This window comes from Streptomyces sp. NPDC004609, assembly GCF_042873655.1.
Classification (GTDB): domain Bacteria; phylum Actinomycetota; class Actinomycetes; order Streptomycetales; family Streptomycetaceae; genus Streptomyces.
On sequence record NZ_JBIALS010000050.1, the window covers coordinates 1 to 46,219 of the forward strand.

Genomic DNA, 46,219 nt, shown 5'->3' on the forward strand with positions numbered 1-46,219 from the left:
CCCGCGGAGCGGGTTGGAACACGCTGCGCGTGTCCAAGCGAAACCGCTGGGCTCCGCCCAGCGGTCCTGGGTCCGCTTCGCTCCCCCAGGAGCAACCTCCGCTTCGCTGCGGTTGTGTGACGGAGTGTTCGTTGACGGCCGGCTTCGCTCGGCCGTCAACGAACCGGACTGCGAAGCAGTCCGGTTGGGTAGGTCCGCTTCGCTCCCCTGCCTGAGGCTTTCCGGCTTCGCCTTCAAGCCTGGCCCGCTGCGCGGGCGGCTGGCTACGGGGCGGGGGCTGCTGGGGGTTGGGGGTCCGCCTTCGCTTGTTACTCGGATGGGGGCTGTTCTTCCGAGCTCGCACGGTGTGGGTGGTGCCCCTGCCATAGTGGGGTGGAAGTCCTGTCCCATGGCAGGGTGCAATCAAAAATGGACTCGGATAAAGTCCACGCTGAGCGGGTAGTGCCTCTACCGGGTGCCCCGGGGTGAGAGGTGATGTGCTGTGTCGACTCGGTGGACGCTTCGTCCTCATCAGGTCGAGGCTGTTGACGCGGTCGTGCGGGCCTTGGAGCACGTTCCTGATGGAGGGTCATCGGGTGGGGTACGGGCCCAGGTTGTCGCTGCCACCGGTACAGGCAAGAGCCTGATCGCTGTGCATGCGGCGCGGGCTCTGCGGGCGCAGCGGGTTCTGGTGCTGGTTCCCACGCTCGGGCTGTTGGCTCAGACGGTGTCGGTGTGGCGTGAGGCGGGGCGCCGGGGTCCGATGTTCGGTGCCTGCTCGTTGTCGGGCGAGGATGCGCAGATTCTTCAGTGCACCACCGATGAGGCGGAGTTGGTGGGGTGGGTTTCGGGCCTGGAGTTGGTGACGGTCTTTGCCACCTACGCCTCGCTGGGGCTGGGGGTCCTGGAGCGGAGTCATCGCGCGGGGCTGGGTGCGTGGGACCTCGTGGTGGTGGATGAGGCGCACCGGACGTCGGGGGCGTTGGGGAAGGCGTGGGCGGGGGTTCATGACGATGGCCGGGTGCCGGCGCTGCGTCGGTTGTACATGACGGCTACGCCGCGGTTGTGGGAGGTGGCGGATCGGGAGGGGCCGGAGGGTGGTGAGCTGGTTGCGTCGATGGATGACGAGGCTGTGTTCGGTCCGGTGGTGTATCGGCTGTCGTTGTCGGAGGCGATTGAGCGGGGGCTGATCGCTCGTTATCAGGTGGTGTGTGTCGACATCACGGATCCTGGGTTGTCCGTGGTCGAGTTGGCGGGGGGCGCTGGGCGAACGGCGCAGGTTCGGGGGGTGCGGCTGGCGGCTTTGCAGACGGCGGTGATGAAGGCTGCTGCGGAGCGGCGGTTGAGGCGTCTGCTGACGTTTCATTACCGCACGAGTGAGGCCGAGGCGTTCTCCAGCGGTCTTGGCGCGGTGGCGAAGGAGTTGCACGAGAGTGATCCGGGTCTTTACCCGGGTGCTGATGGGGTGTGGGCTGACTGGCTGTGCGGGGAGCACAAGCCGGTGCACCGGGGTCGGGTGCTGGAGGGGTTCGCGTCGAAGCCGGAGGTTGATCCGGGGGCGGCGCGGGTGCGGGTGCTGTCGTCGGTGCGGGTGCTGGGTGAGGGGGTCGATACCAAGGAGTGCGATGCGGTCGTCTTCGCGGACGTGCGGGGGTCGGCGATCGACATCGTCCAGGCGGTGGGGCGGGCGCTTCGGATGCAGCCCGGGGAAGGCAAGGTGGCTTCCCTGGTGGTTCCTGTCTTCCTCGGACCGGGTGAGCAGCCTGACGAGATGCTGGTCTCGCGGGCCTACGGGGAGCTGGTGAAGGTTCTCACGGCGCTTCGGGCGCATGACGCCCAGGCTGTGGAGCAGCTGGCTGCTCCCCAGGTGGCCGGCGGTGAATCGGCTGGTGGGGTGGTGGAGGGGGCGGGTGGGGTGAGCAAGGCTGCTGCGGAGCTGTTGTCGTTTTCCCGGCCTCGGGATCCGGCGCAGTTGGCGGCGTTCATCAGTCTGCGGGTTTTGCAGCCGGAGACGCAGTTCTGGCGGCGGGGTCTGGCGGCTGCGCTCGCCTACCGCAGTGATTGTGGTGATCTGGCGGTGCCGTATGAGTACCGGACTGGGGACGGGTTCGCTCTGGGGGTGTGGATCGCCCGGCAGCGCAGCGCGCGCACGCGTGGGGAGCTGAGCCAGGAGCGGGTGGGGCAGCTGGAGGAGCTCGGCATGATCTGGTCGCATGCCGAGGTCGCGTTCGCTGAGGGGCTGTCGGCGGCGCGGGGGTGGGCCCAGGAGCACGGGCACCTGCTGGCGCCGGCCGATGCCATGTGGGAAGGCTACGCGGTGGGGGTGTGGCTGAAGAACCAGCGGGCGGCCGCACGGCAGAGCAAGAGTGGGCAGGGGGCGGGTGGACTGAGTGCGACTCGGCGCCGGGCCCTGGAGAGTATCGACCCGTCCTGGTGCCCTTCCTGGTCGGTGGCCTGGCAGCGGTGTTTCCACCTCGCCCGGCTGCGCGTACAGGGCGGGCAGGCGCTGCCTGAGGAGCCGGGGTGCCTGGTAGTTCAGGGCGAGGACCTGGGGCAGTGGGCCGGCGGGCAGCGGCGTCAGTGGGACACCCTCGGGGCGGCGCAGCGATGGCTGCTGCAGGAAGCACTCGGGCTCGGCCCGGTGCAGGACGGTGAGCGGGGCGTGGCGGCGCCGCGGCGTACACGGGCGCAGGTGTGGGCGTCGAACCTGGCTGCCGCCCGCCAGTACCAGCAGCGGGAGGGGCATCTGGAAGTGCCCCACCGGCATATCGAGAAGCTCGACGGGGCCGAGCACGCGCTGGGAGTGTTCATCGCCAACAGCCGCTCCCGCCGAACGCGGCTCGCTCCCGAGCGGGTCGAGGAACTGTCCGAGCTCGGAATGCGATGGGGGTGATGTCCGCGCAAGCAAGCAGGTGGGCCGGTCAAAGAGTCCTCGGGCGATGGCCTGCCCGCCGAGCGCCGGAATTCGGACATGCTTGGCCGTTCAGCGCCGGAGGTGGAGCGCCATCAGAAGACTGGTGAGACTGTCAGTCTGCCGCGATGGGGGATGTGGAGCTGTGGCACAGCAGCGCAAGGGGTACTACCGGGCACGGCACTACGTGCAGCCGTCGTCAGCTTCTGCCAGCCGGTGGAAGAAACCGTCCACCGGCGTCATCCTGGTAGCCGGTCTTCTAGCGATCGCTGGGTGGAACACGCTGTTCGGGAGCGACTCCGGCGACGCGGGGCAGAGCCCTCAGCCCCGTCCCTCCTGGGCTTCTGCCCCGGCTGATCCCGGCCGGTGACTGCGGCCACGCCATAGGTCGGAGAACCTCCGCCGTGTCTTCCCGTGCTCTGCGGTGCCGACCTGGGGCGTGGCGACGCACGTCTCTTGTGTCTCGGTGGCGTTGTGGCGCAGTTTCTGCCAGGTTCCGTGCCATTGCTGGATCTGGTCGTCGGGGACACTGCATGCGGCCAGGTAGACGGCCGTGGTGTTCCAGGTGGCGGGAAGTGTGTCGCGGTTGGTCAGTTTGCTGATGGTGCCTGTGGAGATGCGCCCGGCGGAGCGGCGGCTGACTTCCTGCTGGGTCAGTCCGCTGACTTCGCGCACTGCGGCGAGGTTCGTGAGGAAGCCGGTGGTCGTGCGGATCGAGGTCGGGTCGGGCCACAGTCGGTGTTCCGGCTCTACGCTGGCTTCGGCGGTGACGGGTGTGGTGGGAAGGTCTGCGTGGTTGCGTCCCAGCGCCACTCGGGCGCCGCTGTTGCGGTTCCTGGCCTGGGGAACAGGATGCGCCCGGGCTTCCAGGGTCAGGCGCAGGTGCCGGTAGATGGTCTCCAGGTCGAGCAGTGGCGGGCCGCCGGGGATGCCGTGGCGCAGCGTGTCGAGGAAGGCTCCGGTGAAAGCTGTGTGAGCGGCGCCGACCGGGGCCAGGGCGGGGCGCGTCTCGGCGGAGGCTGCGAGGAGGAAGGTGCCTTCCACTGCGGCCTGGTCGGCGAGGCCCTGGGATGCGCTCATCCGGCCGAGGGCGCGGCCGCTGTAGCAGCAGTCGAGGAGGACGATGTGCCGCTGTGCTCGGGACTCCAGGAGGATCTGGCGCAGCCAGTCGTAGCTGAGGCTGGTCTCGACCCGGTCGGGCTGTGTGTGCGGCAGGGCCAGGGCGAGGGCGTCGTGGGGGTCGATGAGGCCGTGGCCGGCGTAGTAGACGATCAGCGTGTCGGTGGCATCAGCAGCCGCCTGGCGCAGTGGATCCATCACGGTGGCAGGGTCGGACGGATTCTCGACGACGGTCACGTGTGGGGCGGGCATGCGCAGGGACAGTGGTCCGCTGAGGAGTGCGGCAAGGGCGATCAGGTTGTTCGAGACGGCAGGCAGCTGTTCAAGGTGGTCGTAGCGGCTCGTGCCGATCAGTACCGCGCGTGAGGCTCCGGGGTCGGGCAGGACACTCACGTGTCCCGGTCCTCCTCCGCGGCCGAGTCCAGTGCTCTGGTCGCTCGTTCGATCTCCTCGGGTGAGCAGTCGGTGAGGATGATGACCGTGTCACCGCGGTGGATCTCCACCTGCGGTCGCTGCGGCCGGGTCTGCCGCCACGCCACCAGCGCCAACACGAACGAGGCCGCACTCCACCCGTTTCCTGTCACCAGCTGCAGCATGTCGAGCGCCGTGCCCATCTCCCCCGGCCGAGGAGCGCTCCCCCGCACGTCGGTCATAGCCGTCCTGCGCACGTCCGGGTCCGAACGAAGCCAGCTCTGCAACGAACGCAGTTCCCCCGCGCCCGACTCCAGGTGCACCTCTAACCGCACCCATGCCTCCCGCAACCGATTTTGGCGCCGCCCCGCTGACGGCGTTCTGTCCCCATCGTCGTGCACCGGACCGTGCCTCGCCTCGCACTCCGAATAATCGACCTCAATGCCGAGGGCCCAACACGCAGGGATGGGGGGCTGCAGGCACCAAGGAGGGCGCCGGGCGGGCACGATCAGTGAGTTCTTGACCGGCAACGCCGCAGATCTCGAAGCGGAACTGGCGCGCTGCCAGGGCGAGGAGCGGGATGCTCTGCGGTCGCTGGAGGAGTTCAAGGGCCGGATGCTGGCCGCCACCGCGCACGCGGATCCCTTGCGGCGTCGTGTGCAGGAGCTCTAGCAGGCCCTGGAGCGGTGCCGCCGGGCGGTCGCCGACGCTGAGCACGCCCTCGTCCGGGAGCGCCGGCAGGTGCAGCGTCTGACGGAGCAGCGGCACCACGGCCCCCGGCCGCTCTCCCCCTGCCCGGTGTGTACCGCGGATTTAAGCGTGCGGCCAGTTCCTGCCGGGGACTGCCCGTTGTGTCTGAGCGAGCTGGACCCCGATGCGCTGGCGCGGGCCCTGCAGGCTGCGCAGGCGGCGCTCGCTGCGGCGGAGCAGCACGCGGTTGAGCGGGCCAAGGCTCTGGGTGAGGCGCAGACGGCGTGGGAGCAGGCGAGGGCCGAGCTCGATGCGCGGACGCGGGAGGACATCAGCCCGCTGGCTGCGCAGATCGAGCTGCTGGCTGCGGCCCACGCGACGGCCCGCACGCGGACGACGATGCTGGAGCGGGAGCTGGATCCGCACCGCCGGCTGGCCGAGCTGTACCGGGCCGCCCAGACCGCTGAGGAGGAGCTGAAGGGGGTGCGGGAGGAGGTCCGTACGCGTAAGAACCTGCTGGCTGGCAGACGGGTCACGCTCGGGGAGTTCGAGGAGCACTTCGCCGGGCTCATCGATGCGGTCGGCCTGCCCAATGCCCCTGGGGCCCGGATCAATCACAGCTCGCTGCTTCCGCAGGTGAGGGCCGGGAACCTCACCAAGGTCGGACACGGTGTACGTACCGCGATCAATGTGGGGTACCGGATGGCCTTTCTCAGCTACGCGCTGGTGACCGGGGTGACCGATCTGCCGTCGCTGCTGATCATCGACTCGCCCCGCAAGAACGTCGGGTTCGGCAGGATGGTGTCCGTAGCGGTGCGACCCGTACCCGGCCGCACCAGATCATCATCGTCGACAACGACCTGCCCCGGCTCCCCAAGCGGCTGCTGGACCAGATGCACACCATCGAGCTGACTCGAGAGAATCCCCTCGTCCCCTGAGCGACTGGGTGTCGCTGTGACGAGCGAGGCACTCGTGAGTGCCTCGCTTCGCGGTGTGTCCGCCTTGGGTCAAGAAACGTCGGTGGCGTTACTGATCGCCCACGGCACCTTTGCGCTCTCGCCCACGTATCTGTGGCCGGCGGCCAGGCTGGTGTAGGCGCCCTGGTAGCCGAGCGATTCCAGGATGAGCAGGGTGAGGTAGTGGCGGGTGAGTAGCCAGGTCTCGGTCACGGCGCCCTTGAAACGGTAGACGTCGTCCTCGGCGCCAATTGGGTGTACGAGCTTGTTGCGAACCCAAGTGACCAAGTCCGCGCCGTCCATGTTCGCGCCGTGGTCGCGTCTGCGTGCTGCGGCAAGCTCGGCAAGTGCGGGCAGATGTTCCGGATCGATCGTGAGGGGGATCGAGGCGCTTTGCAGGGCTCGGCGCAGCAGCTTGTGGGCAGGCAGGCTGTTGTACTGGGCGGATGTCATGTCTCCGGACAGGACGAATCGTTGCCACAGGGTGTGCTCGAGGCCGGCGGCTCCGACCATGATGCGCTGTTCGACGAAGCCTTCATCGCGTGTGGCAGAGACGGCGTAGGTCAGTTGCCGGTTGACCCGTGCGGCGTAGGCGAGGTCGCTGCAAGCGGATACAAGACGGGTGACCAGCATGCGCAGCGCTTCGCTGTCCCAGTGCGTCCACCATCCTGAGGAGATCGCCTTCGCCGGGTCGCAGAGTCGAGCGGCCCACTCCTCCCAGAGGATGTGGTCCTGTTCGCCGAGGCCGACGGGCAGCATGGGAGCCACCCAGCGGCCCAGGGCGAACGAGAAGCCCATATGCAGGGCCTGGAGGATGGGCTGGGCCTGGTCTGCGGTGAACACCGAGCCGTCCGTACGGCTGAGCTCCATGACATGGGTGATGGCGTAGACGTGGGTTCGGTGCAGGTCTTTCCAGATGCTGCGGTGGTCGGGCCGGATGTCCAGGGTGATCTTCCAACCTCCGGTCTCGTGTGACCACCGGCCGCGGTGGGTCGTGTGTTCGGCGCCTTCGGTACGGGTGGTGAGGTGGTGCTGGCCGCGTAGCGCGGGGAGGTTGACCCAGTGGGCGATGAGGCGCTGGAGGGGCGCCTGGGAGTCTCCCAGGGATGTGCCGTTGCTCCAGCCTTCCTCGTGGTTGCGGTACTGGGCTGGTAGTTCCGCGGTGCCGTAGGGGCGGGCGATGTGGAGGGCCGTGTCGTCGGGAAGGGGGGCGAATGTGTGGTCGGTTTGAGGCAGTCGCCAGGCCAGGCCTGGTTTCGGAGCGAACCGGAGCTCGACGATGCCTGGTGTCTGGGTGCCTTCGGAGCGGCCGACGGACCCGTCGTGCAGGACGACGGGCGCGCCTGGGATGTTGAAGGCGTACACGCCTTCAACGGGTGCCGTTGGGTGATCTTGGGTGGAGTGAGGCATGCGTCCTTGGTTTCTTGGGTCTGCCGTTCTTGGGTTCAGCCGTAGCAGGTCGCTGTGTCCTGGCGTGCCTTTGAGGAGCGCCGGGGTGAGCGCCCTGGTGGTCGGGCGGAGCCTGTTTCTGGGTGCGGGGTGATGCGGGCAGGGGTGTCAGCGGATGCCGGCTGCGTGTTTGAAGGCTGCCGTCCGTTCCTTCTCCGCGGTCGTCTTGGTGTGGCCGTGCAGTGAGGTGCGAAGTGCGGTTGCGACGTGGCGTGCTGGCCGGACTGCTTGGCCTATCGCGGTGGCGCTGACGGCCGTCGCGGTGCGCAGGACGGGGGCGAGGTCCTCGGTGAGGCTGGCGGGGGCCGTGTGCGGGCTGGTGGTGAGAAGGCCTGCGATCAGTGAGCTGGCGCGTTGAATGCTGGTCTGGCCGTTGTGGACTGCGCGGATGAGCACGTCCCACAGGGGTGCTGGGTCGGGGCATCCGCAGGCCGTGCGTACGGCGAGGGTTTCGTCCCAGTCACGGCCGGAGATGGCGTCGGCCAGGTAGGTGGCGATGGCTTGGGATGCCTGAGGGTGTGTGGCGATCAGCGTGAGGAAGGGGGAGAGCGCTTCTTCTGTGCGGGCCTTGCCGAGTGCGATGACGAGCACGTCTTGAGAGGCTTCATTCGCGGGGTCGGCGAGCTGGGGGCAGCGCCCGCGCGCGGACGCGAGGAGAGATGCCTGTTCCTCGATGCCGATCTTGTCCCAGAGGTGTGCGGCGTCGTGCCAGGCCTCGGTGTCCTTGGTTGCCAGGAGGTGCTGGAGGAGCAGAGGCGGCAGACCGCTCTGGGGGAGGTCTTGTCGGCGGGCCACCGCCATGGTGAGGGTTCGTTCGTGGTCGGGAATGCTGGCCCAGTGCTGTGCCATCCAGTTGAGCCATTGGGCATTGACGATCGGATCTGCCGCGTAGTGCGCGGCGAAGGCGACGTTGGGGACCGGCTGTGTGCTCATCCGCCCGTAGAGGTGCTGCATGATCTGTCCAAGCCGAGCGGTGCGGGTTTCACCGTCTCGCATGAGGACGTGGAGGGTGGAGAAGATGTCGGCCTGAAGCTGGATGTGATGCTGGCTGAGTCGTGGGAGGAACTGGTCGACCAAGCTGGGGCCGGCTTGGCGGCCGGCGGAGGTAGTGGCGACGGCAGGCAGGTGCCTGCGGGCGAAGGCTCCTCGTGCGTCGTCACCGGCCAGGGAGGTGGTCAGCACTGTCAGGCAGGCGTCAGCGGCCTTGTGGGCTTCGCTGTTGTCGGTCTCGACTCGCATGAAGGCGAGGAGTGCTTGCGCCAGCGCATCAGACAGCGGTTCATCGCTGGGGTCGACTGTCGCCAGGTTCCCGGCCATGGTGCTGACGCAAGAGGTCGCGTCGTCCTGCTGCAGATCGGGCACGATCCGCACCGCGGCATTGGCCATCTGAACACTTGTGTGCGCGCTCTGGGCGACGGCCTCGGCGACCAGAGCGCTGACCTGCTGCCCTGAGGGAGCGGTGTGGTCGCCGAGGTCTCGCAGCCAGGCATGGATCTGGTCAGCTGTTCGGGCGGCGCGATCCGCATCGTCGTCGTCGGTGAGGAAGACGGCTGCGTACTGGATCAGTTCGGTTGCGACGGTGGAGCCGAACGCGGCGCCCTGCTGCATCGCTGCGCCCCATCCGTCGGCCGGGATGTCCCTGCCGAGGAGGAGGTCCATTGCGTGAGAGCGCAGTTCGTCGTTCTCGGTAGACAGCCATGTCACCGCACCGAGCATGAGCGGCCTGGTCCACTGATGGTGCCCGGCTGCATGTTCGACGATCCTGCGGACGTCGGCTGCCGGGGTGTTCTCGGAGATCCTGGCGGTCATGCCCATGAGTGCACGGAAGGCCTGCGCGGGCCACAGGGCGCGTTGGGCATCGGTCGCTTCGTCATAGGAGACGACCCATGCCCAGAGTTGCTCGCGGTCCCCGTTGTGGGTGAGCTCTGTGAAGTAGCCGGTGAGGGCGGGCCGCAGGTTGCGGGCGTGTTCCTCGGACGGGAGGTTCATCAAGGCCTGCGCCCACGCGAAGGGCGGCTGATCCCGCTCGGCAGTGTGCGCGGAGTCCCGCGGAGGGGGGTTGCCGAGGGTGTTGTAAAGGGAGGGAAGGTGTGCGCTGGGAACCAGGTCCAAAATCCCCGCGAGGTGGTGAGCCGGGACGGGGGTGGTGGAACCCTGGCGTCGGCTGGCGATGCGGTCGGTCAGGCTGAGCAGCGCCCGGCCGGTGGGGTCGGTGCCGTGGTCGAGGTGTTCGGCAAGGTCCGGGGTCTGGGCCAGCGCCTGCACGATGGCTGCCAGGGTGTTGTCGAGGTCGAGGCCTGACCGTGCCGTCTCAAGCGCCTCAGCCGCGGCCCGCAGGACCCGTTCCCGCATGCCCTGGGCTTGTAGACGGTCACGGAGGGCGTCGCTGTCTCGCTGGAGGAGTTCACGCTGGACTTCTGCGGCGCCTTCGCTGCCCAGGGCTCGGCTGGCGGGGGTGGAACCAAGGGTGAGCAGAGGCACGAGGTGGGTTGGGCGGCACAGGCGTGCCTTGGCCGCGGTCGTTCTCAGGTAGACCAGGCCGGGGTGCGATGTGGTGTTGAGCCGGGGTGGTGTGTCGTTGTCGTCTTGGGTGTCTTCCGCTTCGTCGTCGGCGTCGCGGACGATGGTGTACGGCGCGACGAGGGGGTCGTCCAGAGCACGGGTTATGCCCAGCAGGGCGTCGTCGAGGAGCATGAGGAGTTCGTTTTCGCGGCGAATGGCGTCGTAGAGGGTGCGATAGTCGTGCCGGAGCACCGTGAGACGGGCCAGTGTGACGGGGTGGCCGGTTACCTCGCCGGCGGCGATCCAGGTGGTCTGGTTGCCGTCCGGCTGTTCCCGCCTCAGTGCGAGGCCGTAGTCGGTCAGAAAGCTGTTGAGGAGGCGAATGGCGTGGCGGGGGTCGCGTACCCCGGGGTGGATGAGGGTCTCGAGAACGTCGCGGACCGCTGAGATGCCTCCGAGCCGGTCGATGAGTTCGTGCGGAGTGGGCTCGGTGATCAGGTGCTGGATGTACTGCCTGAGGTCCGATTCGTGGTGGGCCGGCAGGGTGAGCCGGACAGTGAACAGCTTGTTCAGGTACTCCTGGGCGGCTTCCTCTGTGGCTTTACGCTCGGAGGCTTTGCTGGGGTTCTTGCCGGTGTGGGGTGGGACTGCGGGGGCGTGGGCCAGCCCAGGGCGGACGCCGACGATGGCTTCGCGGACGATGTCTTCGTCGCAGGACAGCAGGAACACGGGCGAGTGGGCGCGCTGGGTTCCCGTCAGCAGAAGGCTGCGTACGGTGGCGAGCGCTTCGAGGACCTCGGCCGCGGCCAGGCGGTCGATGTCATCGATGGCGATGACGAGGCGTCGGTCGATGCTGTCGATCAGCCTGGAAAAGACCTGCTCAAGGTCGTCAGAGGATTCTGGGCGCGGTGTGGTGAGCGTGATCTCGTACTTCTTCAGCGCTGAGAGGGCACCGTCCTTGGCGGCTGCCAGGACGCATGCCACGACGGCTGCCCCTGACAGCGACGTGGTCAGCGGTCTCGCACCAGGGGAGGCGAACCAGGTCCCCACCGGCACGCCGACCCCGCGGCCGACGGCGTGGCCGATGAGAACCGCAGCGGCGCCGAGGGCCCAGATCGCGATCAGGCACCCGAGGATCCAAGTAAACGCGGCACCGATCGCTTTCGCGTGACTCCTCCGGCTGGCTTTGCCCGGGATGTCGGACGTGGGGTTCGGGCGGGGTGCTGTCCGCTGCCGCCCGGCGTCCAGACACGCTCGTCCGGACTCCCACTGTTCCTTCTTGATGAGCTTCTTGCCCAGGGCTTCGTCCAGGACTCCGTACAGCAAGCCTCGGGCACGAGCGGTACCGGTGTGGCGCTCGGCGCTGAGGTGGAGGACTGCCCACTCCTTGTCGCCTTGCAGTTCGGCATCCAGGAGCCGCACGACGGAGGACTTGCCGCTGCCGAACGGGCCCAGCAGCCCGACGGCCAGGGGCTGACGGCTTCCCCTGACGATGGTGAGGAGCTCCCGCGCGACGGATTGGTGGTCAAAGCGGTCCTGCTTGTGCGATGTGATCGCGCAGTCCTCAATGATCCACGGACGCTGTGGTGCCATATCGTGCCGCTCCGCTCCAAGCCCGGTCCAAAAGGGTGAACGGATGATACGAGCCGGCACTGACAATCACAGGGCACAAGCTGGAAGAAACAGGTCCTGCAGGGCCGGATCCCGGCTCCGCACGCCTGGCAGCCAGCTGCAGGCCTCTAACGTCAGTCCACTCCACCGCACTCTGAGTCTCGGCCCGCCTGCTCACATGCCCGGCCTAGCGGTTCCTTCCTTCTTCCTCTCCGGACAGCACCGCCAGAGCCCCCCTGGGCAGTCTGGCTCAGCCCAGGACCAAGCACAGAGGAGGGGCGGGGCCGATGTGTCGCGCCCTCGCCGGCGCTGTCGGCACAGGACACGAGCTTTGCCGCTTGGCACCGGCCCGGGGTGCTCGTGCTCAGCTTGAGATCGGATAGCTGGGTCACGGCAACACGGACGCGGCTACTCGACCACACATGTGTCACCGAGCGCTGCAGTTGGCACAGCTCGCCACGTACGACGCTCATCGTCTCGCGCGTGGCTGCTGAGCAACGTCGTGGCGCTCCTGCGTGTCCGACCAAGCGTCGTGTCGGCTGTCTGCCGATTCGATACGTTGCCGGCATGGACGAGCGCTCTGACCACAGTCTCCGTTTCCTCCCGGCGCCTGAGCTGGCCAACGGGTCTGCCTTCTCCGTCGCGTTGACCGACCTTGGCGAACCGGGCGTCCGCGCCTTGGGCCTGTTGCGATCGGCAGAAAGGCTGCTGACAGATGAGCAGGAATGGGAGCGGCGGAGTGAGATCGTGATCTCTTGCTGCCGCGGCGCGGTGGAGGGTCTGCTGAAGCTCGCTGGCGCGGAGTCGGAGTTCGCCGGCACGGGGAGTACGGGGGCGGAAGCTCTCCGCCAGACTCAAGGAGCTATTGAAAGCCCACAGACCCTCCGGGGTGCTGGAGAGGCTGGAGGCCGAGCTCGACACAATCGGTAGCCTCCCGTCCGAACTCACCTCGGACGATGCTCTGTTCAACAAGCTGAGAGCCGTGGTGGCGGCCCGTAGCCGGTACAGGGCCCCGGTGGCGAACCCGTCAGCCGTGTTCGAAGCACGGGCTGCTCTGGCAGCTGAGGTTGATGCCCTGGATGCTCTTCCGGACCGGCTGTCCGAAGGCGACGCGGTCTTCGTCAGACTCCGTGACCTGTTCGAAGCCCGCAAAGCCCATGAGACCTTCCTACGGGGGAACGATCTGGCCGCCGAGTTCGAGGCGGTCGAAGAAGCATTCGCCGCGTTCACGTACGAGCAGGCCAATGCCTGGAAGTTCCGGGCGCGGAAGGTCAGCAAGCTGGTGCGTCAGCAGACTCGCAGGGAACCGGGCGCTGTCGAACTCCAGGCCATCAAGGCATGGTCGGACTTCTACCAGGACGCCAATGTGACGGTGCATGGCGAGTCCGCCGACGTCGAGCTTGCCTCCTCGACGTTGCGCAAGATCATCGCAGCCATCGAGCAGCTGTTCGTAGACCTTCCAGCCCGTGCGCCGCGGCTACGCGAACTCGTCAGCCTCACCCAGCCCACCCAGGAAGAGGCCGACGAAGTCTCAAGGATCACCGACCCAAGAGCCAACCGCTACTTCTTCGAGAAGGCCACCAGCGCGGCATGGATCGACCTGCTCCCGAAAGAAAGGCTGCGGCCGGAGAACAACAAGTGGACCGCTGCTCCTTATCTCGAACGTCTCGCGGCTGAGGACCCCCAGCGCGTGCTGGCATGGCTCGACGCCGAACTCGACGAGATCACGAAGCTGGGTCCTGCCGCTACAGCGCAGACCGTACGCCTGGCCCGGGTGGTCGGCGCCGCCGCGAGTACGTTCGTCCTGCGGCTTGTGAAGACCAGCGAGTCCGAGGGCTTGCTGCTCGACATCCACTACTGGGCGGTCGAGGTTCCCACGCAGGCACGGAACGGACAGTGGGTCAACGTGGTCACCCGCGTTCTGAAGAGCGCAGCAGCCACCAGCTGGCTGGATCCCTGGGAGGCACAACAAGCTCTGGAGCATCTCAAGGCGGCCGGGGCCCGGACTGAGGACGGCGGGCCGGAGATCTCGGTGGCGAAGGGAGTACGCCAGGGCCTGGCGGAGGTGATGGCGACTGCCTTGCATTCTCCCGACGGTGCCAGCGCAATCGAGGTTGAGAACGACCTCCGGTCGGTTGACACCACGCATCCAGGCGAATCGCTGGTGCGGCTGATCGCACGAGCATGCTTGGACTTCGCGGAGTACGAGGCGAGATACGGACTTGGTCTCGATGTCCGTACAGGACAGTGGTCCAGCCGGCTTCCCGCAGGGCCGGTGCTCGACCGGCTGGTCGCGGTGCACCTCCTGGAGGTCCCGCCGGGGAACGATTCGGACGCCTGGTGGAAGGCGGCGCTCGACGTCATGTCACGGCTTGGCGCCTTGCCGAGGACGACGGCAGACCTCTCGGACTTCCTGCGTGCCGTGGACAACGCCTGCTCCGAGGCTCAATCGCTTCACGTGGAGGCAGCCTTGGCAAATGGTCTCGGCGCCCCGCCGGACGCGGCCGGTCTAGAAACCGGCCTCCAGGCGATCGAAGATCGCAAACCGCTGCCCTCGGTCCGGACCTGGTTCATGGTGTGGTCGCTCTCGCCTGTCCTGCCAGCGTCGGTCCTCGCTCCCTGGCAGCCCGTCCTGGACCTCTTCGTCGAGCGGTTCGGCACTCCTCCGGACCGGCCCGCACCACGGTGGGAGGTCGTCTCGGTGAAGCGGGTACCCGAGGACGGATTCGCCGAGCTGTCCGCCGCAGCTGGTTCCGGGGGAGCCGTCGCCGCCGCTCGCATGCTCGTCTCGGAGGCAGGTTCGGACGACACCAATGGTGAGCGGGACGATGAAGGCGTCCTGCTGTCCACCCTGGTCAGCCAGGCTCCTGAGACCTGGATGGCCGACCCGGAGCAGATTTCGGCCGAGCTTTCGGATCTCGGCCTGCAGGCCGCCTACTTCGCCGCCCTGGAGAACCAGATCACCACCGGCCGGGCGTCCGCCGACCCTGAGGCCATCCGCCGCACGGTTCTCGCCCTGTGGGGCCTCATCCCTGTCGCGGATTCCCCTGCGACAGACACCGAAGCAGCCCAGCGCCTTGAGCGCAGCTTCTGCCGTCTTCTCTATACCTTCTGGTCCCGCGACCTCGATCTCGGCGAGACCGCGGCCGAGGTCGCCGTCTGGCTCGACGGCACCGTCGCAGCGTGGACCGCTCCCACTCAATCGACGGCCGACCCCGCTGGCCTGATGTCGAATTCTGTCGGGGGCCTCGCACTCCTTGCCTTGATCCGTTGGGGTAGCCACCGTTCCCGTCGTGAAGGCGCGCCTCCCGTGGAGATGACCACACGCCTCGACGCCATCCTCGACGCCGCCCCCGACGACCGAGCACTCGCCGCCATCGGGTGGGACCTCACAGCGCTCCACCGCCATGCCCAGCCTTGGTTTTCCGAGCATCGCGCCGAGCTTCTCAGCCTCGACGAGACGTGGCGGCCCGCTCGCACCTGGCTCCGGCACCGGCCGGTCGACGTGGATGTGTTCGGCCAGATCGATCCCGCCCAGCTGCAGGCTCTCCTGTGCCTCCCCGGCGTCGACCAGGAAGCCTGCGCGCACGCCTTCCTCACTGCCCCGGACGTCTTCGGACCGATCGAAGGCTTCGTATCGGCCTTGGCTCAGGGGGACGCCGGACCAGCTGCGGTTTCCCGCCTGCTCTCTCGGACAGCGAGGATTCTGCCCAAGGACAGCAGCGGGGAAGACCTGATCGAGCACGCGCTCCGCTTCTGGCGGGCCGTGCTCGCCCTGGAGGTACCGGAAAGCCACGCTCACCTGCACGGTGCAGGCGCCTTTTCCTTTGCCACGGGCCTGGACGACCGAACATGGCTGGAACTGACCCGGCGCACAGTGGAGCAGACTCCACTCGTGGAAGTGCCGGACCACGTCGCCCGGCGGGCCGCCCGGCACGCGGAGTCAGCAGACGCTCGCGCGATCCTGACAGGTCTTCTGCCGCTGTGTGACGGCGCCGTGTCCTCGGACCTGGCCCCGTATCGCGGCAGCGAGATCGTACGGAACGCGTTCTCCATGTGGCGGGCCGGTGCTCCCGGCGGCGTGGGACGAAAGGCACTGGGCGAGGCTCTAACCCTCCATGGTGGCATCGTCGATGCCGCCGTCGATGAGTAGACCAGCAATGGAACACGTCGCCCACACCGACCGGCTCTGACTTGCAGCAGATCGGTACTTCATTGATCACCAGCGCTCTACTGCGCCGAGCAGAGCGCACAGTCGCGGTGGTCACTCTGTAGCCCGCGAGGCGCTTCGACGACCCGCGGGTAGAGAGCGAAGAGCAGCAACAAGGTGCCCTTCGGCAACAAGCCTGCCGTTGCGGCACTAACGTGCTGAGGATCGGTACCGCGTCCTGGGCCGGTGGGGGCTAGAGGCCGAACTCGATGTGCTGGACGTCAAACAGGCGCACTTCCTCCAGGCTCCCAGCCCGCGTTCCTTGGTTCTGGAAGTAGGTCTCCTTGAGCCCTTCGGCAGCGATCTGCTGGAGTTGGTGCTCGGAGGCGCCCTGGTCCTGCGCTGTGAACAGGCGCTCGGCGAAGCGCGGTGGCAGCGCCACGGTGAGGTGGCGTTCGCGGGCCTCGTCCGTGGTTCCGACGGGTGCGCTGTAGCCGAGGCGTCCCTGGACGTCGATGACGAGGCCGCTGCTCGTGCCGGCGGTCTTCTTCGCCTGCGCCTTCACGCGGGGCTGCCACCGCTTCCTCACCTCGCCGGACAGTCGGGCTGCGAGGTCCGGCCGGGGGTTTTTGAGTTGGTTCTTGATGTAGCGCTCTACGGTGCGCTGGGAGATTCCGAGGGCCTGGGCGGCGGCCTTGGTTCCTTTCAGCTGCTTGACCAGGAACCGCATCTGCGCGCCCGCGCTCTTGGGTACCGGGCGTGTGACGGCCTGTTCCAGTGCGTTGTCGAGTCCCTCACCGACCGACTTGGTCATCTTTGGTGTCCCCTACTCCCCTGTGTCGGCGGTGGTGACGTCGCCGGTCTTGATGCAGCGGGCCAGGTTCAGCTCCGGTGCCTGCGCCCGTTCGCGGAGCTCTTCGGCCCACAGGGTCGTCTGGGTGCCTTCGTGCTTGACCATCCCGGGTGACACACCGAGCCGGAACGACCCGGGCACCGTCTTGTTCGTATCGTCATAGGGCAGGACGTCGAGCGGGGAGGGTCCATCGGCCGCGTAGACGGCGCAGTCGGACAGCACAGCGACCGGGTAGCGGCCGGTGGCGGCGGCCAGTGCCACCATCTTGCGGTGCATGCCGATCCGGGCGCGGGAGATCACGACGGCGCGGATGTCCGGGCGCCACGTCGGCCGTGCGAGGGCCGGCCAGGGCTGCCCCGGCCGCCAGCCTCCGCCTCGCGCCCTCTCCTGGAACTTCCCGATGCCGTTCTTGACCGTCGACTTGATCGCGTCCAGGACGATCACCATCGCGGCATCGCGCTGCTTGTAGCCGTCCATCGCCGCAAGCAGTTCCTGGGGCGTCAGGTTCTCGGTGACGCCGAGGTCGGCCATCGTCGACACATAGGCGTCGCGCAGCCGCTTGTACCAGCCGTCGAGGTAGCGGCCCGATGCCAGGCGGATCCAGGCCTCGGTGGGGGCGACGTCGTAGCCGAGTTCGGTGGCGTAGGCGACGGTCGGGGTCGCGTACCAGGCGGGCCCTTCGGGGCGCAGTCCGGTCGGGGTGAATGGGCTGGGCAGGAGATCGCCGTCGAGGGTGTGCCACTGCTTGCCGACCTTCACGCGGGTCAGGTCGACGTGGGAGAGGTCGACCAGCCACGAGCCAGGTGTCTTCGCGTCGAAGGCGGGGTTGGTGACGTGGATGGGCGGTGTGGCGAGGCCGACGACCGCGCCGTTGGCGCTGGCGGCGAAGGCCATGTTCACGTCGATGCCGACGAGGTGGCGTCGCATGCACTCGTCGTCGGTGAGGGGGCGCGCCCAGTCGTAGGCCTCTTCGAAGAGTTTCTCGGCCGGGGTCCGGACGTGGAAGCGGGGCAGGTGAGCGAGGACGGGGTGGCCGTCAGTCGCCTCGCAGGGCGGTGGGTCCATCGGCTCCCTGCCCAGGGATCCGGGGTTGTGTTCGCTGTGACGCTTGCCGCTCTCGTCCGGGGCGGAGGCTCGGGTGGGCGGGTGCAGGGCGGTCATCAGCTCCAGGCCGGTGACGGCGGTGGATCCTCGTGGGGTCATGACCCGGGTGGCGTACGTACCGAGGACAGCCGCGAGTTCGGCAGGAGGAAGGTCTGAGGCGTGGCCCCAGCTGCGGGTGTCGAGCGCGTTCCACGACGGAATGCACAGCTGGACGCAGGAACGGCGGCCGCCCTGAGCGGGGCGGTAGATCCGTGCCCAGGGGCCGAGACCGCGCTTCGTCAGCTGCCATTGCGCCCGGGTCAACTGGGCGATCGCTTTGTGGGCGTCTGGCAGGCGCCCGGCGAGACGCTCCTCGTCAGTCAGCTCGGTGGGCAGGCCGAAGTGCTCGAGTGCGGCCCTGGTGAGGACGAGGACGGGGTCGGCGTCCTTGCCCGAACCGGTCAGCCGCGCCGCTCCGAGCTTCGCGTCCGCCAGCGTCCATTCGACCAGCAAGGGCAGTGTCCTCGCGGGCACTTCCAGGACCAGACCGCCCACGCAGTACGCGAGGGCCTGGCCCTCGTCGTCAATGTCGACGACGGCCAGCGGCCCGTTCACGAACCGGGGGTCGGCAACGGCCATGGGCGGGGTGTTCACTCGTGCGGCGTGCTGCACGCTCGGGCGCCGCGATGGCGTCGGATGGGCGGCGGCTGCCGGCCTGGGTGCTGCCTCGGGCCTCGTGGGCCGCTCGGTCGCCGGAGCGACAGGCGTCGGGGACGGGGACGGGGACGGGGACGGGGCTGTGAATGCCTCTGGCACTGGGGCGGGATACCTCTCCGCCCACCCCTCCAGCAGACGCTGGTACGGCGCGCGGCGCGGGGGGCGCGGCTCACTCCGGCCTGCCTCCCAGTTCTTCACCGTCTGTGTAGTCGTCTCCAGAACCTGCGCGAGCCGTGCCTGCGTGATCCCGGCCGCCTCACGCAGCCGCGCCCGCTCCATAGGGGCTGGCATCGCCGGCTCACCCGCCAGCAACGCATCCACGGCATCGAACAACTCATCCTGGGTCGCCATACTTCAGAACCTACCACAGATTTACCTTCTGATTTACCCTTTGATTTAACTCTCTTTCGGGTGGTCCCTGCGGTGGGGGCCGTCAGCGGCAGGTCCATCGCATGTCGAAGGCCTCAAGTGCTGCACGCTGCTGGTGCGGCTCCGACGCCCGCCTGCTCACCACTCTCCTGCACCGCATGCGTCGCACAGGCGACCGCCAAGGGCTCGCCACCATGTGCGTCGGCGTCGGCCAGGGCACCGCCGTCCTGGTCGACAGCGACTGACCACTCACTCTTCGATTCCGTAAGGGAGTACCCAGATGAGCCGCTTCACGGGCAAGATCGCCGTGGTCACGGGCGCAGCCCAGGGCATCGGTGCCGCCACCGCGCACCGCCTCGCCGAGGAAGGCGCGTCCGTCGCCGTCGTCGACCTGAGCGCTGACCGGGCGCAGGCGACCGTCGACGCCATCGCCGCCAAGGGCGGCACCGCTCGGGCATATGGCTACGACGTCTCCGATTTCGACGCCGTCGAGGCTGCCTTCGAGCAGGTCGTCGCGGACTTCGGCACCCTTCACATCCTTGTCAACAACGCTGGCGTCACGCGCGACAACCTCTTCTTCAAGATGCCGAAGATCGACTGGGACACCGTTCTCGCGGTCAATCTGACCAGCGCCTACAACTGCTCCTACGTCGGGCAGCGTTACATGACCGGGTAGCGGTACGGAAAGATCGTCTCGCTGAGTTCCCGTTCCGCCCTCGGCAACCGCGGCCAGGCCAACTACGCGGCCGCCAAGGCCGGCATCCAGGGGCTCACGGCGACACTCGCCATCGAGCTCGGGCCGTTCAACATCAACGTCAACGCCGTCGCTCCTGGCTACAGCGCTACGCCGATGACGGCGGTCACCGCCGAACGGGTCGGCTCCGACGCCGAGGAACACCAGCGGCTCGTCGCCGAGCGCACCCCGCTGCGCCGTGTCGGGCAGCCGGAGGAGGTCGCCTCCGTGGTCGCTTTCCTCGCCTCTGACGACGCCTCGTACGTCAGCGGCCAGACGCTGTACATCAATGGCGGGGCGCGCTGAGCGCTGGCGGTGTGTTTGTCTCGGTGGTCGCTGAGCGCCGTGAAGCCGAAGGCACCTTGTGTCTGTCCGAGGGGCTGGTGGATCAGGCGTCGGCCGCGGGGAGAAGTGAGCGTGTCGAGGGTCCTTAGAACCGCTATCGGAATGACTTCAGGCGTCGCCAGCAGATGAGTGAGCAAGCGAGGCTGAGGAACGCTTCGTGGATGTCGTCGCGTACTTCCCAGCGGATCCGCAGCCGGCGGAACCAGTGCAAGTGGGCGAAGGTCCGCTCGACGACCCAGCGGTCGGTGCCGAGGCCTGATCCGTGGGGAACTCCGCGTCGGGCGATGACGGGTTTGACGCCCAGGGCCCAGACGAGTCGCCGGTACTTGTCGTGGTCGTAACCGCGGTCGCCCAGCACGGTGTCGGGCCGGCGGCGGGGGCGGCCGCGCTTGCCCCGGACCGGCGGGACGGCCTGCAGGAGGGGAATGAACTGCGTGACATCGTTGCGGTTGCCCCCAGTCAGGGTGGCCGCAAGCGGAATGCCCGTGGCATCGGTGATCAGGTGGTGCTTGCTGCCGTTTCTGCCCCGGTCAACAGGGCTTCGTCCAGTCTTGGAGCCCCCTTTAACGCCCGTATGTGAGAGCCGTCGACCACGGCGCGGGAGAAGTCCAGAGCGTCCGCTCCGCGGAGACGCGCGAGGGGAGTCTCGTGCAGCCGCGGCCAGACGCCGGCTTCGGTCCATTCCGCCAGGCGGCGCCAGCAGGTCATGCCTGACCCGAAGCCCAGTTCCTGCGGGAGGTGTTCCCAGGCGATCCCGGTGTGCAGCACGAACAGGATGCCCTGGAACACCAACCGGTCCGGATGCCGCTTCCGCCCCGGATGACGGGCCCGACGCTCCACCCTCGGCAGGAGCGGCTCGATCACCGCCCAGAGCTCATCATTGACTTCCCACGGCTTCCGCCGAGCCACCCGGCACCCCCCGATCAACGCTCGGAGGGCCATCCAACCAGCCCGAAGATCATTTCGTTAGGGGTTGTTAGAGCGTGCTCGCCCCCGTGCGCTGGGGCCGGTGGGTGTGGCTTCGGTTTCGGTACACCCTCAAGTCCACGGCAGCTGGTGCGCTCGGCGCCTGCCGTCCGGTGGAACTGTCGTAGGTGTTCGGCGCCTCGCCTGTCACGGAGATGACCGGGGCTGGGGGCGCGCAGTGATGAGGAAGAAGGGCTCCTCCGGAAGGAATTCGGGCATATGGCGACCCGGGAGGGTTCGGCAAAGGCAAGCTGTGTGAGGGGCGGAGGGGGCTGCGACTCGCGCGAGGTACGTGCGCGCGGACCGTGGTCGGCATGTGAGAGGGGGCCTGGTGGATTTCGGGCGTGGAACGCGCGCGGATGCGGCTGGAGCGGATGAGGGTCTGCTGCACGACGAGGGGTTGATCCGTCGGGCGAAGGCGCTGGCGTGTACGGCTCCCCTGCATGACCTGGACGCGAACAAGGGCATGGTGGAGTGGGCCGATGCCCGGGTCTACCAGATGGCGGAGATCGGCCTGCACACGATCGACCAGGTGGCCATCGCGATGGATTTCGACACCGGTGCCAGCCGGCGTCATGTCCTGAGCCGGGTCCAGCGGTTTGTGGCCCGTCAGGCGCCCGAGCGTTCGGATGAGGAGCACGCCCGGGTGGCACGCTGGGTACTGGACAGTCTGATCAATCTCGGTGACGTCGAGCGGGCGTTTCGCCGTCCCTACGGCGCTGTGGACGCGACGGGTGTCTACCGGGTGCTGGTGTTCCCTTTCAAGCTGATCGTGGAGCGTCGCGACAGTGCCGGCGTGCTGTATCTGCATGCCTCGCATGAGGCGTTGAACGTTCTGGTCGGCGCGCTGGACACAGATGTGGAGTCTGCCCAGGAGGCTGCGGAGGTCAAGCTCGCGAACCTGATCAGGCGCGGGCGGCTCACGGACGCGAAGCAGGTGGCGGAGCAGGCGAGGGTCCGCACCATCCAGTACGGGGAGTTGATCCATGCTCAGTTGGAGGCGACCCGGCGCAACATCCAGGCGGTGGACTGGAGGGAGAAGTTCCCGGAGCTGCTGAGCGAGGCGCTGGCGCATGTCCAGGAGCGGGTGCGTGCGGAGCGGGCGATCGCCAGGAACATGGCCGAGGCCCGGGATGAGGCGGTGAACCCGGTGCGCAAGCGGCAGGCTGCGGAGCTTGTCGACATCGTCGAGGATTGCATCCGGCGTCACATGCGCCTGCAGCAGCGGCTGCTGGAAGCGCGGGGGGTGTTCCGCGCGGAGCAGGACCGTCAGCAGTTTTCGGTGCAGCCTCACCGGTCGACGTTCGATCTGTTCGGGCAGTTGCTGCGTCCCGCTTTGGATCTGCCGGTGTCGGATGCGGTCGGGGCCGTCGACTGCTTCTTCAGCCGGTCGGCCGGGCCCGCCGTGCCGGATCTTCCGTATCTGGCCACTCTGGTGCCCGCGCTGCTGCGTCCGGCGCCGGAGCCGCCCCGGTTCGCAGGGCGGGTGGAGGAGCCGGAGGTGGAGCGGCTGGAGGAGACCACGCGCTTCACTGCCGCGCAGTGGGAGATGGCCGAGCAACTCCTGCATCTGCCTGGGGAGGTCCGCTCGCTGTCGGGTCTGCTGGAGGAGGCGGCCCTGCTCGATGCGGGCCTGCCCGCGCTGGTGGCGCTGCTTGGGCTGCACGCCTACAGCCCAGATGCTGGTGCCGCGCAGCGGCGCGGACAGGACCAGGTGCGGGTGGCTGTACGAGCGGATGCCGCCTTGGACAGTGCCGGCTTTGCCGGCGACGACTTGTGGCTGACGACAGCGCGCGTGCAGCAGCCTTTACCGGACGGCTCGGACCAAGCAGGGCAGGCACAGGACACGGAGGCGGGGGCATGAGCCATGCGGGTGTGTACGGTCAGGACGACGCCGAGGCCGCGACCCGGCTGATCGGCTTTGCGTTTCGGCCGCGGTTGCTCCCGCACCGGGACGCGGAGTATGCCGCTTTGGTGCGGCGTTTCGACGAGGAGCCTGCCTTCGAGGACCTGGTGCGGCGCTGCGCGACGGGTCTGGGCCTGCAGGTCCTTGGGGTCACTATGCGCGCGGGCGCAGTGGTCGTGCCGGTTCCCGGTTCGGTGTTCGAGACCCGGCTGGAGAGCTACGCGCGCCAAGCACGGCAGAGTCACCAGCGTGAAGCGGAGCGGGTCTTGCACGGCCTCGCACATCTGGCGATCGCCGCGCTGTGCTTCCCTCGGCCTCAGGACCTGGCGGACGACAGCTATGTGGGGGCGGTAACGGCCGCCGTGGTCGACAAACACGTGCGCCACACGTGTCAGGAGCTGGCCGAACGGTCAGCCGAGGCGCAGGAGAACAGTGACGCGCCCTTGGAGGCACCGGAGCTGGAGCGCGCGTGGCGGGCCTATGCGCGCAGGTCGGAGGCCGGTGAGACGACCAGCGGGCAGGTGGCTGCGACGACGACGGAGGCGATTGTCGGCAAGGCCCTTCGCTACCTGGTCGACAAGGGGCTGCTCACCGAGAGCGAGAACCTGGAGCTTGCGGTGAAGGTCTACCGCACCACCGGCCGCTACCAGCTGCAGGTCCGTGAGCTGGCCGCGGTCGATGTGTATCGCGAGCTGCTGCTCCTGGGCGTAGTGCCGCCCGCTGACGTCACGGAGTCGCTGCGCGTCACTGGCGACGACGGCACCCTCTACTAGGCGGGAACCAAGCCATCATGTACGAGCTGTCCCGTATCCGTGTGTGCTCGGCCGGCCCGGCGGGTGCCCGGTTCAAGGATGTCATCCTGGACTTCTCCGGTGCGGGGCTGCCGGTCGCCGCCGTTCAGGACAACCTGTTCGACGCCGCTCCTCAGGTGGTGCGTCCGTCGCCGGCGAGTGTGGTGTTCCTGGAGAACGGTGGCGGGAAGTCGGTCCTGCTGAAGCTGCTGTTCTCCGTCGTCCTGCCGGGCCGCAGGCAGGTGAGGGACGCTCCGGACCCGCGTCTGCTGGAGGATTATGTCCTGGCGCGGGACGTCTCCCACATTGTTCTGGAGTGGATGCACAGCGTCACAGGGCGGCTGCTGGTCACCGCCAAGGTCCTGTGCTGGAAGGACCAGGTCGTCTCGACCGTTGCCGAGAACCTCGTCGAGCATTGGTATGCGTTCCACCCCACCGACACGCTCGGTCTGGACACTCTTCCCATCGTCGAGGACGGCCAGTACCGGGCTATGGCGTCCTACCGGGAGTCGGTGAAGGAACTCGGCGTCCAGGATCAACGGCTCCAGATGAACTGGCCGAAGTCCCATGAGGAGTGGACGGAGCTGCTGGGACAGCTCGGACTCGACCCGGAGCTCTTCCGGTATCAGCGGGCCATGAACCGGGACGAGGGCGAGGCTGTTCACGCGTTCACGCTTGACTCCGACGGCGGGTTCGTCGACTTCCTCCTCAAGGCCGTGCACGACCACAAGGGCCTCAACGAGCTTGCCTCCCTGGTCTCCACCTATGCCCATCAGCTCGCTGGGCGCAAGGACCTGCTGCTGGAACTGGACTTCGTGGAACAGGCCATGACACTGCTTGAACCGTTGGTCGAAGCAGCGGACGCGGTGAACGCGGCCCGTGTCCACGTGCAGCAGACGGGCAAGGAGGTCGCGGCCTTCAACGGGCAGGTCCGAGCCCGCGTTCGAGGTGACAAGGACCGCCTGGAGCTTTTGCAGCGCCAGGAGCACAACTGCGACGTAGAGGCCACCGGCGCAGCCGGCCTCACGCGTCGCTGGGCTGCGACGGTGGCGCGGCAGCGGTACAGGCTCGCGCAGTTGCGGTTCACTCGGGCCAAGGGCCATGTCGAGGAGACCGCCCGCAGCACCCTGGACGCGAAAGCCGTGGTGGAGGGTTGGAGGGCGACCGGGCCAGCGCATCGGCATCTGGCGAAGTCGGCGGTCGCCAGGGGCCTGGCATTGGTGGTGAAGCAAGGGGAAGCGGGGGCTGAGCCGGCGTTTCAGGCCCGGCAGCGGTCCGCAGAGGCACTCGCCCGGGGGCTGCTAGGGCTCCAGGGCCAGGCGCAGAGGGCACAGGAGCAGCAGCTCGCAGAGGCACGCAAGCACCAGGGGGCCGAGAGGGAGGCCCGGCTGGCACGTGAAGCAGCGCTGAAGGAAGCCGAGCGGGCCGAGGGGCAGGCCACTGAGCTGCTGGGGCGGGTCGCTGCGGCGCAGGCTGAGGCCGAGCAGGCTGTCATGGACGGGCTGGCGCCCGCCGCCGGCCTTGTCCCCCAGGCAGCAGCGGATGCCCGGCAGGCTGTGGTCCGCGCGGCGGACAGGATCAACGCCCTGGAACGGGAACAGGAGAGCGTCGACCGTCGGCAGGACGATGTCCAAGGGACTCTGTCCGTTGCAATCCGCGAGGAGGAGGCTGCGCGAGGTCGCCGTGGCCAGACGCAGCGGCTGCTGGAAAGCGCTGTGGCGCGGACCTCGGCAATCGAGATGGTGCCCAGGGGTGCGGAGTTGCTGGGGGCGGCGGTGCGCTTGGAGGCGGACGCGGAGGTGTTGCTGGAGCGGCTGGGGGCGGCCATCGCGGAATCGGAGAGGGAAAGAGTCGCGCTGCGGGTCGAACAGGCTCGTGATGATGTGGCCCGGCTGGCCCTGCAGGACGGCCACCTGCTGCCTCCGCCGCAGGTCGTGGTGGACGCCTGTCGGCTCCTTCAGCAGTCCGAACCCCGCATTGATGCCTGGCCGGGCTGGAAGTACATCGCGCAATTGCCGCCCGGCCAGCGCGAGGAGATGCTCGCTGGTGCTCCGCATCTGGTCAGCGGAGTGCTGCTGAACTCGGACAGCGACCAGGAGCGGGCACGGGAGGTCCTCGGCCGGGCGACGCCGACGGCCTACCACGTCGCTGTGGGCACGGTCGCGGGGCTGTATGAGGCAGACGGGGGCCCCGCGCAGGGGGTGCTGTTCACGCTGCCGTTCAACGCCGCGCTGTATGAGGAGAAGGCCGCCGAGGCCGAGCAGAAGCTCATCGAGGAGCGTTGGGCTCGCTCCGAGGAACGGTTGAAGGAGCTGCACCGCACCCAGCAGCACGACGCGGTGGTGCTGAGACGGGTCACCCAGTGGCGCGAGGACTACCCCGCTGGGACGCTGGCGGAACTGCGGGAAGAGCACGCGGCCGCCGTCAGTGCCCTGGCGGAGGCCGAGGAGGTGACTTCGGGGCAGCGCCTGGCCATGGAAGCCTTGACGGAGCGCCGTGAGGATATCCGCGGTGAACTCGGCGACACGCGGCAGGATCACGAGCACTGGCAGAAGGTGAGCCGCCGGCTGGCCGGTCTCGGCGAGCGGCTGGCGCAGATCCCGGCATGGCGTGAGCAGGCTGCGGCCGCCCAGGAGCAGCGCGGCATCCACGAGGAGAAGGCCGAGGAAGCCCAGGGCATTGCCGATGAGCAGCGCCGGGCCGCCGAGGGCCGGCAAGCGGCGGGCGATGAGCAGCGCCGGGCCGCCGCTGCGGCCGCCCAGGAGTGGGCCGAGCTGCCTGGTGTGCAGGAGATGCTGTTCGAAGGTGAGCCGCCGAGCGACCCGGTGCCGGTACTGCGAGAGGCTTACAACAAGGCCAAGGACGACTTCGACAGGGCGGCGGTCCCTGGAGAGTTGCGTGCGCGGCTTGTCCGGGCTGAGGAGGATGCCCAGGAGGCAGCGGCCGTGTTCTCCGCGTTGCCGCAGGCGGACCGGGACAAGGCCCTGCGGTTGCTGCAGACGCCCGAGGCGCTGGACGAGCGCAGCCGGGCCGAGGCGCTCGAACTGGCCCTCAGAGCGCTCGCGGCGGCAGAGACTGCGGACAAGCGGGCCGCAGAAGAAAAGGGCAGGCACGAGAATGCCCTGAGCGAGCGGCGCCAGGAGTTCCGCGAGCAGACCGCCGACGGCACCGAGCCCATGCCGCCCGGCGACGTGCCGGACACCATCGAATGGTGTCTGGAGACGGTGGCGGACGCGGAGAAGCAGTACGCAGTCGCGCGGACAGCCGAGGCGGCCGCGCTCTCACAGCAGGAGGCCGCCGCCGAGCAGACGAGACGGGCCAAGGACGCGGCCGAGACCTTCGAGCGGCTCTCGCAGGTGCTGACGGACGCGGCCGCGGAGCCAGATGCCGTCCCCTACGCGGGCGACGGCGACGCCGTCTGGAGGGACCACCTGCGTCTGGACGCTGCAGCCAGGAAAGCCAAGGAAGATCTCAATCACACGGAGAAGACCCTGCGTAGGGCTGCGGAGCACAGCCGACGGCACGCCGCGGGTGACCAGTACTCCCGCCTGACCATCCCGGTGCGGCAGCAGATCATCGAGCTGTCCGCCGAGCAGACCGCCGAGCACGCGACGAAGTGGCTGGCCGCGCTCCAGACACGCAGGCGGAACCTCAGCGACGAGATCGACGAAGTGAATCAGCACCGGCAGACCATCGTCGACCATCTCAAGGGCGAGAGTGACAAGGCCCTGTCCCTGCTGCGCTCTGCCCAGCGGCTGTCCAAGCTTCCGCAGAGCCTGGGCGACTGGGCCGAGGAGGAGTTCATCCAGTTCTCCTTCCATCCGCAGCCCGACGAACTGCTCCTGCCTCGTCTGGGCGAGCTCGCGGAGGAAGCCGCGACCGGCCGCACCGGCGACGGACGCAAAGTGGCCCGCGACGGGCTGTCGCTGATGTTGCGCGCGGTCCACACCGCCGTTCCTGCCGGGTTCAAGGTCCACGTGCTCAAGCCTGACATGGTCCTGCGCACCGAACGGGTACGGGTGTCGAAGGTCAAGAACGTCTTCTCCGGAGGCCAGCAGTTGACTGCGGCGATCCTGCTGTACTGCACGATGGCTGCGCTGCGGGCCAACCAGAAGGGCCGCGAGCGGTCGCGTCACGCCGGCGTTCTGTTCCTGGACAACCCCATCGGCCGGGCGAACGCCGAATACCTTCTGGACCTGCAACGGCAGGTGGCGCAGGCCCTGGGGGTGCAGCTCGTCTACACCACCGGCCTGTACGACGAGAAGGCCCTGGGGAAGTTCCCGCTGATCGTCCGGCTGCGCAACGACGCCGACCTGCGGGCGGCACGCAAGTACCTGGTCGTCGACGACGTGTTCCGGCCGCACCTTGACACTCTTGACCCCGAGGACGGTACCGGGCGGATCGACAGTGCCAGAATCTTCCGCCGTGAGGAACCACGCGGCATCTTCGGGGGAGACGATGGCACTGCAACGCCGGGAGAATGATCTGATCGCGGGGCTGCGGGAGTGGGCTGCGGCGCACGGCCGCAGCCGCTACAAGGCAGCGCTGATCCCCCTCGACGACGTGTGGGAGGTCTTCCGCCGTGTGCCGAACCGGAATGTGGACGAGGCGTTCGAGCCGGCGGTCCTGGCCGGTGCGCTGGACACGCTGGAAGCAGCCGGTCTGATCGAGCAGGTCCAGCGGCGTACCCCGGAGAAGGTGTCTCTGCCCGTCAAGGTGCGGCTGCTGGCGCAGGCTCCGCCGCCGGTCGTTCCGCCGATGCCGATGTGGCACCCCGCTCTGACCTGGCTGGCCTCCTACTGGGCGACAGCGACTGCGAAGCAGCGGTCTGCTTATGCGGCGATCGACCGGTGGCTCAAGAGCGGAGCGGATCTGTTCCGGATCCCGTTGAGGGAACGAGCCCTGGAGATCTTCGGAACGTTCGGCAGCGCGGCTGACTTCCCCATGCCGGAGAAGACGTTCGACACGCTCGCTTCCGGGCCGCTGTTCTCGGACTCAGCCCGGCTCGACGAGCTGCTGCAAGCCTTCAGGCCTCCACCGCCATTGATCACAGAGACGTTCCCGCTGGAGGAGAGCGACAGCCACTATTGCCGCGTCGGAGCGGGCGATGTGCTGTTCGTGGTCGAGAACTCCACCACCTGGTGGTCACTGGTGGAGAGCCTGCCTGCCGATCACCGGCTTGGCTACGTCGCGTGGGGTCTGGGCGGCACCTTCCGGGCATCGATCCGTGCCATCAAGGCCAAGCATGGCATCACTCAGATCAGGTACTTCGGCGACCTGGACACCAGCGGGCTGCGGATCCCGCTGCGGGCTTCCGCCACCGCGCTCGATCTCGGGCTTCCGCCGGTGCAGCCTGCCCAGCGCCTCTACCAGGTGCTTCAGTCCTTGGGACAGCCTCATCCTGCAGCACCCAAGGAAGCCTCGGTCAGCGCCGCAACCGCCGGTGAGCTGGCCCAGTGGCTTCCCGCACCATGCCGGACGGGCGGCACACAGCTGCTGCTGGACGGAAACCGTCTGGCGCAGGAGTGGGTCAGCTACCGCTACCTGCAGCAGTCCTCTGACTGGTACGACGACGTCCGCTGACGCCACGCGACGCCCTCAATATGTGTGCTGCAGTGCGATATCACCAAGTCGAGCAGCAGCGCCGTCCGTTGTAGCGTCGCTCTGCGGACCGCTTTGACGCACCCGCCCTGAAGGACGGGGACTTGCTCCGGGAGCATCCGGTCACGGGTCGCCCGAGCAAGTCGGACAGCACCGCGTCGCCGCCCTGCGGCGCCCCGTGAGCACTTCGGAAAGAGTGACGGCAGCACGAGGAGCAGCTGATGAGTGAGCGGACTATCTACCTCGATGCGAATCCGCGTGACTGGAGGTGCCGGAAGATCCAGGTCCGGCCTCACCGCTGGTACGCCAGGGTCAATCTCGATCGCGACGGATACGTCGATGCCGCCTCCTCGGCAGATCGTGAAGTCGAGCTGCCAGACCTCTTCACCGAAGCAGTCGAGACAGTGCAGATGGCTGCTGCGGACCGGCTTCGCTATGAGGGGTACTGGGGTGGGTTTGTCTGGGGCAGCGGGCCGCGCTGGGTGGCCCTTCCTGTGCCGTATGCGGAGGTGGAGGCTGCTGTCACCGCGCTGCGGGCAGCTGAGCTGGAGCGCGACTACAGCGGGCTGCACGCGTTGGCCGGCCGGCTGGCACTGCCCGTGGATGATTGGCTGGCGCCTGGCGAGCGGGAGTTGGTGCGGGGTGTGGACTTCCACTCGACTCCTGGTGTGTTCCTGCGGTTCCTGCGCGGCGTGGCCGGACGAAGCGGTCTGCGCGTGAACGGACGGGCCACGGGTGGGAGCGTGTGGGTGCGGCCGACGCTGCCGGAGGCACAGAAGCGGCTGCGGGAGACGGCTCCCGAGCGGTTCCCCGGGTGGGTTGACCGGTGGAGTGGTCATGTGGAGCTGGATGACGTCTCCTTGCGGCCCTGGGTGGGCGGTCGGGACCGGGACCTCAGCCATCGCTCTACGCCGGTGCGTTTCCAGATCGTGGAGCCTGCGGTCGGTCATGCCTGCCGGTGCGGTGGAACTTTGGAGGAGGGGTGGAACGACGGACGTGAGCACGCCGACCACCACGCACAGTGGGCGTTGGGGCTGCGGGCGCCGAAGAACCTCGACTGGCTGGGCGACCTGGCCGTAGTGACGACCCTGTCCCCCATCGCGTGGCGCAAGCTCGTCTCCGCGGTGGCGAGAGTGCCGCAGAGGGAGAATCATTACGACTTCAGTTCCTGGTCCCACGACGGCGAGCCCGAGGAGACAGAGGACAACGTCCGGGCCTATCTGCTGAAGGCCAACGGGTACGTCATCGGCTACCTCGCGGCCCACGACACCAGCCGCCACCGGTTCTGGGACCTGACCGAAGGCTCCCCGTATGGCGAGAGGGACGACACGGTGCGGCCGAGGATCGACCTGGTCTGGGTGGCTGACGCCTACCGGCGTCAGGGCGTGGGTGCCGCGCTCGTCCAGGCGCTCGCCGACGGGTTCGGCTCCTCTGTCGTCGAGGTGTCCTGGTCCGCCCCGATCAGCAGGTCCGGCCTGCGGCTTGCGCGTCGGCTCTCACCCGGGGGTGTCTGGATGAGCTGACCCGGCTGACGCTTGAGGTGGTGGACCGCTCTGGTGGACTGAAGGAGGCGCGTGCACATCGACACCAGGGAGCGGGTAGACGAGGAGGCTGTGGCCGTCCTGCGGGTGCGAGGGCTTCTGCCGCACGAGACCCGACCCGTTTGGCTGGCTTCGTGCCGGTTCTCACCGTGCTACACCGGGGCGTGTTGTCGCAGTCCTTTGAGCAATGCGCTCTGCGGCAACATCGCGCCGCCGTCGGCGACGGCCAAGTACGCAGGATGGTGGGTGCCACTCCTGAGGTGGCACCCACCGGCTCTGTCTCATGGTGTCGCGACGCCCGACGGGTTCAGCGCCTCATCGGGGGTCGGGACGTGGTCCTGTCAGGCCCAGGGGTTGAAGGGAATGCCTGCCGGCTTGGCGGCATTGAGCAGATTGCGGAATCGGTCGCCTTTGTCAGTGGTTTTGATCGTCGCCGATCCGAAGTTCGCGTAGTTCAGCTTGTCGCGCAGCTGGGTGCTCGGCCAGGCGCGAAGCGCCGCAGTGCCCTGCGCCTGCGAGGTGACGGGTGAGGCGGGCCGTTTGTGATTCTCTGTGTGCTCCTTGATGGTGCTCGGCGGTGCGCCTGGCAGGACCCTGCGAAGTACGAGGGTGCCCACAAGACGGACCCCATGCCGATCCGGTTGATCTGCCCGGTGTGCTTCGCGCGCAGATGTCGGGCCGGCAGCACCGCATGTCCGCGGACGACGGAGAGTGCACGGGAGGCCATCCCCCACGCCCGATCCCGTCAGCTGGAGGGCGCGGCGGCGTCTTCGGCTGCCCGGGCCTTCTTGACGCAGGCTTCGTCGTAGGCGTCCGCCATTAGCCTGGGTTACCCCTACACGGACGATGGAGGTGGCCTTGAGGCCGCAGGACGTCATAGCACCGCAACGACTCAGCCATCTGGAGCGTGATCCCCGGGGGTACCCGGTGATCGCGACAGTAGGGCGTGGGGCGAGCGGGACAGACTTCGGAGCTGTCAATGAGCGGCGAAAGCTCGTACTGGCCGCCTTCGACTGGTGTGCCGTGTGCGGGCTGCCGTTTGGGGATGAGCCACGATGGCAGGTGCTCCCCAGCCTCGGTGCCTCTCCCATTCCCGAGGAGGTCGGGCTGTCCGAGGCACCTGTGCACGAGATCTGCGCCGTCTACTCAGCGCAGGTGTGCCCGTTTCTGTCCTCCCAGGGCGCGCGGCTGGGCGACGACATGCGTCGCGGCAAGCGTCGTGAGACGACCGTTCAGGTCGTCGGGTTCAGCCGTACCACGTCGGTCGAGATGTTTCGTTCCGCGCTCCAGGATGGCCTGTTCGTTCTGCACTTCTTCCACAGTGAGGTGATCGACTCCTGCGCCTACAGCAACCCCGAGGAGCTCGAGGACCGGTACCGGGCGCTGTTGGCCGCGGAGCGTCCCATCAAGCTCTCTTCCGGAGAGCAGGCACTTGTTGACCGGTTCAACGCCACGAGCACTCCCGACGAGCCGACCGGCGACCCGGGTTCAGTGGTGGCGGGCGCTGCCGTCATGATGGGCGCCGCTTTCGCGCCCAACGTTTTCCGGGTGCAGGGGATGGAACACTTCAGCGACCGCCGCTCCTACGGCGCCATCGCCCGGCAGTTCCTGGACCGTGAGGAGCTTTCTCAGGCCGCAGTTGCCTTCCCCGACGCATCTGGCAAGGCAGCCGCGCAGTGGCTGCTGGAGCAGGGTGATGACGTCCCTGCAGCCCTGTCCCTCTGGCGGGAGCTCGGTAAGCAGCGGGTCTCTGGTCTCACGCCTCCCAAGGTCAGGTCAGCCGGCCCTGGCCGCAGCGTCGGCAAGAACGCGCACTGCCCATGCGGTTCAGGCCGCAAGGCACGTCGGTGCCACCCCGCAGGGGTACCCGACCCGTTCTGACCAGCATGCGACCGTGCTCCGGCACGGCGGCTGGCGGATGCGGCACGCCGATGGACCACCGTCCCGGCTCCAGAGACTGGGAGTCCGGGAGGTGATCTCTCCCGGAGAGCCGACCGAGACCGTGCCAGGCCGCGGCAGGCAGCCGGTTTGGTCATGTGACTGGCCAGGTTCCAGGGGTGATCCGATACGGCCGGCCAGGTCACGTGTCCGGGAAGGGGAGCGGGCGGCCGTCAGGGGCGCGAGAGACTGCCGAGGTTCGCTGCCGACGAGCCGGTCCGGGGGCAGGGAATCGTCCCGCTCGGCTGTCAGGGCAGGTTCCAGCGGGTTCACGCCTCGGGTCAGGGCCCGCGCCGAGCACGCCTTCGCCCGCGTGCAGCACGACAAGATCCTCCGCCGCTGCCGGCAGCATGGCACCATCGGCCTCCGCCACGCGGTCCGGGCCAGGGCCGCATCCGCAACCTGGCCATGGTCGTGTGAGCAGGCCCGCCCCGAAACCACTGTGAACTGGCCGGACACGTCCTTCTGCCACACCCTTCAGCTGTGGGGCTCGATGGGCTGTCGGCTTGCCGCTTGGACAGAGGGCATCAGGTCGAGGTTCCTGGCGGGACACAGAAGTTCGCGCGCGACGACGGGCGGGGCAGTCAGCGTCACTGTTCCTGAGACCCAGTGGGCGGCCGTCTCATAGGCGGCGATGGCGTCTTGCTCCCAGTTCGACAGTGTTTCCAGCATGCACAACCCAGCCGCTTCGAACGTGCCGGGAGGCAGCCGCAGACTGATCGTCACGCTGGCGGCGGTGCTGGTTGAGCCGGGGCCGGGGAGGCACAGTCGGCTCTCGCCGTAGAACTCGTCGTCCGGACTGGGAAGGCTGGAGACCTCTCTTCGCCGCCAGCTCGACCACATGCGCGCCAGTTCCGGCTCAGACTTTCCCCGTTCGTACAAGACTGCGGCAGTTCGCTCAATCGCGGCCGAGTCGATGAGGCGACGGCGTTCCTCGCATCGGCGCTCCGCGTATGACGCGGCACGAGTCAGGTGCGGCGATGCCCAGTGATACAGCCAAGGCTGATGCTGGAGGCTGTCGGCGGTCTGAGTCAGCTCACGCTGGATGGTGCGCCAGTGGTCTGGGTTGAAGTTCGCTCTCAGAAAGTTCGGTACGTTTCCGGGGTCATCACGGCACTGCTCCTCCTCGTCTTCCTCGGCGAGCAGCTCACGTAGGAACACCAGATCGACGATCGCCGTTTCCAGGCCTTCGTCGCAGGGGTCGTCACTCTCCACACAGCAGCAGGAGCACATGCGCGATGCGATGTCTGCGTCGAACAGGACACGGCGCTTGACGGTGTCTCCGTGAAGGACCACGGAGGGGCATCGAGAATCGCTGTGCACACTCCCATCGCTCTGCAGTCCAGTGATGCACATCGGCCGCCCGTAATATTTGCGGACCGGGAGCTTGAGTCTGGCCATCTGGCCGACCGGGATGGACTGCGTTACTCCACTCAGCACGCACCTACCGTAGGGCGGCACGCCGCACTACATGGGGCAATCTCAGTAGTTCATCCTTCTATGCATAGTTTTCGAATGGAAGGATGATTTCATCCGGTGTCTCTTGGGGTGGGCGATGCCGGCTCTGATGGGCCGGGCTCCGCTAGGGGGCAGCCGTGCGGAGGCCGGCCCGCGCTTGCGCCCGTCTCCCCCGGCGGTGTTCCGACCGCGCGTCCTGGCGCCCCGGCTGCGGGCGCAGAGGCCTCACGCCGGCGAGTGGTCCATAGGTCCTTGGCGCGGCTCTTCTGGCGTGCAGCCGTTTCCCAGGCTCGCGGCAGGAAAGGTGGCGTGACGGTCAGCGGATCCAGCGGAAGTCGAGTGCTTCGAGTGCGTGGCGTTGTTCCTGGGTGAGGCGGAGTGGGTGGCGGCGTTTGTCAGCGATCCAGGGTGCCAGGTGGAGTCCGGTGTCGGGGCAGAGGTAGTCGTGGGGGACGTCGAGGTGCTGGTGGCTGCGCCAGAAGGCGCGTGCGGCGCGTAGTCCTTTGGCGAAGGCCCATTGTGTATGGCCGCGGGGTCGGCGCAGGAGCAGGGCCAGGGGGTGGCGGAGCGGGAGTGCGCCGAGGAGTTCGTGCTGGTCGCTGTGGAGGGTGGGGAGGGCGTCGATCTGTGTGTCGAGCCAGCGGGTGAGGGGCGTCTCTTCGGCGTCGGGGCGCAGGTCGGGGAAGGGGAGGTCGCCGGCGCGGGCTGCTGCCAGGGCCTGGGCGTAGGTGTGGTGCCAGTGTTTGGGCCAGTGGGTGTTCCACCAGGGGTAGATCTCGTTGAGGGCGCGCTGGTAGCCGTAGGGCAGGGTGCGTTGGTTTGCTTCTCGGCGGCGTTCTGCGATCCAGCGGCCGAGGCGGATTCCGCGGAAGGTCTCTTCGGTGTGGGGGGCGAGGTGGCCGTGGCGGGTTTTGTAGTCCCGGGCGATCTGCAGCTTGTACTCGATGCTGGTGGGCGGGTGCGGCCAGGTCATGCCGAGGGTGTCCAGCTGCTCGATGCGTTCGGGCAGGAGCATGTGGTTGATGCGCAGGGAGCGTTGGCGGCCGATCCACCAGCCGAGGTAGAAGCGGTCGGGGCCGAGGTAGCGGCTGGGGACATGGAGGTGGCCGTAGGTGTCGAAGTAGCGCTGGGCGCTTTCGAATCCGATCTGCCATACGCGGTGGGGTGCGCCGGTGGCCTGGAGGTCGAGCAGCGGGATGATCTCGTCGGCGCGTTCGGGTCCGGCGGCAGGCCCGGGGACGTCTTGGGAGTCGTCTGGGGCTCTCGCCCATTCGACGCGGTGGATGACGTGCTCGTCGTAGGTGGACAGGGCGATGAGTACGTCGTAGAGGAGTCGGTAGCGGGTTCCTTTGACTCCTTCCTTGAGTTCTTGTCCCGGTTCCATGAAGACGGGGACGATGATGGTGGAGATCTTGTCGTCGCCGGGGTTCTGGCGCAGGGCGCGGCCGACGGCCTGGGTGATGTCGAGGGAGCTCTGTTTGGAGTCGGCGAAGAGGATGGAGTCGGTGCTGGGGACGTCGATGCCTTCGCCCAGGCAGCGGCAGTTGGTCAGGACCGCTCTTTGGGGGGCGGTGGTGTGGCCGGGGCTGTTGATCGGGACGGACGCGAAGGTCTCGAGCCATCGGCGGCGGACGGAGGGGCGCTGGTCGGCGTTGACGGTGCCGACGACGAGGGGCGCCCGCGTCTGTGCGGGCATGAGCGCTGCTGTTTCGTGGAGGGTTTCGGCGAACATGCTGGCGGATGCGATGAGGCGGTGGAAGGTCAGGGTCCGGCGCAGGTCGTAGAGGTGTTGGGCGCGCAGGAGTGCTACCTGGGCGGCGGCTACGCGCAGGCCTTCGGCGCCGGTTGATGCGAAGGAGGCGTATCGCAGGACGCGGTGCAGGTCGGCGTCGCTGATCTCGACGGCGACGATGCGGTAGTCGGCGAGGAGGCCCTGGTCGATCGCTTCGGCCAGGGAGATGCGGTAGACGACGGGGCCGTAGAGGCGGTGGTCGTCCATGGAGGCCACTTCGCAGCCGGGCGCGACGTGGGCGCCGGCTTTCTCGTCGAAGATGCGCGGGGTGGCGGTCATGTAGAGCCGTCTGCGGGCGGGCAGGGCGTTGTTGTCGTGGATGACGCCCCAGGCTTTGTGGAGGTTGCCGGCGGTGCGGTGGGCCTCGTCGGAGATCACGATGCCCCAGCGCGGCAGGTGGTGATCGCGGTGGGCCTGGGCCAGGTTGTTCAGTGAGTGGTAGGTGCAGAAGACGTTCGCCGGGCCGTCGGTCTGGGAGGCGTGGCGGGCGAGTTCGCCCGGGTCGTGGACCATGGTGAGGATGCCGCGCAGCGAGCGGACATGGGTGTCGTCGCGTGAGCAGTAGCCCAGGTAGATCCCCTTGCGGCCTTCCTGCTGCCAGACGGCGGCGGTCTGTTCGAGGAGGTCCAGGGTGGGCATCACGATCAGGGCGTTGCTCTGGGGCGTGGTCTCCTGGACGGTGTTGAGGGCGACGAGGGTCTTTCCCGTTCCGGTGGCCATGACGACGCTCACGCGGGGTGCGCCGTCGGTGAACTCGCTGACGCACGCGTCGACGGCGAGTGTCTGGTGGCCGCGTAGTGGTGTGCGAAGGCCGTTGCTCGTCAGCATGGCCACGGTGCCCTCCTGGCAGCGGGTCGTCTTGTTGCGGATCAAGGTTCAGACCCGTGGCGGGGAGGCCGTGGGGGTGTTGTCGCCTTGTTCACCCGAAGAGGTGAAGGCGCCTTGACCAGGCTGTACGGCGGCTGGCGACGATAGAGCGCAGGCGTGCGTGGTGGTCGAAGGGAGGGGCGGTGTGGTGCTGGAGGTTGTGGGGCGTTACGGTCCGCGTCAGTCTCTTCCGCTCCTTGTTCGGCCTCTGCCCGGGGAGTCGACGGGGTCGTTCGTGAATCGGCTGGCGCACGCCAACGGGCTGGGCCTTGCGGATTTCCTGCAGCGTGTGGGCCAAGGCACGGGGTCGTCGTCGGGTGATGCGGCGCGCGTGGAGAAGTACCCGCAGTGCACGGAGATGTATGTGAACGGGCCGGGGCTTGAGTATCTGGCCGTGCTGGCCGGTGCATCTGCGGCCGTGTTGCAGCGGGCACTGCCTGGGCTTGCCCCGCGTCACCGTCTGCCGGGTGACGGGGAGGCGGTGTGGAAGTGGCCCTGGCAGCCGTCCGAGGGGCATCTCGTGCGCTGCTGCACGAGGTGTGCGGAGGTCCGCGGGGTCAGGGAGCCGGCCTGGTGGCTGGCGTCGGACAGCTGGCGGGTGTGTGCCCGGCACGGGCGGTGGTGTGATGACTCAAGGACGGAGCCGCTGGACGGGCTGTCTTTGAAGGAGCTCCCTGAGGTCGCCGACGCGCATCTGGAGCGTGCCCGGCTGCAGAGGCAGTTCGGTCGGTCGGGTGAGGAGCTGTTCGCCGACGCTTTTCAGGTGGTGGCGGACTGGTGGCGGTCGATGCCCATGGTGCTGCGCTGGGTCCACCGGGCGTGGGCGTGCGGGCTGGAGGACCGCGGTATCCGGGTGATGCCGCTGGTGATCTATCCGGAGGCGGCACGGCTTGCGCAGCTGATGGTCGAGTTCGAGCAGTCGGACGTCCGCGACACCGATGCCCGCGGCCGGTGGCTCGGCAGGGCCGAGGCGCTGATGGAGTCGTGGGAGCTGGACGTCCAGGTGGGCAGAGGGTCGCTGCTGGACTGGCTGCACCGCTACCGGGTACCGGCGGACACGGAAGCGGAACCGGCCGCCAGGCCCAGGCGGGGACGGCTGCCGCTTGCCCCAGGGCACAGTCGGCTCACCTCGCCGACAGGGCCTTTGGAGCAGCGCTCGTGCTTGTCCTGACCTGGCCTTGGCAGCCAGCTACAGGTGCTCCCCCTCTCCTTGCAGTTCCGGTCCTGGGCATGCCAAGTCCGTCACGGCTCGCGGGAAAGCGTGCGCGGTTGCATGGGGTGAGACGGGGCTCGGATACAGCACGCGTGATGGGCATGCGAAGCAGGCGGGGTGAGTAGGGGGATGCGGAATGTTAGCGGCTGGCACCTTGATGAGTGGGGTGAACTGACCGCATCGTCGTCGGCTGCCCTGGCGTGTTAGACGACACTCAAGATGCCTATGTGGGCGGTGGGTTGAGGGCATGCTGTGTGCCGACGGATTCGGACGCATGCCTGTGGGATTGGTGAGTTCTTCGGCGGCGGCACCTTGCCGATAAGGAGGCATGCGAAGGCCCTCCCGAAGATCTCTTGGCCGAGTCCGGGAGGGCCGTGACGCGCTTGGAGGCGCCGGTGCTCACGGTAGAGGCGGACGTGGCCAGGGTCGAGACCAGGTTGCTGGCGGGCGAGATCGAGTGTCCGGATTGCGGGGGTGTGCTCGCGCCGTGGGGATGGGCGAGACACCGGGTGCTGCGGGATGCGCAGGGTCTCGTGAGGGTGTGTCCGCGGCGGGCTCGCTGTTCGGGCTGCGGGGGTTCGCATGTGCTCCTTCCGGTGTTCGTGCTGGTCAGGCGGGTGGATCTGGCGGACGTGATAGGGACCGCGCTGGCCTGGAAGGCGTCCGGGGTGGGAGCCAGGTCCATCGCCGCCCGGCTGGCTCGGCCGGTGGACACCGTTCGCGGCTGGCTGCGGCGGTTCGAACGAAGGGCTGAGCACGTTCGCGTGTACTTCACCGTGCTGCTGGTCGATACCGGTGTTGATCCCATCCCGCCGGCGCTGGCGGCGACGCCGTTCGCGCAGGCGGTCTCGGCGGTGATCGGGGCCTGGAAGGCCGCGGTCTCGCGCTGGCCGGACATCGGCGAGGTGTCGCCGTGGCAGCTGGCTGCGGCCACCAGCCGGGGACGGTTGCTGTCGCCGAGATGGCCGTGATCGTCGATCAACACCAACTGCCTCTGATCTTCACTGGGTTGTTCCTGACAGTCTCGGCGGGCCCATGCCCGTGACGAGACGTCAGGAAGCTGGACGTGACGAAGAACAACGACGACGAGGGCACCCGCACCGAGCGGGCCAGACGCATCGGCCTGTTCCGCTACATGCTGATCCGCGAGGCCGCGGACCCGAGCCTGACCAGGCGCCAACGAGGTGCTCTGGTCCGCAAGCTGGCCCAGCAGGAGCACATCGACGCCGACGGCCGGCCGGTGAGGATCAGCCGCTGGACGCTGGACCGCTGGATACTCGAGTGGCGCCAGGGCGGATTCGACGCACTCGTGCCTTCCCCGCGCCAGTCCCAGCCCCGCACCCCGCCCGAGGTGGTCGAACTGGCCATGGCGCTCAAGAAGGAGAACCCCGACCGCACGGCCGCCCAGGTCAGAAGGATTCTGCGGGCCCAGTTGGGGTGGGCTCCGGACGAGCGGACGCTGCAGCGGATGTTCCACAAGACGGGCCTGGTCGCGCTGAAGGCGGACAAGCCCGCGGGTGCATTCGGACGGTTCGAGGCCGACCGGCCCAACGAACTCTGGGTCGGGGACGCACTGCACGGGCCACGGATCGACGGCCGCAAGACGTACTTGTTCGCCTTCCTGGACGACCACAGCCGGGCGGTGGTCGGGCACCGCTGGGGCTTCATGGAGGACACCGTCCGCCTGGCCGCCGCCCTGCGTCCGGCGCTGTCCGCGCGGGGCGTCCCTCAGTACATCTACGTCGACAACGGGAGCGCCTTCGTCGATTCGTGGCTGCTTCGGGCGTGCGCGAAACTCGGCATCAAGCTGGTGCACTCCGCCCCGGGGCGCCCGGAAGGCAGAGGCAAAATCGAACGGTTCTTCAGAACGGTGAACGGGGAATTCACCGTCGAGATCGCATCCGACAAGGGCGAGGTCGGCCGCGAGATCAAGGACCTCGCGGAGATGAACCGCCTGTTCACCGCCTGGGTCGAGAACATCTACCACCGCCGGGTGCACTCCGAGACGAAGCAGGAACCGCTGCAGCGGTGGATGGCCGGCGCCCCCTTCCCCATCCCGCAGCCCGCGGATCTCGCCGAAGCATTCCGCTGGTCCGAGCACCGCCGCGTCGCCAAGACCGCCACCGTCTCGCTGCACGGCAACCGCTACCAGGTCGAACCCGAACTGGTCGGCCACAAGGTCGAGCTGGTCTTCGACCCCTTCGACCTGACCTTCCTGCGAGTCCGCCTGGACGGCCAGGACGCGGGCACCGCGACGCCGTTCCAGATCGAACGGCACTCCCATCCCAAGGCCCGGCCCGAAGTCCCCGCCGAGGAGCCGAAGGTGACCACCGGCATCGACTACCTCCACCTGGTCGACAACGCGCACTCCAACCACCTCGGACAGAAGATCAACTATGCGGCGCTGGCCGATCCGCCTACCGAGGCCGTCGATCTGACTGACACCGCCGCCGAGGGCTGAGCCGATGGCAAAGCCCCTGGCCACAGGCGACTGGGCGGTGTTCCTGAAAGAGCTGCACGGCTTCTTCGAAGCCTGCGGCGACGACGTGGACGAGGCACTGGCCGCCCACGTCGGCTTCGACACCGCCGCCGACTGGATCACCGCCGCTCTGGAGCTGGCCACCGAACACCTGAAGTCCTCACCTGCGAACTGACCGGAGAACAGACGTGATTGAGAAACTGCAGGCCCACTACGGGTTCGAGCGCATGCCGTTCGGCCGCAACCTCGCGCCGGGCATGCTGCACCGGCACGACTCCCACAACCAGGCCGTCGCCCGGATCTCCTGGTGCATCGCCGAACGCTCCATCGGCGTGGTCACCGGCGAGGTCGGCGCCGGCAAGACCGTCTCCGTCCGCACCTGCCTGGACACCCTCGACCCGTCGAAATACAGCGTCGTCTACATCCCCAACCCGATGATCGGGGTCCGCGGCATCCACGAAGTGATCGTGAACACCTTCGGCCAGACCCCCTCCCACCTGGGCTCGCGGCTGACCGTCCAGACCGGCAAGGTCCTGCTGGCCGAGCGCGAGGAACGCGGACGCACCCCCGTTCTCGTCATCGACGAGGCCCACCTGATGTCCTACGAACAGCTGGAATCCATCCGCATGCTCACCAACCAGGGCATGGACCAGGACTCCCCGCTGTCCTGCCTGCTGGTGGGCCAGCCCACCCTCAGACGCACCATGAAACTCGCCGTCCTGGCCGCCCTGGAACAGCGCACCGCCCTGCGCTACACGATGCCGGGCATGACTTCCACCGAGACCACCAGCTACGTCGCCCACCACCTGAAGATCGCTGGACGTCCAGACCAGCTGTTCACCGAGGACGCCCTCACGCTGATCCACACGACCTCGCGCGGCTACCCGCGGGCGGTCAACAACCTGTCCCTGCAGGCCCTGGTCGCCGCCTTCGCCACCGGCAAGAACCTCGTCGACGAGGCCGCCGCCCGCGCTGCCGTGAGCGAGGTGGTCGGCGACTGAGAACTCATCTCGTCCGGCCGGGAATCGGCAGCCGAGTTTGCGGACTGGCCACCGGTTTTGCAGGCTTCGCTCCGGGTGCGCACGGTCGCGGGTGCGCATGCTCGGATGTGGCGCGGATGCCAGCAGGAAGGAAGGCCAACCATGATCCTCCCGAAGGTCAGAGACCCTCGCTTCATAACGATCCGCCGCGGTGGGACCCTCACTGATTCGGATCATCATCTCCTCGCCCTCTGGGCGGCAGCTTGCGCGGAGCACGTCCTCGACCTCTTCGAGTCGGCTCAGCCTGAGGACCCACGGCCGCGCCAGGCGATCGAGCATGCCCGCGCCTGGGTCCGTGGCGAGGTCAAGATGATGCAGGCCCGCGCGGCGGGCGGCCATGCCATGGGCGCCGCTCGAGACCTGCGTGGCGCAGCACGGCATGCCGCCTACGCCGCCGGCCAGGCCGCAGTCGTCGCACACGTCGCCGCGCACGAGCTCGGAGCGGCTGCCTATGCGATCAAGGCCGCACGCGCTGCCGCACCAAAAGACAAGAGTGAGGCCGCGGGACGACTCGAGTGCCAGTGGCAGCGCGACCAGCTCCCGGAGGGGATTCGCGAGCTCGTACTTGACGACCAGCGATTGCGCAACGACATCTGCTGGTCGGTGTTCGACTGCTGAGGCTGATCCACCGGCACCTTGCCGAAGAAAACGACACCTCACCGACGACGGCCCCGCCGGAACACCAACCGGCGGGGCGTCGCCGTCAGAGTTCGTCGGCATCGTGAACGCCGCCCGCATCGGCATTTTCAACGCCGGGCAACACCTGGCGGGTGTGGCACTCGAGGAGAGGCAGCCGCCCACGGATCCGGTGGCTTATCACGGGCGGCAGGGGAAGATCACGGCGTGGCCGTCGTCGTCGCGGTCGAAAGTGGTGTGCGGGTCTTTGCGTCGACTGCGGGTGGCAGTGGAGCTGGACTTCGACCCCGAGGTGGTCCGCTTCAGCGGGGAGCCGGTAGAGCTGCACTGGCAGTCAGGGCGCGCCAAGTACCGGTGGCGGCCGGACTTCGTTGCGAGGATGCGGGACGGTTCCAGGTGTGCCGTAGTCGTGCAGCCGCCGCGTGGCATCGGGCCGCAGTGGCAGGAGCGTCTGGCGGCGCTCGACGAGGTCGCACGGGCCGCGGATTGGCAGGTTCAGGTGCGGTCCGTCCTGCGGGGCACGCGGCTGGAGAACCTGATGTGGCTCGCGGACTACCGCTTCGCGGACCGGGTGGACCCTGAGCAGGAGCAGACCGTCCTTGATGCCTTTCGGCACAAGCATCCTCTGTTCGAGGGCGCAGGTGCGTGCGGGGTCCCGGAACTGATTGCTGTTGATCTTGTGTATGGGCTGATGTGGCAGCGGCGGCTGCTGTTCGACTGGGACCAGCCGTTGCCTCAAGGTCCGCTGGTGTGGACGGCGGAGGGGCCGGTATGACTCAGCGGAAGCTGTGGGGCTGGTTCGAGAGCGACCGGGTTCGTCTCGGGGACCGGGTGCGCTGGCAGCGGCGGAAGTTCCGCGTGATCGCCTTCGCCGGCCTTCACGTCACTCTGCAGCCGCTGCCGGAGCCTGCTGCTTTGGTGGAGGCCTTGTACGGGGAGGTGGCCGGGTCGGCTGATTTCGCCGTCCTGGACGAGGCGGGAGATGCCGTCGATCGGACCAAGCTGCCTCCCTTAGGAAGGCTGCTGTTGGTCGTCGGCAAGGAGGACCGCAAGCGGGCGTTGATGTGGCACCGGCACATGAAGGAGGTCGAGACCGGGATCCGGCCCGGTCGGCGTGTTCCGCGGGCGGGTTATGACCCGGCGTCCACCACGATGGAGCAGCGGCTGAAGCACAAGGCGGCCGAGCTCGACGAGCTGGACATCAGCATCAGCTGGCGCACTCTGGACGACAAGCGGCGCCGGTGGAAGCAGGCGGATGAGAACCCGCTGGTTCTCATCGTCGATGGACGCAAAGGCCGTGCGCCCTCTCCGGGAGGGAGAACCGACCCGCGTCTGCTCGAGATCATGCAGGAGGTGACTGCGGTCCTGGCGCGCCAGTCGGGAGGCCGGATCGGGCGGGCATTCGATCTGGTCGAGGAGCGCGTCGAGACCCGGTACGCGAAAGAGCTTGAGGATCCACAGGAGGCGAAGCGGCTGCGGCTGCCACGGTCGACGTTCTACAAGCGGATGCACGAGCTCGGCCTGTCGGCCATCCTGCTCGGCACGACCCGGCAGCGGGCCTCGCAGGCGAGCAAGCCCAAGAAGCCCTACACCCCGTCGTACGCGTTGCGGCCCGGGCAGCTCATGCAGATCGACACCAGCCCGCTGCGGATCAAGATGCTGGGTGACGACGCAGACGTCGTGTCGGCGGAGATGACGATCCTGATTGATGTCGCGACCCGCAGCGTCGTCGCGCTGATGATCGTGCCCTTCGTCACGGGCGAGGGTAGGCCCGGTCAGCGGATCGGCGGCCGGGCGACACGGGCCTTCGACCTGGTCCTCCTGCTCGCCCAGGCCTACGCTCCCATGCCGACTCTGCCCGGCTGGGATCCGCTGACCGCAGCCAGTGCCTCAGCGCTGCCCTTCACCAAGCTGCGTGAGGCGGACCCCCGCTTCGCCGAGGCCGCCGCGGCCCGCCCGGTGATCCACCCGAGGACGATCATCGTCGACCAGGGCAGTCCGTATCTGAGCCAGCACTTCGAGGACGTCTGCAACTTCCTCGGCATCACCCTCCTCTACGCCCGCAAGGAGGAGCCCGACGACAAGCCGATCGTCGAGCGGTTCTTCTCCTCGTTCGCCGACTCGTTCAGCCAGCACGTCGCCGGCTGGACCGGCCGCAGCCACGCTGTACGCGGGCGGGGCATCGAACGCCAGCCGCTGTGGACCATCAACGAGGTTCAGCACATGGCGCACGAGTGGGTAGCCCTGGACTACCAGCAACTGCCCCACGACGGGCTGAAGCACCCGGAGCTGCCGGGCCTGACGCTGTCCCCGAACGAGATGTACGCGGCGCTGGTCCCCGGCGCCGGGTACCGGCCCAGGCCTCTGTCTCCGGCTGACAACCGTCAGCTGCTGCTGCCGGCCTGGGTGACGGTCAGCGACAAGGGCTTCGACATCGAAAACCGCACCTACCAGAACGAGGCCGGTGAGCTGCGGCTCATGGCAGGTCTGCACTCCGGGCTGGCCGGCCCGGGCAAGGGCGGGCGGTGGGAAGCACGCTTCAACCCCTACCGGCCTGATGTCGCCTGGCTGTACGACCACCGCGGCCCTGGACGGTGGATCAAGGCGGACTTCATCCACCGGCGGCTGCTCACCGACGTCCACTGGACCGTGGACCACTGGGACGAGGCCACCGCCGTGGTCCTGGCCGACGGCGGCCGCAAGGAACACCAGGCCGCAATCGCCCTCGCCGTGAAGGAACGGCGCCGCCGCACCCGCACCGCTCCCCCGCGCCACACCCGAACCGGGCCGTGGATCCCGTTCCAGGGCCCCGAGCTGGACGTCGACGAGCCTGTGGCCAACCCGTACGCCGGCATTGGTGAGATCGACCTGGACTCGATCACTCCGTACGAATCCCTGCCGATCCCGGCGCGGCCGACCGCCGCGCCGGCTGGCGCCGTCTCCACGCCGTCTGACAGGGACGGGCTGGCTGCCCTGTTCGCGGACACCGCGCCTGACGACGACCTCAATGAGGCCCCGGACCACCCCGCATTCGACCTGGGCCTGCCAGGAAGCACCGAAACCGTTGAAGGAGAGATGTGAAGGCGACCACGGCACTCCAGAAACAGCAGGAGGAACGGGCTTTGCAGCGAGCGCAGCTGGCGCCGATGCGCCCGGAATGGATCTACCGCCGCCAGGGGTGGAACAGCTTCACGCGCGAAGACATCGCCCAGCCCGACCTGGCCGACCACCCCCCGCTACCGACGGAGGATGAACGCCTCAGCGACCCCCGCCTGGCCTACCACGCCCACCTGAAGTTGGTGTCCCACCAGGGGTACGACGAGGTCTTGCTGGCGTCGTTCAGGGCCGTGATGGTGAACAGTGACCGGCGGGAGGGGATCCTGGACCGAGTGATCGACGGAATGAGCGGCACTGGCAAGTCCCTGCTGCTGCGGGCTATCGGCCGCACGGTCCAGCGCGACATCGAGGACCGCACCGGAGGCGAGCTGGGAGCGCACATCCCGGTCGTCCACATCCTGGCGCCGGCCGACACCGATAGCAAGGTCAACTGGGTGTGGGAGATCGCCTGCTTCCTCGGCCTCAACCCAGAGCCGCTCAACGAGAACGACCTCCTGCGCTGGCGCAGCTATCCCGACCTGTCAGTGCCGGTCAACTACGTCCTGGAGAACGCCCTCACCCGGCTGCTGCTCGTCGACGACATCCAGCGCGTCCAGCCCCACCAGCTCGCCCCGGTCCTGCACTACTTCGACTACCTGCGCAACCGGCTCGGGATCACCACGATCTTCTGTGGCACCGGCGCCAGCGACATCCTCTATGAAGCCCGCGCGATCGCCGATCGGCACGAAGTCGCCATACAGAGGCACCTCACACGCCGTGCCACCCACAGCCCTGGCCAGCAAGACGCGCAGCAGAAGGACCAGGCACATTCTTTGCTGCCCACCACCTGGCTCGACCCGATCCCGTTCAACGCCCAGGACAAAGATTCATGGCTGCAGGTCCTGGCCGGGTACGAGAAGCACGGGCCTTGACCCCGAATCCTGAACACACGAGAAACTGGATCCTGAGGATCTGAGAACGGACATCTCGTGGTCATGAAGAACTACCCGCCGGAGT

Annotated in this window: 29 protein-coding genes and 3 pseudogenes; 22 read left to right on the forward strand and 10 right to left on the reverse strand. The window is 68.1% G+C overall.

Going from position 1 to position 46,219, the window contains the following annotated elements; genetic code table 11:
• Positions 1-481: 481 nt before the first annotated feature.
• Positions 482-2,872 (forward strand): Helicase associated domain protein, encoded by a 2,391-nt coding sequence (locus ACFYT4_RS32735; RefSeq protein ID WP_389277395.1) that lies wholly within the window; start codon positions 482-484, stop codon positions 2,870-2,872.
• 339 nt (positions 2,873-3,211) lie between these two features.
• On the opposite strand, the gene ACFYT4_RS32740 is transcribed toward ACFYT4_RS32735, so the two are convergent.
• The gene (locus ACFYT4_RS32740) at positions 3,212-4,402 is read right to left on the reverse strand and encodes a caspase domain-containing protein (protein ID WP_389277398.1); all 1,191 of its coding nucleotides are present in this window, start codon (positions 4,400-4,402) and stop codon (positions 3,212-3,214) included.
• Positions 4,399-4,755, reverse strand: a complete 357-nt coding sequence (locus ACFYT4_RS32745; protein ID WP_389277400.1) for a hypothetical protein — start codon at positions 4,753-4,755, stop codon at positions 4,399-4,401. Before ACFYT4_RS32745 ends, ACFYT4_RS32740 begins: the two co-directional genes overlap by 4 nt.
• Positions 4,756-4,885: 130 nt before the next feature.
• Between ACFYT4_RS32745 and ACFYT4_RS32750 the strand changes: the two genes are divergently transcribed.
• Positions 4,886-5,092: a hypothetical protein gene (locus tag ACFYT4_RS32750; RefSeq protein ID WP_389277402.1), complete on the forward strand. Its 207-nt coding sequence runs from the start codon at positions 4,886-4,888 to the stop codon at positions 5,090-5,092.
• A 147-nt stretch (positions 5,093-5,239) separates the two neighbouring features.
• Positions 5,240-6,022, forward strand: a complete 783-nt coding sequence (locus ACFYT4_RS32755; protein ID WP_389277404.1) for a hypothetical protein — start codon at positions 5,240-5,242, stop codon at positions 6,020-6,022.
• 95 nt (positions 6,023-6,117) lie between these two features.
• Here ACFYT4_RS32755 and ACFYT4_RS32760 read toward each other — a convergent pair whose 3' ends face one another.
• Positions 6,118-7,476: a hypothetical protein gene (locus ACFYT4_RS32760; RefSeq protein ID WP_389277406.1), complete on the reverse strand. Its 1,359-nt coding sequence runs from the start codon at positions 7,474-7,476 to the stop codon at positions 6,118-6,120.
• 147 nt (positions 7,477-7,623) lie between these two features.
• Complete coding sequence (locus ACFYT4_RS32765; RefSeq protein WP_389277408.1) at positions 7,624-11,610, reverse strand: P-loop NTPase fold protein; 3,987 nt, start codon at positions 11,608-11,610, stop codon at positions 7,624-7,626.
• Positions 11,611-12,517: 907 nt separating this feature from the next.
• Between ACFYT4_RS32765 and ACFYT4_RS32770 the strand changes: the two genes are divergently transcribed.
• Positions 12,518-15,781: a hypothetical protein gene (locus tag ACFYT4_RS32770; protein ID WP_389277410.1), complete on the forward strand. Its 3,264-nt coding sequence runs from the start codon at positions 12,518-12,520 to the stop codon at positions 15,779-15,781.
• Positions 15,782-16,031: 250 nt separating this feature from the next.
• Here ACFYT4_RS32770 and tpg read toward each other — a convergent pair whose 3' ends face one another.
• Together tpg and tap are read right to left on the reverse strand one after the other, a co-directional pair.
• On the reverse strand, positions 16,032-16,592 hold the full coding sequence (gene tpg / locus ACFYT4_RS32775; protein WP_389277412.1) for a telomere-protecting terminal protein Tpg: 561 nt from the start codon (positions 16,590-16,592) through the stop codon (positions 16,032-16,034).
• Between the two features lie 12 nt (positions 16,593-16,604).
• Positions 16,605-18,782: a telomere-associated protein Tap gene (tap, locus tag ACFYT4_RS32780; RefSeq protein WP_389277415.1), complete on the reverse strand. Its 2,178-nt coding sequence runs from the start codon at positions 18,780-18,782 to the stop codon at positions 16,605-16,607.
• Positions 18,783-18,922: 140 nt separating this feature from the next.
• Between tap and ACFYT4_RS32785 the strand changes: the two are divergent.
• Both ACFYT4_RS32785 and fabG read left to right on the forward strand, forming a co-directional pair.
• A pseudogene (locus ACFYT4_RS32785) lies at positions 18,923-19,045 on the forward strand (3-oxoadipyl-CoA thiolase); the annotation flags it as partial.
• A 35-nt stretch (positions 19,046-19,080) separates the two neighbouring features.
• Positions 19,081-19,839, forward strand: a pseudogene (gene fabG, locus ACFYT4_RS32790) (3-oxoacyl-ACP reductase FabG).
• Positions 19,840-19,972: 133 nt separating this feature from the next.
• On the opposite strand, the gene ACFYT4_RS32795 reads toward fabG, so the two are convergent.
• Positions 19,973-20,820, reverse strand: a protein-coding gene (locus ACFYT4_RS32795) for an IS5 family transposase (protein ID WP_389277418.1) whose coding sequence is annotated in 2 segments (ribosomal slippage) — positions 19,973-20,445 and positions 20,445-20,820 — 849 coding nt in all. Because the reading frame shifts where the segments join, the coding sequence is not laid out codon by codon here.
• A gap of 355 nt (positions 20,821-21,175) precedes the next feature.
• Here ACFYT4_RS32795 and ACFYT4_RS32800 point away from each other — a divergent pair.
• The 5 genes from ACFYT4_RS32800 to ACFYT4_RS32820 all read left to right on the forward strand — a co-directional run bounded on the left by ACFYT4_RS32800 (position 21,176) and on the right by ACFYT4_RS32820 (position 30,665).
• Complete coding sequence (locus tag ACFYT4_RS32800) at positions 21,176-22,708, forward strand: hypothetical protein (RefSeq protein ID WP_389277421.1); 1,533 nt, start codon at positions 21,176-21,178, stop codon at positions 22,706-22,708.
• Positions 22,705-23,523, forward strand: a complete 819-nt coding sequence (locus tag ACFYT4_RS32805) for a hypothetical protein (protein ID WP_389277424.1) — start codon at positions 22,705-22,707, stop codon at positions 23,521-23,523. Before ACFYT4_RS32800 ends, ACFYT4_RS32805 begins: the two co-directional genes overlap by 4 nt.
• A gap of 17 nt (positions 23,524-23,540) precedes the next feature.
• Entirely contained in the window at positions 23,541-28,025 is a 4,485-nt protein-coding gene (locus tag ACFYT4_RS32810) for a hypothetical protein (RefSeq protein WP_389277427.1), read from the forward strand.
• Positions 28,000-29,124: a Wadjet anti-phage system protein JetD domain-containing protein gene (locus tag ACFYT4_RS32815; RefSeq protein WP_389277430.1), complete on the forward strand. Its 1,125-nt coding sequence runs from the start codon at positions 28,000-28,002 to the stop codon at positions 29,122-29,124. The genes ACFYT4_RS32810 and ACFYT4_RS32815 overlap by 26 nt, the downstream gene beginning before the upstream one ends.
• A gap of 239 nt (positions 29,125-29,363) precedes the next feature.
• On the forward strand, positions 29,364-30,665 hold the full coding sequence (locus tag ACFYT4_RS32820; protein WP_389277434.1) for a GNAT family N-acetyltransferase: 1,302 nt from the start codon (positions 29,364-29,366) through the stop codon (positions 30,663-30,665).
• A 359-nt stretch (positions 30,666-31,024) separates the two neighbouring features.
• Here the strand turns inward: ACFYT4_RS32820 and ACFYT4_RS32825 are convergent, their stop codons facing one another.
• On the reverse strand, positions 31,025-31,300 hold the full coding sequence (locus tag ACFYT4_RS32825; RefSeq protein WP_389277470.1) for a hypothetical protein: 276 nt from the start codon (positions 31,298-31,300) through the stop codon (positions 31,025-31,027).
• 445 nt (positions 31,301-31,745) lie between these two features.
• Between ACFYT4_RS32825 and ACFYT4_RS32830 the strand changes: the two genes are divergently transcribed.
• Positions 31,746-32,564: a hypothetical protein gene (locus ACFYT4_RS32830; protein ID WP_389277437.1), complete on the forward strand. Its 819-nt coding sequence runs from the start codon at positions 31,746-31,748 to the stop codon at positions 32,562-32,564.
• 534 nt (positions 32,565-33,098) lie between these two features.
• On the opposite strand, the gene ACFYT4_RS32835 is transcribed toward ACFYT4_RS32830, so the two are convergent.
• Together ACFYT4_RS32835 and ACFYT4_RS32840 are read right to left on the reverse strand one after the other, a co-directional pair.
• Positions 33,099-34,061: a hypothetical protein gene (locus tag ACFYT4_RS32835; protein ID WP_389277440.1), complete on the reverse strand. Its 963-nt coding sequence runs from the start codon at positions 34,059-34,061 to the stop codon at positions 33,099-33,101.
• Positions 34,062-34,395: 334 nt separating this feature from the next.
• The gene (locus ACFYT4_RS32840) at positions 34,396-36,744 is read right to left on the reverse strand and encodes a Helicase associated domain protein (protein ID WP_389277443.1); all 2,349 of its coding nucleotides are present in this window, start codon (positions 36,742-36,744) and stop codon (positions 34,396-34,398) included.
• 154 nt (positions 36,745-36,898) lie between these two features.
• Here ACFYT4_RS32840 and ACFYT4_RS32845 point away from each other — a divergent pair.
• The 10 genes and pseudogenes from ACFYT4_RS32845 to ACFYT4_RS32890 form a co-directional block, all read left to right on the forward strand.
• Positions 36,899-37,342 (forward strand): annotated as a pseudogene (locus ACFYT4_RS32845) (TniQ family protein); the annotation flags it as partial.
• Positions 37,343-37,399: 57 nt separating this feature from the next.
• On the forward strand, positions 37,400-37,909 hold the full coding sequence (locus tag ACFYT4_RS32850; protein ID WP_389277473.1) for a hypothetical protein: 510 nt from the start codon (positions 37,400-37,402) through the stop codon (positions 37,907-37,909).
• Positions 37,910-38,547: 638 nt separating this feature from the next.
• Positions 38,548-38,922, forward strand: a complete 375-nt coding sequence (locus tag ACFYT4_RS32855) for a hypothetical protein (protein WP_389277446.1) — start codon at positions 38,548-38,550, stop codon at positions 38,920-38,922.
• 95 nt (positions 38,923-39,017) lie between these two features.
• Positions 39,018-40,412, forward strand: a complete 1,395-nt coding sequence (locus ACFYT4_RS32860) for a DDE-type integrase/transposase/recombinase (protein WP_389277449.1) — start codon at positions 39,018-39,020, stop codon at positions 40,410-40,412.
• Positions 40,413-40,416: 4 nt separating this feature from the next.
• Complete coding sequence (locus tag ACFYT4_RS32865) at positions 40,417-40,605, forward strand: hypothetical protein (protein WP_389277452.1); 189 nt, start codon at positions 40,417-40,419, stop codon at positions 40,603-40,605.
• A gap of 13 nt (positions 40,606-40,618) precedes the next feature.
• On the forward strand, positions 40,619-41,431 hold the full coding sequence (locus ACFYT4_RS32870) for an ExeA family protein (protein WP_389277455.1): 813 nt from the start codon (positions 40,619-40,621) through the stop codon (positions 41,429-41,431).
• A gap of 141 nt (positions 41,432-41,572) precedes the next feature.
• Positions 41,573-42,088: a putative immunity protein gene (locus tag ACFYT4_RS32875; protein WP_389277458.1), complete on the forward strand. Its 516-nt coding sequence runs from the start codon at positions 41,573-41,575 to the stop codon at positions 42,086-42,088.
• A gap of 103 nt (positions 42,089-42,191) precedes the next feature.
• Entirely contained in the window at positions 42,192-42,881 is a 690-nt protein-coding gene (locus ACFYT4_RS32880; protein WP_389277461.1) for a TnsA-like heteromeric transposase endonuclease subunit, read from the forward strand.
• Positions 42,878-45,187 (forward strand): transposase, encoded by a 2,310-nt coding sequence (locus ACFYT4_RS32885; RefSeq protein ID WP_389277464.1) that lies wholly within the window; start codon positions 42,878-42,880, stop codon positions 45,185-45,187. The genes ACFYT4_RS32880 and ACFYT4_RS32885 overlap by 4 nt, the downstream gene beginning before the upstream one ends.
• Positions 45,188-45,228: 41 nt before the next feature.
• Entirely contained in the window at positions 45,229-46,134 is a 906-nt protein-coding gene (locus tag ACFYT4_RS32890; RefSeq protein ID WP_389277467.1) for an ATP-binding protein, read from the forward strand.
• Positions 46,135-46,219 lie beyond the last annotated feature (85 nt).

Excerpts from the sequence above, each read along its gene's own strand:
- tpg (WP_389277412.1), bottom strand. The coding sequence starts at position 16,592 with ATGACCAAGTCGGTCGGTGAGGGACTCGACAACGCACTGGAACAGGCC.
- ACFYT4_RS32805 (WP_389277424.1), top strand. The coding sequence starts at position 22,705 with ATGAGCCATGCGGGTGTGTACGGTCAGGACGACGCCGAGGCCGCGACC.
- ACFYT4_RS32765 (WP_389277408.1), bottom strand. The coding sequence starts at position 11,610 with ATGGCACCACAGCGTCCGTGGATCATTGAGGACTGCGCGATCACATCG.
- ACFYT4_RS32865 (WP_389277452.1), top strand. The coding sequence starts at position 40,417 with ATGGCAAAGCCCCTGGCCACAGGCGACTGGGCGGTGTTCCTGAAAGAG.
- ACFYT4_RS32815 (WP_389277430.1), top strand. The coding sequence starts at position 28,000 with ATGGCACTGCAACGCCGGGAGAATGATCTGATCGCGGGGCTGCGGGAG.
- tap (WP_389277415.1), bottom strand. The coding sequence starts at position 18,782 with ATGGCGACCCAGGATGAGTTGTTCGATGCCGTGGATGCGTTGCTGGCG.
- ACFYT4_RS32810 (WP_389277427.1), top strand. The coding sequence starts at position 23,541 with ATGTACGAGCTGTCCCGTATCCGTGTGTGCTCGGCCGGCCCGGCGGGT.
- ACFYT4_RS32885 (WP_389277464.1), top strand. The coding sequence starts at position 42,878 with ATGACTCAGCGGAAGCTGTGGGGCTGGTTCGAGAGCGACCGGGTTCGT.
- ACFYT4_RS32875 (WP_389277458.1), top strand. The coding sequence starts at position 41,573 with ATGATCCTCCCGAAGGTCAGAGACCCTCGCTTCATAACGATCCGCCGC.
- ACFYT4_RS32760 (WP_389277406.1), bottom strand. The coding sequence starts at position 7,476 with ATGCCTCACTCCACCCAAGATCACCCAACGGCACCCGTTGAAGGCGTG.
- ACFYT4_RS32750 (WP_389277402.1), top strand. The coding sequence starts at position 4,886 with ATGGGGGGCTGCAGGCACCAAGGAGGGCGCCGGGCGGGCACGATCAGT.
- ACFYT4_RS32820 (WP_389277434.1), top strand. The coding sequence starts at position 29,364 with ATGAGTGAGCGGACTATCTACCTCGATGCGAATCCGCGTGACTGGAGG.